The sequence below is a fragment of the Streptomyces beihaiensis genome (assembly GCF_026274175.1).
Taxonomy (GTDB): Bacteria; Actinomycetota; Actinomycetes; order Streptomycetales; family Streptomycetaceae; genus Streptomyces; species Streptomyces beihaiensis.
This window is the reverse complement of the sequence record NZ_JAPHNL010000112.1, coordinates 1-57,671: the sequence shown is the minus strand read 5'-3', so window position 1 is coordinate 57,671 and position 57,671 is coordinate 1. Positions and strand designations below refer to the sequence as shown.

Below are 57,671 nucleotides of genomic sequence, written 5' to 3'. Positions count from 1 at the left end.
CGCCTTGCGCACGCCGTTGATGACCTTGGTGCGACTGAAGGGCTCGGTGACTCCGCTCCGCTTGATCACCATCAGTGAGCACGTCTCCACCGTCGTGAATCGACGGGAGCAGTCCGGGCACTGACGGCGGCGGCGGATGGACGTGCCGTCGTCGGTGGTCCGACTGTCGACGACACGGCTGTCGGGATGCCTGCAGAAGGGGCAGTGCATGAACTCCCAACCCTCCTTCACGGCACGACTCGATAGCCACGAGAGGCTGGTTCACGCCCCTCGAAGCAGCCCCAAGCATAGGCGATGCCACCGACGCTCGAGGACGGGGGACCACAACTTCTGGGCCACTGATGCAATCCAACCACTACATCTGGGGTTCGACTGCCTTTTTGGCGCTAGAGCGTGTCGCACGGCCCGAGTTCGGCCCGCGCGCCGCATCAGGCCACGGGGCGCGGCCGCCCCGCGGGGCGGCGCTCGACGGAGGGGCGGTGCCCGGTCGAGGAGGGGGCGAGTGGCAGACTGGGGAAGCCTGCGCAGGAGGTGTCCGCCCCGGCGGTGAAGCGTACCGGATTGAGCGGAAATGACCCTCGCGCACGCACTCCGCATACACCTGGGCACATGATCACGACAAGTAATCTGGAATTTTTCACTCGAACGTGTGTTTGGCGCAACCTTTCGAAAGGAACTACCGTTGGCTAGCTAGGGAGACATTCTCGAGAGGGGCCGACCGACGTGACCACCACCGCAGACAGTGCCACCATCACTGCCCAGGGCCGCGCCCAGGGCCGACTCGAGCCGGTGCATGCCGTGAACGACGCAGCCATGAATCCGGAGGGCCCCAAGACCGGGCGTTCACTGCCCGGCCGACCTCCAGGGATCCGCGCGGACAGCTCCGGCCTCACCGACCGCCAGCGGCGCGTGATCGAGGTCATCCGGGATTCCGTACAGCGTCGGGGATACCCGCCGTCCATGCGGGAGATCGGTCAGGCGGTGGGCCTGTCCAGCACGTCGTCGGTGGCGCACCAGCTGATGGCGCTCGAGCGCAAGGGCTTCCTGCGCCGTGACCCGCACCGCCCGCGCGCGTACGAGGTCCGGGGCTCGGACCAGCCCAGCGCGCAGCCCACGGACACGGCGGGCAAGCCCTCGGCGTCGTATGTGCCGCTGGTCGGCCGCATCGCCGCCGGTGGCCCGATCCTCGCCGAGGAGTCCGTCGAGGACGTCTTTCCCCTCCCCCGCCAGCTGGTCGGTGACGGCGAGCTGTTCGTCCTGAAGGTCGTCGGCGACTCGATGATCGAGGCGGCGATCTGCGACGGGGACTGGGTCACGGTCCGTCGCCAGCCGGTCGCGGAGAACGGAGACATCGTGGCCGCCATGCTCGACGGCGAGGCCACCGTCAAGCGTTTCAAGCGCGAGGAGGGCCATGTCTGGCTGCTCCCGCACAACTCCGCGTACCAGCCGATCCCCGGCGACGAGGCGACGATCCTCGGCAAGGTGGTGGCCGTTCTGCGACGTGTGTGACCCTGCCTCCCTGACCGGGCCCCGGGACCAACTGCGCCGGTTCCGGGGCCCAGCGCTGTCAGGCGCCCCGGCTCGGAACGGATGTTCCCACTCTCGGCCCCGTCCGGGTCGTCCCTGTCCGGGTCGCCCCCCGTCCGGGTCGTCCCTGTCCGGTCGGCCGATTCTGCCTGATGTGGCCGGACCGGCCCTACGTCACTTCTCCTCCGCCTTCGCCGCCGCGTCGATCGCCGCGAGCGACCGGCGCACCTGATTACGGTCTGTCGTGTACCAGAAGTCCGGCATGGAGGCACGCAGATAGCTTCCGTACCGTGCCGTAGCCAGCCGCGGATCGAGTACGGCCACCACCCCGCGGTCGCCGGTCGCCCGCACGAGTCGGCCCGCGCCCTGCGCCATGAGCAGCGCGGCATGTGTCGCCGCGACGGCCATGAAGCCATTGCCGCCCGCCTCCTCGACCGCCTTCTGGCGGGCGCTCATCAGAGGGTCGTCGGGGCGCGGAAACGGGATCTTGTCCATGACGACCAGCTGGCAGCCGGTGCCGGGCACGTCCACGCCCTGCCACAGCGACAACGTGCCGAACAAGCACGTCTTCGGGTCCGCGGCGAAACCCTTGATCAGCTCACCGAGGGTGTCCTCGCCCTGCAGCAGGATCGGGAACTCGGGGAGGCGGGGACGCAGTTCCTCGGCCGCCGCCTGAGCGGCGCGCATCGAGGAGAAGAGCCCGAGCGTCCTGCCGCCGGCGGCCTGCATCAGCTCGGACAGCTCGTCCATCATGTCGGTCCGCGCGCCGTCGCGGGCGGGGCGGGCCAGGTGCTTGGCCACGTAGAGAATGCCCTGCTTCGGATAGTCGAACGGCGAGCCGACATCCACTCCCTTCCACACGGGCAGGTCGTCCCCGCTCGTGCCCTCCGGGGCCAGGCCGAGGGATGCACCGACGCCGTTGAAGTCCCCGCCGAGTTTCAGGGTCGCCGACGTGAGGATGACGGACCGGTCGGAGAAGAGCTTCTCCCTCAGCAGCCCGGACACGGACATCGGCGCCACGCGCAGGGAGGCCCCGAACCGGTCGTGCCGCTCGTACCAGACGACGTCGTACTCCGAACCGTTCGTCACACGCTCCGCCACGTCGTGGACCGTCTCCACCGAGGCGAGGGCCTGCTTACGCACCGCGTCCTCGTCCTGGACGGACTTGTCCCGGGTGGACCCCAGCGCGGTGATCACCGTACGGGCAGCGTCCCGCAGCGCCATGAGCGCGTAACCCAGGTCTTCCGGGATCTCCTCCAGGCGCCCCGGCAGCGCCAGCTCCATCAGCCGCTCGAACCCCTCGGCGGCGGTCTGGAGCTGGTCGGCGGCCTTCTCGTCGACCAGCTTGGCCGCTCGACGCACCGCGCGGTTGACCTGCCCGGGGGTCAGTTCGCCGGTCGCCACACCGGTCACGCGGGAGACCAGCTCATGGGCCTCGTCGACGATCAGGACCTCGTGCTGCGGCAGGACGGGGGCGCCTTCGATGGCATCGATGGCGAGGAGGGCGTGGTTGGTCACGATGACGTCGGCGAGCTTGGCGCGCTCGCGCGACAGCTCGGCGAAGCACTCCTGTCCGTACGCGCATTTCGATGCGCCCAGGCACTCCCGGGAGGAGACCGAGACCTGCGCCCATGCCCGGTCCGAGACGCCCGGCGTGAGGTCGTCGCGGTCGCCCGTCTCCGTCTCGTCCGCCCAGTCCCGCATCCGCAGCAGGTCCTGGCCCAGCTTGCTGGTCGGGGCGGCCGCCTCGAACTGGTCGAACAGGCCCTCTTCCTCATCCTGCGGCACGCCCTCGTGGAGCCGGTGCAGGCACAGATAGTTGGACCGTCCCTTGAGCATGGCGAAGTCGGGGCGGCGGCGCAGCAGCGGGTGCAGTGCGTCGACGGTGCGGGGCAGGTCCCGCTCGACGAGCTGGCGCTGCAGGGCGAGCGTGGCGGTGGCCACCACGACGCGCTCCCCGTGGGCCAGGGCGGGCACGAGGTAGCCGAGCGACTTTCCGGTGCCGGTGCCCGCCTGGACGAGCAGGTGGGAACCGTCGTCGATGGTCTCGGCGACCGTCTCGGCCATGGTGACCTGGCCAGGGCGCTCGGTGCCGCCGACCGCGGTGACGGCGGCGTGCAGGAGCTCGGGGAGTGAGGGCTTCGTCATAGCTCGACCACCCTACGGTGCTCCACTGACAACCCGGCGGTCACGGCTGGTGAAGGGGGTTGGCGACGGTGCCGTGCACGGCGGCGTGCGGGCGGTGCGACCGGTCGCGGTAGCCGTCGAGGTGGAGCCGGTTGCGGTTCAGGCACAGGCGCTCGATGCGCGGCGTGAGGAGGTCGAACATCTCGAACCGCTCCTTCAGCTCCGGGAAGCGGGCGTGGTGGCCGAGGATCTCGGCGCGCAAGAGGGACCAGAACTCGGTCTCGGGCAGGCCGAGCTGCTCCTCGTAGAGCGGCGCCAGGTACCGGAAGACGCCGACGAAGAGTCCGGAGTGGATGAACTGGGTGAGGAAGTCGGGACGCTCCGTGAGCAGCACGTCCCGCACGTCCCGCGGCATCGCGGCGTGCTCGGGCAGCGGCTCCGCGCTGATGTTGACGTCGTCGACGAAGTCTTTGACGGCCAGGCGGGTGGGCACATCGTGGTCGTCGAAGACGACGATGGCGTTCTCTCCGTGTGGCGAGAAGACGGTCCCGTAGCGGTACAGGAAGTGCAGCAGGGGCGGCAGCAGCGCGGCGAACAGCCTGCGCAGCCAGGTCTTCGGGGCCACGCCCGAGCGGTCGACGAGTTCAGCGGTGAACGCGCGGCCGCGCGGATCCACGTGGAGCAGGGACGCGAGCGTACGCGCGCGTTCCCCCGGTGCGAGGTGGCGGGAGAGCGGCTCGCGCCAGATGGCGCCCAGTAGTTCCTTGTACTGGTAGGGGACTTCGTCGAGCCCGTCGTACAGCGGGTGCTCGACGGTCACGGACGCGACCTCGCCGAGCAGGACGACCGCGCACTCGCTCCTGAGGAAGGGATCGGCGTCGCGCAGGCCCTGCATCCAGGCGGTGACGGCGGGAGCGGCCAGTGTGCGCTCCGTCGGCAGCCCGCGCCACACCAGTGTGTTGAGGACCGATAGCGGGAGTTTCACCGTGTGCCGGTCGGGGCGGGAGGTGTTGAGGAAGGTACGGATGGACTGCTGCGGCAGCCGCAGATCACCGTCGGTGGGCAGCGGCACGATCTGGTCCGCGGCCACGGAGGGCGCGAAGAGCGGCAGCACGATGTCGTCCCACTGCCACGGGTGCACGGGCAGGTAGAGGTACATGGCCGGGTCCAGGCCGCGGGCGCGCAGCGTGTCGGCGAACATCTGCCGGGTCGCGGTGTCGAGTTCGCGTGTGTAGAGGGAGTCGGCGTTCTCCAGGCCCGCGGCGCCGCGGTAGGTGGCGAGGTGCGTGTGCACGGCGATCCAGGGCAGGCTGGTGCGGCGGCGGGCCTCGGGTGCCCAGCGGGCGGCGTCGGCGGCCGAGAAGCCGAGCCGGCCCTTGTTCAGGACGAGCCAGGGGTGTCCGGTCTGGTGCCCTTCCAGCTCCGCGTAACCGAGGTCGGCGAGGTCGGCGGCGCACAGCGCGGTGTGGTCGAGCCGTGCGTCGGCGGCCAGGGTGACGGTGAGTTCACGGATGAGGTGTCCGAGCGTGGGTCCGTCGAGACCGAGGAGGCCCTTGGCCTGCCGGACGAAGGCAAGCGGGTCGTCCAGCGGCCGCGCGGTCGGGGCGCCGCCGTCCGTCGCGGCCCATCCGATACTCGCCGGATCCACCTGCCAGCTGCCGTACGCGCCCCGGCGGGCACGGAACCGGAGTGTGCGGCTTCCTCCCGACTCGGGGCGCCGTCCCGGTTGCGGGGCTGCCGAGGCCGTGGCCGGAGCCGGGGGCACGGTCAGGGCGTAGTCGTGGCTGCCGTACGACGTCTCGTGCGGCAGCGCGTCGACGGGGACCGGCTCGACGATGCCCTCGTACGCGAACTCACCGATCAGCTTGGCCAGCAGGCGGCCGCCCGCCCGAGACCAGCTGGCGCGGGTCAGCTCGGGCGGGTCGTACAGCAGGGGCGGCTCTCCGGGACTGGGGACGTCAGACGGATTCGGCACGGGGACTCCTCATCGGGAACCGGATCGGATCGAGGGTCGTTACTAAGAGTGACGAGCTCATAGCAGGGCGCGCAGGGCTCGGTCTCGGACCATGAGCGCGGCCCGCTTGTCGGGAAGGTCGACCTCGGCGGCAAAGCGGAAGCCGGCGCTCAAGAATGCGGATACGGAGGGGGTGTTGCGAAGGTCGGGTTCAGCCACGACCCGTGCACAGCGAGGGCGACGGTCGAGCACCAGGTCGGCGACGGCACGGAGCAAGGTGGCTCCGATACCCCGCCCACGGTTGTCGGCGCCACCGATGAGGAGGTGAATGCCGGTGTCGTGCGGACGGGCGGGGTAGTGACGGGCCAGCGGGTCGAGGTCGGCGCGGTAGATCTCCCAATAGCTCATCGGCGTGCCGTCGAGGACGCCGAGGCAGGGCACGCTGCGTCCGTCGCCGTCGACCTGTGGGCGCAGATGTTCGGCGGTGACGGTGTCGGGGCCCGCCAGCTCCCAGAAGGCGTCGACGGCGGGGTCGTTCATCCAGCGGCTGATGAGCTCAAGGTCGCGTTCGACGCGGGCGGGGACGAGGTGGAAGACGCCTGCCGGGGTGGTGACCGGTCCCCACCCCCCGACGTGGTCCAACAGATCCCGCAGGGCCTGCTCGGCCGGTGCCGCAAGAGCGTGGGTGACCTCGGCCCGGGTGCGCGGGGCGGTGGCGATCCCGCCGCCGGCCCGCTCCCGCCCCTGCTCCTGCTCGCGCTCCTGCTCGGCGATGAGGTCGAGCAGCTCGTCGGGAAGGCGCAGGTCGAGGGTGTCCTGGCCGTCGGCGTCGTTGACGCCCTCGACGGATCTGTTCGCATCGGCGGCGGGGGCGGTGCCGGCACTCGCGTCGGTGGGAGGCACGGCGGTGCTCCTCTCGGGAAGGCACGCGCGGAAGGCGTGGGGACGGACGGAAGGAGAGCGGAACGGGCGCGGGAGCGGAACGGAGGACGTTGATCGCGCGCCTCGGGCCCGCGCGGTTCGGTATGGGCCGGGTGGAGGTCGGATCGGGCCGGATCAAGTCGGGCCAGGTCGAATCAGTCGGGTCAGGTACGGAGGGGGTTGGCGATGGTGACGTAGACGGACTGGGTGTCGACGGGCCCGACGAGTTCGTCGAGTCCGTGGAGCCGGGTGAGCAGGTTCGCCTTGCAGCGCAGGGTCGACGTGTCGAGGAGGAGTTGCGGCAGCGTGCTGCGCAGCCGGTCGGGACCGGATGCGGCGTTCGTGAGGAACCGGCGGAACGCCGCGAGCAACAGCTCTTCGTCGGCGAGCCGTTGGGAGCCGAACGCGCCGATGAGGCCGAGCACGTTGTTGATGGCGAGGTAATAGGCGAACCGCTCGTCGGTGACCTCGTCGGAGACGAACGTGTCGCTGTGCGTGCCGATGCCGGGCAGGGTTCGGTCGAGTTCGACGCGGCGGGACTCGCGGAAGTAGTAGCCCTGGTTGTCGCGGTAGCGCCCGCCCGCGGGCCAGCCATCAGGGTCGAGCAGCAGAAGTGTGTTCTGCTGATGGGCCTCCAGAGCGATGCCGATCTCGCCGTCGAGCCACAGCACCGGGCGCACCACGTGTTCGAGGTAGCGCAGGAACCACTCGGCGGCCACGGCGGTGCGGGGGCGTCCGGTACGGCGCGCCAGACGGGTGACGGTGTCGGCGAGACGCGAGGTCACGCCCCGCCGCTCCCCTTCACCGGTGCCACCAGTGCCGCCGGGGGCGGGCCGGGGCGAGACGAACCCGGCGACGCAGGAGGCGTCGTGTTCGGGGCCGAAGGGGTTGTGGCGCAGGATCGCGTCCAGGCCCGGGACGGGAGCCCCGCTCGGATCGTTCACGGCCAGCCAGGCGGGGTCGCGGACGATGTCGAACTCCGGGTGGACGGCGTGCCACCGCACGGCGACACCGGCGCGCAGAAGCCGGTGGACCTCGACGCCGCGGTGGAGTTCTTTGCGGAGGTTCTCACGGCGGGAGTTGGTGATGCGCAGGCCCAAGGAGAGCTTCAGCATGGAAGGCGAGCCGGGGCGATAGAGCGTGCGGACGGAGGAGGTGGGGAACCAGGGGTCGCCGTGCGGGCCGAGGTCACGCAGCAATCCGGCGTCCAGGAGGGCGGCGGTCGTGGGGCGGTGCCGCAGTTCGCGGAGCTGCCAGGGGTGCACCGGTAGTGCGGCGTGCCCGTCGGGCAGGGCGAGACCGGGACCGGCCAGCCGGGAGGTGATGTCGGCGGCCGGCACGGCTCGGCCGCGCACGGTCCAGGCCGAGTCCTGGGCGAGGACGTCCGGCGCGACGGCGAGCCAGTGCGGCGCGAACGCGCCGCGCAGTTCGGGCGAGTACCGGTGGGCTTCGGCTTCGGAGAGGCCTTCGCGGCTCTTGGGCGTCGGGTGCAGGGGGTGACCGAGGATCAGGGCCTGTTCGGCGGCGAGGAACCGGTCCGAGGCGTCGGCGGGCCGCCGGCGCCGGTCAGCGATGAACACGGCGGTCCGGCGCAGTGAATCGGCGACACGCGCGACGAGGTCCTGCCCGTCGCCCGTCGCGGCGGCCGGGCTCGGTCCGGCGACGGCCCCGGGACCGTCGCTGCCGGAGCCCGTTGCGTCGGCGGCGCTCCTGTCCGTGGCCGTGTCGCCCGGGGCAGCGGCGTCCGGGGCGGCGGGGGCGGCGGCGTGGTCACGGGTGCCGGAACCGGTGGCGTTCGGCGCGGCAGAGCCGGTCGCTGTGCCAGGAGCGGTGTGAACCGTGGCCGTTACAGCGGTCGAGCGGTCGGCGGCCGGGGCGTCGGGGCAGCCGGGGCCGGCCGGTCCGGTGCCTCGCGCGCCGGTGCCCGCCGCCTCGGCGTCGAGGACTCGGGGCGTAGTGACTCCCGCCTCGCCGGGCGCCGGGTCGGGCGGCGTGGGCGCCGCCGACTCGCGGGTCAGCAGGGCGGCGAGGGTAACGGCGTCGACGGGGGGCGCACCGTTCGGACCGCCTTCCAGGGCAGGGAGGCCGAAGCGGTGCCAGCCGGTCGGCGACCAGTAGTGCACGGGGACGAGGAGCGCGGTGCCGCTGGCGGGCAGCGGGACGCGCAGGACGTTCCGGGAAACAGGAAGGGTGATGTCGTTCTCACGCACCCAGCAGCGCAGCAGGTTCTCGACCGCCGCTGCCTGCGCGGCGGTCGTCGGGTCGGGATGTTCCAGGAGGTCGGCGACGGCCGGGCCCGGGTGATCGGCGCCGCGGCCGTCGACGCTCATCTGCCGGGGCACGGTCGGGCGCTCGGACGCTCGGGGTGACTGGGTGTCGCAGGAACCGCCGACAGCGGGACGAAGGCGGCCGTCGGGTGCGGGAGTGGCGTTCAAGAGGGCTTCCTTGCGTGCGGTGATGGGCTCCGTGGGGCGGTGGTCCGCTCGGTGGCGGGGCCCACTGCGATCGGTGGTGGGGACGTGCGCGCGGGCTCTGCCGCGGCTGGGGGCTGTCCGGGGCCGGGTGCCTCCACGCCCTGCGGACGGCGGGAGGGACGGCCCCGGCGGCCCGCCGAGCAACCCGCCACGTCCCCGGGCGGAGGGAGAGGGCCCTGTCGGAGTCGTGAGGGCTGGTGCGCACTCCTGCCTCGCCGCCTCCACGACACGAGGGCGATCCCGGCGGCGATACCGCAGGGCGTGTCCACACGCTCTTCGGGCCGTGGAAGGCAGGGCCCTCGGCTGCCCCGGCTGCCCCGGCTGCCCGCCGAGGGATCCCCGCGTCCCCCCGGCGGTGGATGGCGGTCCTGCCGAAGTCGCAGGTGCCGGGTGCGCACTCCCCCGGCGCCTCCATGGCGTGCGGATGCCCCCTGCGGCGTTGCCGTCGGTCGCCGGCTCGCACGGCCTCGCCTGCGCCGACCGTGGCGGTGGACCGAGTCCAGCCTGGCTCATCGGACCGGCCCTAGTCGCGGTGGTGGGACCGGGCCACGGCCGCGACGGCGTCCGCGAGCCGGTCGACCACGGCCGCGGCCTGTTCGTCGGTGATGGTCAGAGGTGGCAGGAGGCGGACGACGGCACTGTGTCTGCCGCCGAGTTCGACGATGAGGCCACGGTCCAGACAGGCGTCCCGTACGGCCGCGGCGAGGTGCGGGGCGGCCCGGGGCGGCACGGGAACGGGGGTGCCGGGCCGCTGGCCGGGAACGAGGCGGACGCCTTCCGGACGGCCTCCTGCACCTCTGCTGTCCCGGGCACCGCCCTGGTCGCCGCCCTGGTCGCCGCCCGGATCTCCGGGCGCCTCCGGGTCGACGAGTTCCACGCCGATCATGAGGCCCCGGCCCCGTACATCACCGACGCACGGGAACCGCTCGGCCAGGGTGCGCAGTTCACCGAGCATCCGGTCGCCGAGAACGGCGGCCCGCTCCGCGAGGCGGTTCTCCCTGACGTACGCGAGCGTGGCCGTGCCCGCCGCCATGGCGAGCTGGTTGCCGCGGAACGTACCGGCGTGGGCGCCCGGCTGCCAGACGTCGAGGTCGTCGCGGTAGACGATCACGGCGAGCGGGAGGCTGCCGCCGATCGCCTTGGACAGGACCATCACGTCCGGCACGACACCACTGTGGTCCACGGCCCAGAAGGCGCCGGTCCTGCCCACACCGGTCTGCACCTCGTCGGCGATGAGCGGGATCGACCGGTCCGCGGTGAGGGAGCGCATCCGGCGCAGCCAGGCGTCGGGGGCGGGGTTCACCCCGCCTTCGCCCTGCACCGGTTCGAGGATCATGCCCGCGGGGTGCCCGATGCCGGACTTGGTGTCGTCCAGCAGCGACTCCGTCCAGCGCGCGGCGAGTTCGGCCCCGCGCCGACCGCCGACGCCGAAGGGGCAGCGGTAGTCCTGAGGGTAGGGCAGGCGCGTGACCCGGACGTCCCGCGCGCCGCCCGACGCGGCGAGCGCCCCCTCCGTCATCCCGTGGTACGCGCCGGTGAACGCCAGCAGCCCCGAGCGCCCGGTGGCGGTGCGTACCAGCTTCAGGGCCGCCTCGACGGCGTCCGTGCCCGCGGGTCCGCAGAACTGGATGCGCGCCCGGTCGGCGAGTGCGGGCGGCAGCGTACGGAACACCTCGCTGGTGAAGGCGTCCTTCACGGGCGTGGCCAGGTCGAGAATGTGCAGCGGCGCACCCGAGTCGAGCACCGCGCGGATCGCTTCGAGCACCACGGGATGGTTGTGGCCGAGCGCGAGCGTGCCCGCGCCGGAGAGGCAGTCCAGGTAGCGGCGGCCGTCGGCGCCCTCGATGGTGAGGCCGCGGGCGCGCACGGGCACGATGGGCAGTGCGCGCGCGTACGTGCGTGCCGCGGACTCCCGTGCGGCCTGGCGGCGCAGAATTCCCTCGGCCACCGGGTGCCCCGCCTGTTCGTCGGTGGCGGCCTCGCGCACGTGGGGGGCGTCGCACGGCGGGGGCGCCGCCAGGGGCGCAGGATCGGTCACGGCCACGACTGTTGGTCCTCCCGCTGGTTGTGCGGCCGACAGGGGGTGTCGACTCACCGGTGGGCGGGGCGAGTTGGCGGGCTGGCCACCTGGTCCGCCGTCCCGACGGGACGGCTGGTCGGTTCGAGGGCAGCGCGCCGACAGCGAATCCCCCGTACGTACCAACGACGGGAGGGCCTCGGGATCACGGGTCGTACGCGATGTATGACGAGAGTTTTACGCCTCCGTGCGTGTCTCCACGCGCGCGTGGCGCACAGTGTGCCCCGCGTGCTCTGCACGCGCGCGTGCGCCCGTGCCACGGGTCCGGGTCCGGCTCATGGCACGGGCGGTGGGGCGAGGTTCGGCGGGTCAGGCGCCGACGTACTCCGCGAGGTGCTCACCGGTGAGCGTGGTGCGGGCGGCGACGAGGTCGGCGGGGGTGCCCTCGAAGACGATGCGGCCACCGTCGTGGCCGGCTCCCGGCCCCAGGTCGACGATCCAGTCGGCATGGGCCATGACGGCCTGGTGGTGTTCGATGACGATGACCGTCTTGCCGGAGTCGACGAGCCGGTCGAGCAGGCCGAGCAGCTGTTCCACGTCGGCGAGGTGGAGTCCGGTGGTCGGCTCGTCCAGGACGTAGATGCCACCCTTGTCGCCCATGTTGGTGGCCAGTTTGAGGCGCTGGCGCTCGCCGCCGGAGAGCGTGGTGAGCGGCTGGCCGAGGGTGAGGTAGCCGAGGCCGACGTCGGCGAGACGGGTGAGGATGCGATGCGCGGCAGGGATGCGCGCGTCGCCCGAGCCGAAGAACTCCTCCGCCTCGGCGACGGGCATGGCGAGCACGTCGCTGATGTCGCGCCCGCCGAACGTGTAGTCCAGGACCGACGCGTCGTACCGCTTGCCACCGCAGTCCTCGCAGACCGTGGAGACGTCGGCCATCATCGCGAGGTCGGTGTAGATGACCCCGGCGCCGTTGCAGGTGGGGCAGGCGCCCTCGGAGTTGGCGCTGAACAGTGCGGGCTTGACGCCGTTGGCCTTGGCGAATGCCTTGCGGATCGGGTCCAGCAGGCCGGTGTACGTCGCCGGGTTGCTGCGCCGGGAGCCGCGGATGGCGGTCTGGTCCACGGCGACCACGCCTTCGTGGGCCGGGATCGACCCGTGGACGAGCGAGCTCTTGCCGGACCCCGCGACGCCGGTGACGACGGTGAGCACACCGAGCGGGATGTCGACGTCCACGTCCCGCAGGTTGTGCGCGTTCGCTCCGCGGACGGCGAGCTTCCCGGTCGGCTTGCGCACCGACTCCTTGATCTGTGCGCGGTCGTCGAGGTGACGGCCGGTCACGGTGCCGCTCCCGCGCAGCCCTTCCAGCGGGCCCTCGTAACAGACCGTGCCGCCCTCGGTGCCCGCGCCGGGACCGAGGTCGACGACGTGGTCGGCGATGGCGATGGCCTCCGGTTTGTGCTCGACGACCAGGACGGTGTTGCCCTTGTCCCGCAGCCGCAGCAGCAGGTTGTTCATCCGCTGGATGTCGTGCGGGTGCAGCCCGATGGTGGGCTCGTCGAAGACGTACGTGACGTCGGTGAGCGAGGAGCCGAGGTGGCGGATCATCTTGACGCGCTGTGCCTCGCCTCCGGAGAGCGTGCCGGAGGCCCGGTCGAGCGAGAGATAGCCGAGGCCGATCTCCACGAACGAGTCGAGACTTTGGCCCAGTGCCGTCAGCAGCGGTGCCACGGACGGTTCGTCGAGCGCGCGGACCCACTCGGCCAGGTCCCTGATCTCCATGGCGCACGCGTCGGCGATGCTCACCTTCTTGATCTTCGACGACCGCGCCTGCTCGCTCAGCCGGGTGCCGTGGCACTCCGGGCACGCCCCGAAGGTGACCGCGCGGTCGACGAAGGCGCGGATGTGCGGCTGCATCGCCTCCCGGTCCTTGGAGAGCATCGACTTCTGCAGCTTGGGGATCAGGCCCTCGTACGTGAGGTTCACCCCGTTGATCTTCACCTTGGTCGGTTCGCGGTACAGGAAGTCGTGCCGCTCCTTCTTGGTGAACTTGCGGATCGGTTTGTCCGGGTCGAAGAAGCCGGACTCCCTGATGACGCGCACGATCCAGCCGTCACCCGTGTAGGTGGGGATGGTGAACGGGTCCTCGTTGAGCGACTTGGAGTCGTCGTAGAGCTGTGCCGGGTCGATGTCGGAGACCGTGCCACGGCCCTCGCAGTGTGTGCACATGCCGCCGGTGCGGCTGAAGGTCACCTTCTCCGTCTTCGTCCGGTCGCCGCCCCGGTCGACGGTCATGCCCCCGCTGGCGCTGACGGAGGCGACGTTGAAGGAGAAGGCGCCGGGCGGACCGATGTGCGGCTTGCCGAGGCGGCTGAAGAGGATCCGCAGCATCGCGTGGACGTCGGTGACGGTGCCGACGGTCGAGCGGGGGTCGGAGCCCAGGCGCTGCTGGTCGACGGTGATCGCGGTGGTCAGTCCGTCGAGCACGTCGACCTCGGGGCGGGCGAGGGTCGGCATGAAGCCCTGGACGAACGCGCTGTACGTCTCGTTGATCATCCGCTGCGACTCGGCGGCGATCGTGTCGAACACCAGGGAGCTCTTGCCCGAGCCCGAGACACCGGTGAAGACGGTGAGGCGCCGCTTCGGGAGCTCGATGCTGACGTCCTTGAGGTTGTTCTCGCGCGCGCCGTGCACACGGATCAGATCGTGGCTGTCGGCGACGTGGGGCGCGGTCGACTGCTTGTCCGTCCTCCTGGCCATGGTCTTCCTGTCTCCAAGTCGATGGTGTGGGGCGGGACCGGGAGGTCCTTTCCTGCCACGCTAATCCGACCCGGACAGGGGCGCTTCTCGATTTCTGACCGGCCTGGTGACCTGCTTCGCCACACAGGAGGGCAGCCCCTCGGTGGCCCGCTGGGCCTCTTTGCGGTAGGCGCTCGGCGGCATGCCGACGAGTTCGGTGAAGCGGGTGCTGAACGTGCCCAGCGACGAGCAGCCGACCTCGAAGCAGACCTCGGTGACGCTGAGGTCGCCGCGGCGCAGCAGCGCCATCGCGCGTTCGATGCGGCGCGTCATGAGGTAGGAGTACGGCGACTCCCCGTACGCCCGGCGAAACTGCCGGCTGAGGTGTCCCCCGGACATGTGCACGTCCCGCGCCAGCGCCTCGACGTCCAGCGGACGCGCGTACTCCCGGTCGATACGGTCGCGCACGCGGCGCAGCAGCGCGAGGTCGCGCAGGTACTGGTCCGTGGCGCGTCGTGGGGTCACGTCGTCATCGTGCCACGTCCCGCTCCTCGCCGCCCCAGATACCTGAGAACCCGTCAAACCGCCCCATGCCGGGAGTATCAGCAGGTCGTACGGGCTGCGGCACGGTCTGTAGCCGAACCGTTGCGCAGTCGTGGGCCGACACCCGCAGCCGCCACATAGTGTGGGGGACCGTTCGGCGGTCGGGGCCCGTGGCGCTCGCCCGCCGCATCCGTACGTCAGCACATCGTTGCGAAAGACCCAGGGGGATTCACGACATGCGATCCACACGCCCACTGTTCGCCGTACGCCGCTGCGCGAGCGCGCGCGGCAGGACGGCCCCTGTGGCCGCGGCGGTCGCGCTCAGCGCGGCGCTGGCCCTGACCGCCACCGCGTGTGGCCCCGGCGACAACAACGCCGACGCCAAGCCGACGTCGTCGGCGACGGCCGCTTCGGGCGGCGACAAGGTCAAGATCCCGGACGACATCAAGCAGCGGCTGAAGGCTCACGGGATCGACCTGGACAAGTGGAAGAACGGCGAGTGGAAGAACTGGGACCGGGACAAGTGGCTGCGTGAGGCGCAGGACTTCGTCAACCCCGTCATCAAGGGGCTGTGGGACGCGGCACGGATGCGTGACGCCGACAAGGACCCGGGCAAGGGTGTCGACGACAACGACATCTCCGGCGACCAGGGCGTGACGGACCCGACGCCGAACCCGGTGCAGGCGGCGGCCGTGGCCGGCCCGTACCACTCCAGCGCGCCGTACGCGGGCAAGCTGTTCTTCGACAGCCCCGAAGGGCACATGGTGTGCTCGGCGACCGTGGTCACCGACCCGGCGCACCCCGGCAAGTCGAACATGATCTGGACGGCCGGCCACTGTGTGCACGCGGGCAAGAAGGGCGGCTGGTACCGCAACATCGCGTTCGTGCCCTCGTACAACAACAGCGCCAAGTCCGCCGACCAGCTGCGGGGCGCGACGCGGGACGAGATCGCCCCGTACGGCGTGTGGTGGGCCGACTGGGCCCAGACGTCGAACCAGTGGATCGAGCAGGGCGGTCCGACCGGTGGTCAGGGCGCGCCGTACGACTACGCGGTCATCCACGTGACGCCGGAGAAGGGCGCCACCGGCAAGTCCCTGGAGGAGACGGTCGGTGCGGCGATGCCGGTGGACTTCAACGCGCCGGCGGTGCCGAAGATCTCCGGACTGACCGCGAAGGGTTACCCGGCGGCTCCTCCGTACGACGGTCAGAAGCTGTACCAGTGCGCGGACAAGCCGGGCCGGCTCTCGCTCGCCTCGGCGGACCCGACGATGTACCGGATCGGCTGCACGATGACCGGCGGCTCGTCCGGCGGCGGCTGGATCGGCAAGGGGCCTGACGGCAAGCCCGCGCTGGTCTCCAACACCTCGATCGGCCCGGCGACTTCGGGCTGGCTGGCCGGTCCGCGGCTCGGCAAGGGTGCCAAGAGCATCTACACGGCCGTGAGCCGTAAGTTCGCCGGACAGTGACCCGGTCGGCGGCGGGGCGCGGGAAACCTTCACCACCTCGCCGCCGTTCCCCCTCGACCCCACAGGCATAGTGGGGTGCTGTGTCACGGCGGGGCCCGGCGGCCGCCCGCCTCGCATGCTGACACGCCCATGACATGGCTCACGCTCAAGACATCACCGCGCGCCGGACCGCCGGCGAGACCGAGAGGCCCGGCGGCCCGGCGGCCCGGCGCGCACGCGTTTCCCACGGGGGTACTCGCATCATGCGTTCCACACGCCGACCACTCATGCCCGGACGCGGACGGCTCGTACGGGCCAGGGGCTCCGCCGTGGCCGCGGCCTCGCTCACCGCCGTCCTGGCGCTCACCGCCACGGCCTGCAAGGGCGGCGACGGCGGCAAGGACGACGCGGCGGGCGGCAAGCCGACGGCCACCGCGTCACGGGGCGGCGGCAGCGGCGCGAAGCTGCCCGGCGACATCGCCGACCGGCTCAAGCAGCACGGTATCGACCCCGGCAAGTGGAAGGACGGGGCCTGGAAGAACTGGGACAGGTCCACCTGGCTGCGCGAGGCGAAGGACTTCGTCAACCCGGTCATCGACGGGCTGTGGAAGCCGAAGCGGATGGAGTCCGCCAAGGATCCCGGCAAGACGATCGCCGCCAAGGACGCCACGGACGACCAGGGCGTCACCGATCCGGCGCCCGAACCCGTTCGGGCCACGCCGGAGAAGACGCCGTACCACCGGCACGCCGCGCCGGTCGGCAAGGTCTTCTTCGACTCCCCCGAGGGCTCGATGGTCTGCTCCGGCACCGTCGTGAAGGACCCGCGCCACCCCGGCAAGTCCAACCTCGTCTGGACCGCGGGCCATTGCGTGCACGCGGGCAGGAAGGGCGGCTGGTACCGCAACATCGCGTTCGTGCCGTCCTACAACGACCTGGGCAAGTCGGCGGACGCGCTGCGCGATGCCACGCGGCAGGAGATCGCGCCGTACGGCACCTACTGGGCGGACTGGGCGTCGACCTCGAACGAATGGATCGACGGGGGCTCCGAGACGGGCGGGGCGGGCGCGCCCTACGACTTCGCCGTACTGCATGTGAGGCCCGAGCACGGCGCCAAGTCCCTGGAGGAGACGGTCGGCAACGCGCTGGACGTCGACTTCTCCACACCGTCCGTGCGGTCGGTCGGTGCGATGGGTGCCTGGGGCTACCCGGCGGCGCCGCCCTACAACGGTCTGCTGATGCACAAGTGCGTCGACCGGCCCGGACGGCTCTCGCTCGACCCCACGCAGCCGACGATGTACCGGATCGGCTGCACGATGACCGGCGGTTCGTCGGGGGGCGGCTGGTTCCGGGTCCGTGACGGCAAGACGGTCCTCGTCTCGAACACGTCGATCGGTCCGGCCGACAACACCTGGCTCGCGGGCCCCCAGCTCGGCGCGGAGGCCCGTCAGGTCTTCGACACGATGAGCGAGAAGTACGGCGGCCAGTAGGCGACGGCCCCTCGCCCCGGCAGGCGACGGCCGCCCCGCATACGCGCGCGTGGGCCCCTTTCCCGTCCGTCCGGGAAAGGGGCCCACGCGCGCGTGATGACGGGTCTTCGTCCCGTCGCACGGCTCCGTCAGGCGACGACCGCCGCGGCGGGAGCGGGAACGGCGACGTACGGAGTGAGTTCCGCCGCCAACTCGCCGTGGACGCGCGCCTTGAGCAGCGTGCCCTCCGCGGTGTGCTCCTCGGAGATCACCTCACCCTCGGTGTGCGCCCGCGCGACCAGCTTGCCGCGCGTGTAGGGCACGAGGGCCTCGATCTCGACCTCGGGCCGGGGCAGCTCGGTGTCGATGAGCTCCAGCAGTTCCTCGATGCCCTCGCCGGTGCGGGCGGAGACGGCGATGGCGTGCTTCTCCATGCGCAGCAGGCGCTGCAGCACCAGCGGGTCCGCCGCGTCCGCCTTGTTGATCACCACGATCTCCGGGACCTGGGTGGCCCCGACGTCGCGGATGACCTCGCGTACGGCGGCGAGCTGCTCCTCCGGTGCCGGGTGCGAGCCGTCGACCACGTGCAGGATCAGGTCGCTGTCGGCGACCTCCTCCATGGTCGAGCGGAACGCCTCGACCAGGTGGTGCGGCAGGTGCCGTACGAAGCCGACCGTGTCCGCCAGCGTGTACAGCCGGCCGCTCGGAGTCTCGGCCCGGCGCACGGTCGGGTCGAGGGTGGCGAACAGCGCGTTCTCCACCAGGACGCCCGCGCCGGTCAGGCGGTTGAGCAGCGAGGACTTGCCCGCGTTGGTGTAACCGGCGATGGCGACCGGGGGCACCTTGTTGCGACGCCGCTCCTGGCGCTTGACCTCGCGGCCGGTCTTCATCTCCGCGATCTCACGGCGCATCTTCGCCATCTTCTCGCGGATCCGCCGCCGGTCCGTCTCGATCTTGGTCTCACCGGGACCACGGGTGGCCATGCCGCCGCCCGCCGAGCCGGAGCCGCCGCCACCCATCTGCCGGGACAGCGACTGACCCCAGCCGCGCAGGCGCGGCAGCATGTACTGCATCTGCGCGAGCGCCACCTGCGCCTTGCCCTCTCGGGACTTGGCGTGCTGGGCGAAGATGTCGAGGATCAGGGCGGTGCGGTCCACCACCTTGACCTTGACGACGTCCTCAAGGTGGATGAGCTGGCCGGGGCTGAGTTCACCGTCGCACACGACGGTGTCGGCGCCGGTCTCGATCACGATGTCGCGGAGCTCCTGTGCCTTGCCGGAGCCGATGTACGTCGCGGCGTCCGGCTTGTCGCGGCGCTGGATGACGCCGTCGAGCACCAGCGCGCCCGCCGTCTCGGCGAGTGCGGCCAGCTCCGCGAGGGAGTTCTCCGCGTCCTGCGCCGTGCCCGACGTCCACACGCCGACGAGGACCACACGCTCCAGTCGCAGCTGCCGGTACTCGACTTCGGTGACGTCTTCGAGCTCGGTGGACAGCCCCGCGACACGACGCAGTGCCGCTCGCTCGGAGCGGTCGTACTGTTCGCCGTCCCGCTCCGTGTCGATCTCGTGGCTCCAGGCGACGTCCTCTTCCATCAGGGCATCGGCCCGAAGACCGTCGGGGTGAGTGTGCGCGAGGCTCTGCGCGTCCTGGGAAAAGGAAGAAGAGGAGGTCATTGGATCCTTACGTCGCTGGGCTGTCGGAAAGAGGGACGGACGCCGTGTCCGTCACCTGTCTCAACGCGGGAGACGGTTCCAGGATTCCCGTGGGTGCCCCAGGGCAATCCTCGGGGGTTCGGCGGCCGGTCGGACGGCCCGCGCCGTCGACCTGAAGATGGTCGCACGGTACGGGCCGTCTCGTCATCCGAGTTCTTCGCGGGCGGCCGCGACCGGCTGCTTCCGCGCCGCCCGCGCCTTCTGGACCGGCTGGACCTTCCAGTCCGGGTGGCCCGGCATCGGCGGCGTCTTTGGGTCGTAGAGCCAGGCGTGCAGGAAGCCGCTCAGGTCGCGCCCGGAGACCTCGGAGGCGAGGGCCACGAAGTCGGCCGTGGTCGCGGTGGAGTCCTGGTACCTGTGCAGCCAGGTGCGCTCCAGCTCCTCGAACTTCGGCTCGCCGATCTCCTGGCGCAGCGCGTAGAGGGCCAGGGCGGCCCCGTCGTACACCACGGGGCGGAAGATGCTGATCTTCTCGCCGGGTGCGGGCGCCTTGGGAGCGGCGGGCGGGCCGCCGGCCGCGCGCCACGCGTCCGAGCGCTGGTAGGCGGCCTTCATCCGCTTCTCCATGGGCTGGTGGCCCTTCTCCTGCGCGTACAGCTCCTCGTACCAGGTGGCATGACCTTCGTTGAGCCAGACGTCGGACCAGGTGCGCGGGCTGACGCTGTCACCGAACCACTGGTGGGTCAGCTCGTGGACCATGATCGACTCGACGTACCACTTCGGGTAGCCGCTGCGCAGGAACAGCTCTCTTTCGAAGAGGGAGAGCGTCTGCGTCTCGAGTTCGAAGCCGGTGGTCGCGCCCGCGACGAGCAGGCCGTAGTTCTCGAAGGGGTAGCGGCCGACCTTCCGTTCCATCCAGGCGATCTGGCCGGGTGTCTTGTCGAGCCACGGTTGCAGCGCCTCACGGTCCTTGGCCGGGACGACGTCGCGTACCGGAAGTCCGTGCGGGCCCCGCTGGTGGACGACGGCGGAGCGGCCGATCGAGACCTGGGCGAGTTCGGTGGCCATGGGGTGGACGGTGCGGTAGGACCACCGGGTCGTGGCGCCGGCCCGGGTGCGGGTGAGCGGCAGCCCGTTGGCGACGACGGTGAGGCCCTTGGGGGCCGTGATGTGGAAGGTGAACAGCGCCTTGTCGGAGGGGTGGTCGTTGCACGGGAAGACGCGGTGCGCGGCGTCGGCCTGGTTGGCCATCGCCAGGCCGTCCTTGGTGCGCACCCAGCCGACCTCCTCCTTCTTGCTCGGCATGGGATCGCTGGTGTGCCGCACGGTGATGTGCAGCGGCTGGTCGGGGCCGACCGGCCGGTCAGGGGTGATCACCAGGTCCTCGGCGCTGGTGGCGAAGGAGGCGCGGGCGCCGTTGACCTCCACCGAGCGCACGGTGCCGTGCGAGAAGTCGAGGTTGATCCGGTCGAGCCGCTCGTTGGTGCGTGCGTCGATCTTGGTGACGGCGTCGAGCGGCTTGCGGTTGTCGCCGCTGTAGGTGAGAGCGATGTCGTACGACTGCACGTCGTATCCGGGGTTGCCCAGGTAAGGGTAGAGCCGGTCGCCGATACCGAGCGGGCCCGCGGGACGGGGCGCGGCCGCGGCGATCAGGGTGAGGCAGGCACCGGCGGCGAGCAGCGCGGCGGCACGTGGGGGGCGGGAACTCAGCAGCACGGACCACGGCTATCAGCGTGCGCGGCCGCACCCCGGGCGGCACGCGCACGGACCACCCGAACGAGGGCCCGCGGAGTTCACGGGGGAGCCCGGGCGCCCTGACGAGTCCCCGCTTTCGCCTACAGGGCTCCTGCCGCGGCGTGCTGGGCGCGCCCGACGTCGTACACGCCGGGCACGTCGCGCATGGCGCGCATCAGGGCCTGGAGGTGGTCGGGCTCGGTGAGCTGGAGCGTGTACGTGTGGCGTACGCGGCCCTGGGAGGGCGGCTCGACGGTCGCGGAGATGATGGCCACGCCCTCCAGCGCTATGGCCTCGGTGAGGTCGGCGAGCAGATGCGGGCGGCTGAAGGACTCGGCGAGCAGCGTCACCCGGTACTCGGCGTTCTCCTCGTCCGCCCAGCGCACGCCGACCTCGTCGCGTCCCGCGCTCTTCATGCGCGCCGCGCCGGGGCAGGCGACCCGGTGCACGGCGACGACGCCACCGCGCACGGCGAACGCGGTGACCTCGTCGGGCGGCACGGGCGTGCAGCAGCCCGCCAGGCGGACGGTGGCGCCCTGCCGGTCGACCACGGCGTTCGTGGCCGTGGGACGGGCGGAGGGGCCGCTGTAGGGCGCGCGCGGCGCCGGATCGGTGGCCCTGGGGCCTTCGGGGTGGGCGGCCAGCCAGCGGCGGATGGCGATGCGCGCGGCGGGCGTACGGGCGTGGTCGAGCCAGGCGCGGGACGGTTCGGGGGCCGACTCGCCGTCCATCTGGTTCATCAGGAGCTGCACGGTGTCGCCGTCGCTCAGGACGGTGCCGAGCGCCGCCAGGCGGCCGTTGACGCGGGCGCCGATGCAGGCGTGGGCGTCGTCTCCGTACTGCGCGTACGCGGCGTCGACACAGCTGGCGCCCGCGGGCAGGCCCAGGGCCGTGCCGTCGGTCCTGAACACGGTGATCTCGCGGTCCTGCGCCAGGTCCTCGCGGAGCGTCGACCAGAACGTGTCCGTGTCGGGCGCGGCGCGCTGCCACTCAAGGAGCCGGGAGAGCCAGCCGGGGCGTGTGGGGTCGGAGCGCTCCCCGGTCTCGCCGGCCGCGCCGTCGGCGTTCTGCTGCTCCTCGCCGGAGGGGGTGTACGGGTTGCCGAGCGCGACGACGCCCGCCTCGGCGACCTTGTGCATCTGGTGCGTACGGACGAGGACTTCCACGACCTCGCCGTCCGGGCGGGCGACGGCGGTGTGCAGAGACTGGTAGAGGTTGAACTTCGGTACGGCGATGAAGTCCTTGAACTCGGAGACGACCGGGGTGAAACAGGTGTGCAGTTCGCCCAGCACGCCGTAGCAGTCCGCGTCCTCCTCGACCAGGACGAGCAGACGGCCGAAGTCGGCGCCGCGCAGCCGGCCGCGTTTTCGGTGGACCCGGTGGACGGAGACCAGGTGGCGCGGGCGGATGAGGACCTCGGCGGTGAGGCCCGCGTCGCGCAGGACGCCGCGCATCTCCTCGGCGATCTCGGCGAGGCAGTCGTCGCCGCGCGCCGCGTCGGCGGCGATGAGGGCCTGCGTGCGGGCGTACTCCTCGGGGTGCAGGATCGCGAAGACGAGGTCTTCGAGTTCGGTCTTGAGCGCCTGGACGCCGAGCCGCTCGGCGAGCGGGATGAGGACGTCGCGGGTGACCTTGGCGATCCGTTCCTGCTTCTCCGGGCGCATCACTCCCAGGGTGCGCATGTTGTGCAGGCGGTCGGCCAGTTTGATGGACATGACCCGCACGTCGTTGCCGGTGGCGACGAGCATCTTGCGGAACGTCTCGGGCTCGGCCGCGGCGCCGTAGTCGACCTTTTCGAGCTTGGTGACGCCGTCGACGAGATAGGCGACCTCGGTCCCGAACTCGCGGCGCACCTGGTCGAGCGTCACGTCCGTGTCCTCGACGGTGTCGTGCAGCAGGGAGGCGGTCAGCGTCGTCGTCTCGGCGCCCAGCTCGGCCAGGATCAGTGTCACCGCGAGCGGGTGCGTGATGTACGGCTCGCCGCTCTTGCGCATCTGGCCGCGGTGCGAGGACTCGGCGAGCACGTAGGCGCGGTGCAGCGGTTCCAGGCGGGCCTGCGGGTGGTGCGCGCGGTGTGCCTCGACGACGTGGCCGATGGCGTCCGGGAGGCGGTCGCGGGCGGCGGGGCCGAGGAGCGCGGCGCGGCCCAGGCGGCGCAGATCGATCCGGGGGCGGCCGCGTCTGCGCGGGGCTCCGGGCATCAGTGGCCCGGGGGTTGCGGGATTGGTCGCCTCCGCACTCATGAGCACCTCCGGCTGGGTCGACCGGCGGCGGGCTGGCGGGGGCACCCGTCCGGACCGGTGCTTGATGCTACCGAGCCCATCACGTGGCGCAGCCCCGCTCTCGCCGAGCGTGAAACGGATCACCCATTCGAGCGAAGGTTCACGGGTTTACGGTTTCGACGGACGCGAACCAGTCCGCGTCGATCACGCCTTCGGCCACGATCACGGCGGGCCCGGTCATCTCGATCTGACCGTCGGGCCGCTCGGTGATGCTCAGCCGGCCGCCGGGCAGATCGATCTCGTACGTCACCGGGCTCCCGGTGACGGCCGGGTCGACGCCGTCCCTGCGGGCCGCCGCGACGGCGACGGCGCAGGCGCCGGTGCCGCAGGAGCGGGTCTCGCCCACGCCCCGCTCGTGCACGCGCATGGCGACGTGGCGGGGGGCGCGGTCGACGACGAACTCGACGTTGACCCCCTGCGGGTAGGCGCTCGCCGGGGCGAACGGCGGCGGGTCGTACAGCGGGCCCGCCTGGGCGAGGTCGTCGACGAAGGCCACCGCGTGCGGGTTGCCCATGTCCACGTGGCGCGCGGGCCAGGTGTGGTCGCCGACCGTGACGGTGACCTCCCCGGCGGGAAGAGCCGCGCGCCCCATGGAGACCGTGACCAGGCCCTCCTTGTCGAGGTGGACGTGCTTGACACCGCCGCGCGTCGCCACGGCGAGGTCGCCCGTGGTGACGTACCCGGCGTGCTGGAGATAGCGGGCGAAGACGCGCACGCCGTTCCCGCACATCTCGGCGATCGAACCGTCCCCGTTGCGATAGTCCATGAACCACTCGGCCTCGGCGGCCATGTGCGCGGCGTCCGGGTGGGCGGCACTGCGCACGACGTGCAGCAGGCCGTCGCCGCCGATGCCCGCCCGGCGGTCGCACAGCGCGGCCACGGCGCTCGGCGGCAGCGCCACGGCGTTCGCCGGGTCCGGGATGATCACGAAGTCGTTCTCGGTCCCGTGACCCTTGAGGAAACTGGTCATTCGTCGATCGTACGGGGTGGGTCCGGCGGTCGGGTCAGCGGAGTCGCGCCACACGCCACACGGCGAGCACCGCGGCGACCCCGACGACGACCACGTACCCGCCGACGACGCGCCAGTCGGGCCAGCGGCCCGAGCCGCGCGGGGGCAGTCCCGGCAGCGTGTAGCCGACCCGCCGGGCCGCCATCAGGCCCCAGCCCGCGGCGCAGCAGCTGATCAGCACGCCGAGCATCGCGACGACCGCGCCGCCGTCGCCGAACTCGAAGAACAGCGGGAACGCGAACATCAGTGAACCGACGGTGGCCAGGATCACGATCGGCGCGAGTTGCCAGATCCGCAGCCGCCGCTGCGGGCGCAGCTCGACCTCGACCTCGGCGCCCTCCTGCTGGGCGGCGAGCTCCTCGGCGCTCGGCCCGTCGGCGATCACGCTGTCAGGGGTCGCCGCGGGGCCGTCGGAGCTGAGCTGCTCCTCGCCCGGTGCGGTGTCACGAGGGCCGGCCTCCATCGCCACGCGCCCTCCCATGGTGGACTCCACTTGTCGATCGATGGTCGATGATGGCACGGCCCGACAGGCCGCGATGGCGGCCAGAGCGTCCCGATGCCATCACGTGATCAGGCTGTAACCGGTCGTTCGACCAACGACAGCGCACGGCCCGGGAGTTCCCCGCGCGCGTGAGCCGCCCCACTGAGCCAGTGCACGCGGGGGTCGCGCCGGAACCATGAGTCCTGACGGCGCGCGAAGCGCTTGGTGGCGCGTACGGTCTCGGCGCGCGCCTCGTCCTCGGTGCACTCCCCCGCGAGCGCCGCGAGCACCTGCTGGTAGCCGAGAGCGCGCGACGCGGTGCGCCCCTCGCGCAGACCTCTGGCCTCGAGGGCGCGCACCTCGTCGACCAGTCCGGTCTCCCACATGCGGTCCACGCGCGCGGCGATGCGTTCGTCGAGTTCGGGGCGGTCGACGTCGACGCCGATCTGGACGGTGTCGTAGACCGAGTCGTGCCCCGGCAGGTTGGCCGTGAACGGTTTGCCGGTGATCTCGATGACCTCAAGGGCGCGCACGATGCGCCGTCCGTTGCTCGGCAGGATCGCGGCGGCGGCCTCCGGGTCGGCCACGGCGAGCCTGGCGTGCAGCGCGCCGGAGCCGCGCACCGCCAGCTCGTCCTCGAGGCGGGCGCGCACCTCGGGGTCGGTGCCGGGGAACTCCAGGTTGTCGACGGCACCCCTGACGTAGAGGCCGGAGCCGCCGACCAGGACGGGCCAGCGGCCGGCGGCGAGCAGGCGGTCGATCTCCGCCCGGGCGAGCCTCTGGTACTCGGCGACGCTGGCGGTGACGGTCACGTCCCAGATGTCGAGGAGGTGGTGGGGCACGCCGCCGCGCTCCTCGGCCGTCAGTTTCGCGGTGCCGATGTCCATCCCTCGGTACAACTGCATGGAGTCGGCGTTGACGACTTCGCCGCCGAGTTCCTTCGCGAGGAAGACACCGAGATCCGACTTTCCTGCCGCGGTCGGACCGACGACGGCGATGACCCGCGGGGCGGGAGCTGCGCTACTCACCGTCCCAGTCTCGCAAACCCCGTGCATGGTTCACGAACGAGCTACGTGACGCGGCGCATCCGGGGTCGTTGCCTGTTGCGAGGTTCCGGCCGCCGGTTTCTGAGAACCGGGAACCCGGGGTGCCGCAACGGGACGCACCGGGCGGGGCGGGATTTCGCCCGCACGAGTACCGTATGGAGTTGAAATGGGCGTTTTTGCCATGTTCCGCCGGAAGGCCAAGGAGAGCGACGCGGTGACGTCGGCCGAGGTGGAGGCCGTCGCCGCGTCGGCGGACGAGCCGGAAGCCGAGGGTGGACAGGGTTCGGACGGTGCGAGCGGGCCGGCCGCCGAGGCCACTGAGGCGGCAGGAGCCACCGAGGCCGCGCCGGAGGCCGAGGAGCGCCCGGCGGGCGAGGAGGCACAGGCCGCCGAGGCGGTCGAGTCCGCCGCCGCGGAGGGGGTCGAGATCCCGAAGCAGCAGTCCGCGGAGCGGGCCGCTGACAGCGAGGCCGGCGAGGGCGCCCGGAAGTAGCCACGCCGCCTCTGCGGCGTCCTGACCTCGGCGCAGCCCGGTGCGGACGGCCGTGAAGCCACGCGGCTTCACGGCCGTCGCCGTGTCCGATGCCTTCGCCGGGCGCCGCGGCGCTACGTCCAGGAGGCGACGAAGTAGCCCACGCCGTACGGCGCGTCCTCGTACAGGAGCCGGGCGGCGCCGTGGTCCTTTCGCCGGCCACCGGTCAGCATCTGCCAGGCGCCGCGGCCGGAGATCTTCAGCTCGCGCGCCAGCCGGTCGTCCAGGGACCTCAGATAGCCGTCCGCGTCCAGGGTCCGCAACGCCTGAGCGATCCGCGCGTCCACATCCTCGGCTCGCTCGTCCAGGTAACCAGGGGCCTTCAGGGTGCGGCACGCGGTGCCGTCACCCATGACGAGGAAGCCGACGCGTTCCTTGCCGGTGCGGCCGTCCGCGAGGCGTTCGCCCACGTCCACGTTGCCGGAGGCCGGACTGCCCGGCGCCACCTCGTAGCCCCGCGCCTCGCCCGCCCACCCCGCACGCGTGAGCAGCCACGCCCCGACTGCCAGCGACGACGGGAGCGTGGCCTCGACGGCGTGCTCGGCCGGAGCGCCGAGGTGAACGTCCAGGTCCACCCCGAAGGGGTGGAAGGAGCCGCGGGAACCCGGCCGGTGCGGGCCCGTGGCAGGACCCTCGCCGATCACCCACACCAGGTCGGGCCCGGCCGCGAGCACCGCCCCGACCGCTTCGTCGCACGCCGCACGCGCGGCGTCGAGCTCGGGAGCGGCGCCCGCCGCCACCTCGGGCACGAGCAGCGGCGGACAGGGGCACACGGCGGCGGCGACAAGCATGATCGGCAGCCTACTGCCCGTCGGTCACTCGGCGACGGCGCAGCCCCCGGTCGCGGCGGGCAGCGGCGCGGGCACGCCCACCTGGGGCAGGCCGAGCATGACGCCCTGCTTCTTGTCCCGCTCCTCCTGGTTGCGCTTCTCCCACGCGTCACCCGCTCGCGTGTGCCGGACGTTCAGGACGTCCCCCTCGGCGAGCAGGTGGTGGGGCGCCGCGTAGGTGATCTCGACCGTGACGACGTCGCCGGGGCGCACGTCCTGGCCGGGCTTGGTGAAGTGCACCAGGCGGTTGTCGGGGGCCCGGCCGGACAGGCGGTGGGTGGCGCCGTCCTTGCGCCCTTCGCCCTCGGCGACCATGAGGTCCAGGGTGCGGCCGACCTGCTTCTTGTTCTCCTCCCAGGAGATCTCCTCCTGGAGGGCGACGAGGCGCTCGTAGCGCTCCTGCACGACCTCCTTGGGGATCTGGTCCGCCATCTCGGCGGCCGGGGTGCCGGGACGCTTGGAGTACTGGAAGGTGAAGGCCGCGGCGAAGCGGGCCTCGCGCACGACGTGCATGGTCTGCTCGAAGTCCTCCTCGGTCTCGCCGGGGAAGCCCACGATGATGTCGGTCGTGATGGCCGCGTGCGGGATGGCCTCGCGGACCTTCCTGATGATGTTCAGGTACCGGTCCTGGCGGTAGGAGCGACGCATCGCCTTGAGGACGGTGTCCGATCCGGACTGCAGCGGCATGTGCAGCTGCGGCATCACGTTCGGGGTCTCGGCCATGGCGGCGATCACGTCGTCGGTGAAGTCGCGCGGGTGCGGGGAGGTGAAGCGGACCCGCTCCAGGCCCTCGATCCCTCCACAGGCGCGCAGCAGCTTGCTGAATGCCTCGCGGTCGCCGATGTCGGAGCCGTACGCGTTGACGTTCTGGCCGAGCAGCGTGACCTCGCACACGCCCTCCGAGACGAGAGCCTCGACCTCGGCGAGGATGTCACCGGCCTTGCGGTCCCTCTCCTTGCCGCGCAGCGCCGGGACGATGCAGAAGGTGCAGGTGTTGTTGCAGCCGACGGAGATCGACACCCAGGCCGCGTACGCGCTCTCGCGGCGCGTGGGCAGCGTGGACGGGAACGCCTCCAGGGACTCCGCGATCTCGACCTGTGCCTCTTCCTGAACGCGGGCGCGCTCCAGCAGGACGGGCAGCTTGCCGATGTTGTGCGTGCCGAAGACGACGTCCACCCAGGGAGCCTTCTTCACGATGGTGTCGCGGTCCTTCTGGGCGAGGCAGCCGCCGACGGCGATCTGCATGCCCGGGCGCGACGCCTTCCTGGGGGCGAGCCGGCCGAGGTTGCCGTAGAGCCGGTTGTCCGCGTTCTCGCGCACCGCGCACGTGTTGAAGACGACCACGTCGGCGTCCCCGTCGGAGCCCTCGGGCGCGCGGACGTACCCCGCGCCCTCCAGGAGGCCGGACAAGCGCTCGGAGTCGTGGACGTTCATCTGGCACCCGTAAGTGCGCACTTCGTAGGTCTTGGGTGCGGGAACGTCCACTGCCGGGCTCCGGTCGCTGCTGATGGTCATGCGTCAAGGGTAGGCGCTCGCGCGGACCCGTTTTCCCGGTGGCACCCTCTCCCCCCGCCCGTAGGTCATGGAGCCCCATGCGGCTATATTTTGAACGCGTTCAATTCACTGGACGCGTTCAGGACGCGAGGGGGAAACCATGAAGGTCGTTCTGCCGGGCGGCACCGGCCAGATCGGCGGCGTGCTGTGCCGCGCGCTCACGGCGGCGGGACACGAGGTCGTCGTGCTCAGCCGGAACCCGCACCGCGCGAGCCCGCGCCCCGCCGATGCCCGCCACGCGCGCGTGGCGGCGTGGGACGGACGCGCGTACGGCCCCTGGGCGCGGGAGATCGACGGCAGTGACGTCGTCGTCAACCTCGCCGGGCGCAGCGTCAGTTGCCGCTACACACCCGAGAACCTCAAGGCCATGATGGATTCGCGCGTCGAGTCGGCGCGGGCCGTCGGCGAGGCCGTCGCCGCCGCGGCACGGCCGCCCGCGCTCTGGTTGCAGATGAGTACGGCGACGATCTACGCGCACCGCACGGACGCCGCGAACGACGAGGAGAACGGCGTCATGGGCGGCACGGAACCCGGCGTGCCGGACTACTGGGCGTACAGCGTGGACATCGCAAGACAGTGGGAGCGCGCGCAGGAGGAGGCCGACACCCCGCGGACCAGGAAGGTCGCCCTGCGCGCGGCCATGGTCATGAGCCCGGACCCAGGCGGCGTCTTCGACGTGCTGTCCTGGCTGAGCAGGCTCGGCCTCGGCGGCCCCGTGGCGGGCGGCGGCCAGTACGTCTCGTGGATCCACGACCAGGACTTCGTCCGCGCGGTGGAGTTCCTGGTGGAGCGCGACGACCTCCGCGGCCCGGTCAATCTCGCCGCGCCGCGTCCGCTGCCGCAACGGGACTTCATGCGCACGTTGCGCCGCGCCTGGCGCGTGCCGGTCGGCCTTCCCGCCACGCGGTGGATGGCCGAGCTGGGAGCGTTCGCGCTGCGCTCCGACACGGAGCTGCTGCTCAAGAGCCGCCGGGTGGTGCCCGGACGCCTCCTGGAGGCCGGGTTCGATTTCGAGCACGCGTGGTGGGACACGGCAGCACGGGATCTCGTGCGGCGCCGCCGACGACGCTGACGGGCAGAGCCCGGCGAGGCAGGGGCGGTGCGCAAGGGCCGGTCAAGGACCGACCGGCGTCGTGCCCGCTCTGTGACCCCATCGGGATTCGACGGACCTAGTCAGCCGCGGGTACTGCTGGCAGGATCGCCGCCATGCCGCAGCCCTTCCGCCTCCCGTCGCGTCTCGCCCGCCGCGGTGCCCTCCTGGGTGCCGGGGCCGTGCTGGTCGTGCTCGGGCTTCTGGTGTGGTGGCTGGTGCCGGGAGGCGGACGGACGCCGAGCGGGCGCGTGACGTTCAGTACGGGCACGCACACGGGCGTCTACGAGCGCTACGGGGCACTTCTGAAGAAGGAGCTGGCCCACGACCTCCCCGACGTCGATGTGACGCTGCGGGCCAGCCAGGGCTCGGGGGAGAACGTGCGGCGAGTGGCCACCGGCAAGGCCGACTTCACCATCGCCGCGGCCGACGCGGTCGCCGAGTACCGGCGCGAGCACCTGCCCGGCGCGGACCGGCTGCGCGGCTGCGCACGCCTCTACGACGACTACATGCAGCTCGTCGTGCCCCGCTCCTCGTCCGTGAAGTCCGTCGCCGACCTGCGGGGCAAGCGGGTCGCGGTGGGCGGGCGCAGCTCCGGGGTACGGCTCATCGCCGATCGGCTGCTGTCCGCGGCGGGGCTGGACATCAACCGCGACATCACGGCCGTGGGCATCGGCATAGACGCCATGCCCGGTGCCCTGGAGTCCGGAGACATCGACGCGTTCTTCTGGTCGGGCGGACTGCCCACCACGCATGTGCGCACCCTGTCCGAGCATTTCCCCGTCCGCCTGGTCGAGCTCGGCAGCCTGGTCGACAGGCTCCACCAGCAGGGCGGGACGGCCCGCTACTACCGCGCCGCCGTGATGCCCGCCGACGCCTACCCGGCAGCGCAGCGCGGGCAGCCGGTCACCACGCTGGCCGTGGCGAACCTCCTGGTGACGACCGACCGCATGAGCCCCGAACTGACCGAAGAGGTCACCCGTACGGTCATAAGCAGCCGTGACCGCATCGGCGCCGTGGTGCACGCGGCGCAACTCGTCGACCTGCGCACAGCCATATACACCGACCCGCTGCCCCTGCACGAGGGCGCACGCCGCTACTACCGCTCCGTCAAACCCTGAGCCGAGCCCCTGGCCCTCGGCAGCGGCGCGGTCCTCGGCACCCGCAGCGTCACCTTCAGGCCGTGCGGTTCATGGGGCGCGAAGGTGAGAGAGCCGCCCGACGCCGCGAGCAGCGCGCGGCAGATGGACAGGCCCAGGCCCGAGCCCTTGACGTTCTGGTGGTGGGGGCTGCGCCAGAAGCGGCGGCCGATCCGCGCGAGTTCGTCCTCGCGCAGTCCGGGGCCGCGGTCGGCGACCTCGATCACGGTGGTCGCGCCGTTGGCGCTCACCTTGACGAGCACCTCCTCTCCTTCGGGCGTGAACTTCAGCGCGTTGTCGATCACCGCGTCCAGGGCGCTGGACAGCGAGACCGGGTCGGCCCAGCCCGTCGCCGCCGGGCACCGCGCGACCAGGCGCACGCCCTTGCCCTCGGCGGTCGGGCGCCACGCGTCGGCCCGCTCGGCGGCCAGTTCGCCGATGTCGGTGAGCTGGAGGTCCGCCGCGGCGTGCTCTGCGAGCGCCAGGTCGAGCAGGCCGTCGAGGACCGAGGCCAGGCGTTTTCCCTCGGTCCTCACGGAGGCGATCTCCTCGTTGCCCTCCGGTAGTTCGAGGGCCAGGACGTCGATGCGCAACAGCAGGGCGGACAGCGGATTGCGCAGCTGGTGGGAGGCGTCGGCGACGAAGGCGCGCTGCTGTTCGAGCACCTCTTCGACGTGGTCGACCATCTCGTTGAACGACCGGGCCAGGCGCCTGAGTTCCGGCGGGCCGCCGGCCGCGGCGACCCGCGACTTGAGGCGGCCGGTGGCGATGTCGTGCGTAGTGGCGTCCAAGACGCCCACCGGCCGCAGGATCCACCTGGTCAGCCGGAGCGCCGCGCCGACCGCGAGCAGCATCGCCGCCGCCTCGCCCGCCGCGATGACCAGCCAGCCGCGCAGCGTCTTGGCACGCATCGCACCGGTCGGCGAGTCCGTGACGACGACGGCGACCACGTCGCCGTCCCTCACGACGGAGGAGGCGACCACGAGACGGCCGCGCTGCCACGGCCACACCTGTGCCGGGTCGTGGCTGCCGCGCGAGTACAGCGCCTCGTCGAACGCGTCGCGCACCGGGCCGCTTCGCGGCACCGAGAAGTTCCCGGGAGCGTGCGCCATGGGTGTCCGGTCGCGGTAGAAGACGCCCGCCCGGATGCCGTACACGTCCTGGTAGCGCGTCAGTTCGCTCTGCAGCGTCTCCTCCCGCTCACCCGCCTTGCGCGCGCCGCTCGCGTCCGCGCGCACGGTGACGTACTGGGCGAGCGAGGCGAACCGCGCGGTGTCGTCGATACGGTCGACGACGACCTTCTGCTGTTGAGCGGCGGCAAGGCTGGCCGCGAGCGGGAAGCCGAGCGCGAGAAGCACCCCGGCCATCAGGACGATCAGCAGGGGGAGAAGACGTGCGCGCACCTGGTCGCCTGCCGACGCGTGTTACGCGGCCGGAGCGACGAGCCGGTACCCGACGCCGCGTACGGTCTCGATGAGGGCCGGCCTGCGCAGCTTGGCACGCAGTGAGGCGATGTGCACCTCCAGGGTGCGCCCGGTCCCCTCCCAGCTGGTGCGCCACACCTCGCTGATGATCTGCTCCCTGCGGAAGACGACGCCGGGGCGCTGGGCGAGCAGCGCCAGCAGGTCGAACTCCTTGCGGGTGAGCTGCACCGTCTCGCCGTCCACCGTGACCTGGCGGGTGGGCAGTTCGATGTGGACCGTGCCGAGCCGCAGGCCGCTGCCGCTCGCCGCTGCCGTGTCGCCGTGGGCACCGCGCCGGCTGACCGCGTGGATGCGGGCGAGCAGTTCGCCGGTGTCGTAGGGCTTGACGACGTAGTCGTCCGCGCCCATGTTCAGCCCGTGGATGCGAGAGCGTACGTCGCCCCGCGCGGTCACCATGATGACCGGGGTCGACGTGCGCTTGCGGATCTTGCCGCAGACCTCGTAGCCGTCCTGGTCCGGCAGCCCCAGGTCGAGCAGGACGACGCCGAACGCGGCCGCCTCCGGGACGAGCGCCCGCAGCGCCTCCTCCCCGCTGCGCGCGTGATGCACCTCGAAGCCGTGCCGGGACAGAACCGCCGTGAGGGCCGCCGCAACATGGTCGTCGTCCTCGACGAGCAGCAGTCTCATTCCGGCCCCCTCAGGTTCATCGTTCGTACAGTCCCGGCCCGCCCGGTGCGGATGTGCCCGCACGCACGTGTGCGGCGCACAAGGCATCCACGCCGATGGACAAGGACGACGTCAAGAGGGTTCCGGCCGTGCTCGCGTTCCGTTACGCAGCCGGTACTCGGACCGGGCCCGTCTGTCACGTAACGTGTCCGGTCGAAACCCCATCGTTATGCTCAATTTCCGCTCAGATGTAATGACGCTGGTCGCACCGCCTCATTACTGTCCTCCGCAACCGAGGAGGATGGAGCAACACCCGATGACCGAACTTTCGGTGACCAAGGACGTCGCGCCCCCCGCGGGCGACGCGCTGGTCGCGTTGAGTCACGTCAACAAGCACTTCGGCGCGCTGCACGTGCTCCAGGACATCGATCTGACCATCGCGCGAGGCGAAGTCGTCGTCGTCATCGGCCCGTCGGGTTCCGGAAAGTCCACCCTGTGCCGCACGATCAACCGTCTGGAGACCATCGACTCCGGCTCGATCACCATCGACGGCAAACCGCTGCCCCAGGAGGGCAAGGAGCTCGCCCGGCTGCGCGCGGACGTGGGGATGGTGTTCCAGTCCTTCAACCTCTTCGCGCACAAGACCGTGCTCGAGAACGTGACACTGGGGCAGATCAAGGTCCGCAAGGCGGACAAGAAGGAAGCCGAGGAGAAGGCTCGCGCGCTTCTCGACCGGGTCGGTGTCGGCGCCCAGGCGGACAAGTATCCGGCGCAGCTCTCGGGCGGGCAGCAGCAGCGGGTCGCCATCGCGCGGGCGCTGGCGATGGGCCCGAAGGTGATGCTCTTCGACGAGCCGACGTCGGCGCTCGACCCGGAGATGATCAACGAGGTCCTCGAGGTGATGCAGCAGCTCGCCCGGGACGGCATGACGATGGTGGTGGTCACGCACGAGATGGGCTTCGCCCGGTCGGCGGCCAACCGCGTGGTCTTCATGGCGGACGGCCGGATCGTCGAAGAGGCGTCCCCCGACCAGTTCTTCAGCAATCCCAGCAGCGACCGGGCCAAGGACTTCCTGTCGAAGATCCTGCACCACTGACACCCCACTGACACCCCACGCGCGCGTGCTCGACACGGTCGCACCACGCGCGCGTGCCACGCGTGCCGCGTGTGCCAGGTGCCCGCCCCGCTCGTCCCACCCCGCTCCGCTCGTCCCGCTCCGCTCGTCGACGCTTCGCTGATTCCGCGTTTTCCCGATACCAAGTACCAAGGATGTTCACCATGAAGCGCCGCAAGGTCACCGCGGCGGCCTCCGTCGCCCTCGCACTCGCCGTCACCGCTACCGCCTGCGGCGGCAGCAAGAACGACAACGGTTCGTCCGGCGGCAAGAAGATCACCATCGGCATCAAGTTCGACCAGCCCGGCCTCGGCCAGAAGACCCCGGACGGCACGTACACGGGCTTCGACGTCGACGTCGCCACCTATGTCGCCAAGCAGCTCGGTTACAAGGCGAGCGACATCCAGTGGAAGGAGGCCAAGAGCGCCGACCGCGAGACGATGCTGCAGCGCGGTGACGTGGACTTCATCGCCGCCACGTACTCGATCACTCCCGAGCGTGAGAAGAAGGTCGACTTCGCCGGTCCGTACCTCCTGGCCCACCAGGACGTCCTGGTGCGCGCCGACGACAACTCCATCAAGAGCGCCAAGGACCTCAACAGCAAGAAACTGTGCTCGGTGACCGGCTCGACCTCGGCGCAGAACATCCGTGACACCCTCGCCCCCAAGGCCCAGCTGCAGAACTACGGCGGCTACTCCGAGTGCCTCACCGGCCTGGAGAACAAGGCCATCGACGCGCTGACCACCGACGACTCGATCCTCGCCGGTTACGCCGCGCAGAGCGCCTTCAAGGGCAAGTTCAAGCTGGCCGGCCTCAAGATGACGAACGAGAACTACGGCATCGGCGTCAAGAAGGGCAGCCCGCTCAAGGCCAAGATCAACAAGGCCCTGGAGAAGATGGTCGCGGACAAGTCGTGGCAGAAGGCCGTGGAGGCCAACTTCGGTCCGGCGAACTACCAGTACGAGCCCGCCCCGAAGATCGGCAACGTCGTCAAGTGACGTCGCCCCGGGGCGCGGCGGCCCGCCACGGACCGGCCGCCGCGCCCCGGGACCACCTGACAGCCCTCCACACACGCGGAAGCGCGGGAGATCGTGTTCGACTTTCTTGAAGGTTACGACCTGCTGGGAGCCTTCTGGGTGACGGTGCAACTCACCGCCCTCTCAGCCGTCGGCTCCCTCATATGGGGGACCCTGCTGGCCGGTATGCGCGTCGGCCCGGTCCCGCTGCTGCGCGGCTTCGGCACCGCGTACGTCAACGTGGTGCGCAACATCCCGTTGGTCGTCATCATCGTCTTCACCTCGCTCGGCCTCTACCAGACGCTGGGCGTCAGCCTCGGCTCGGACATCGTCAACACGACCAACTTCCGCCTGGCGGTGCTCGGCCTGGTCGCCTACACGTCGGCGTTCGTCTGCGAGGCACTGCGGTCCGGCATCAACACGGTGCCGGTCGGGCAGGCCGAGGCCGCCCGCGCCCTCGGGCTGAGCTTCGGCCAGGTGCTGACCCTGGTGGTGCTGCCACAGGCGTTCCGCTCGGTCGTGGGCCCGCTGACCAGCGTATTGATCGCACTCACCAAGAACACCACGGTCGCCTCCGCGATCGGTGTGGCCGAGGCCGCGGCCCTCATGAAGGACATGATCGAGAACGAGGCTCAGCTCATCCTGATCTCCGCCGTGTTCGCGTTCGGCTTCGTCTGCCTGACGCTCCCGACCGGTCTGATCCTCGGCTGGGTCGGCAAGAAGGCGGCGGTGAAGCGATGAGTTCCGTTCTCTACGACACTCCGGGTCCGCGGGCCAAGCGGCGCAACATCCTGTATTCGGTGGTCTTCCTGGTCGCCGCGGCCGCCGTGGCCTGGTGGGTCCTCTCCCAGCTCAGCGACAAGAACCAGCTGGACTGGGAGAAGTGGAAGCCCTTCTTCACCGACAGCCGCAGCTGGACGACTTACCTGTGGCCTGGCCTTGAGAACACGCTGAAGGCCGCCGCCATCTCGATGGTCATCGCGTTGCCGCTCGGCGCGTTCTTCGGCATCGCACGCCTGTCCGACCATCTGTCGGTGCGCATTCCGTCGACCGCGGTCGTCGAGTTCTTCCGCGCGATCCCGGTCCTGATCCTGATGATCTTCGCGAACGCGGCGTACTCCCAGTTCTCGAACCTGTCCTCCGACGAGCGGCCGCTGTACGCCGTCGTCACGGGCCTGGTGCTCTACAACTCCTCGGTCCTCGCGGAGGTCGTCCGTTCGGGCATCCAGGCCCTGCCCAAGGGCCAGTCGGAGGCCGCGTACGCCATCGGTCTGCGCAAGGGCCAGACGATGCGCTCGATCCTGCTGCCGCAGTCCGTGACGGCGATGCTGCCCGCCATCGTCAGCCAGCTCGTGGTCATCCTCAAGGACACCGCGCTGGGCTCGATCATCACGTACCCGGAGCTGCTGGCGGCCATCCGCCCGATGAGCGCCGCGTACGGGGCGAACACCATCGCGTGCTTCACGATCGTCGCCGTCATCTACGTGATCGTCAATTTCACTCTCACCACGTTCGCTTCGTGGCTGGAGAAGCGGCTTCGGCGCGGCAAGAAGTCCACCGGGGCAGTCCTCTCGGCGGCGCCGACGCCCGACGGCGCGGCTGTCTGAGCCGGACCTCCCGACACACCCAGCGGCCCGCCGGCCCGAGCGGCGGGCCGCTGTACTGTTCACCCGAGACACCCGGCGGGGCCACTCGACCGTTCCGGTACCACAGGGGCACAGGCGCCCCCGCCACTGCCACCGTCACTTGACGCAAGCACCGGCAATGGGTTGCATACGCTCTGTGAACGCGCACCCCGCTCCAACTGCCCGTCCTTGTACGTCCAGTACGCCGCCCGCGTCGCACCGCGGGATCCGCACCGGCGAGCTTTCCGGGGCAGGAGGCGCCGCGCCGTGGATCCGGTGATCGTCGTCGGTGCGGGGCCCGTGGGACTCGCGCTGTCGCTCGCCCTCGCGCGGCAGGGTGTGCCGTCCGTGGTGCTCGACGAGGGCCCCGGCAAGGATGAACAGCGGCCCGCCCGCACCGTCGTTCTGCGCGAGGACACCGCCGCGTTCGCCGAGCGGATCGCCGGCACGCCCTTCGACGCGCTCGGCGCCCGGTGGTCGGGCTGGCGCTCCATGCGCCGCAGGCAGGAGATGCGCGCGGTCACCTTCGGTCCTGAGCTGCCCGCCCCGCTGCATGTCGCCCAGCACGAACTGACCGGCGCGCTGCGCGAGGCCGTCCGGCGCGAACGGCTGATCAAGGTCGCCGTCGACAGCCGCCTCGACTCGATCGAGGAGGAGCGCACCGGTCTCACGGCACACACCCGCGGGCCCAAGGGCACGTGGTGGCGCGGCAGTTACCTGGTCGGCTGCGACGGGCCCCGTTCGACCGTGCGCAAGCTGCTCGACATCCGGTTCCCGGGCCGAACCGCGGTCGAGCGACACGCCGTGGCCGCGCTGCGGACGGAACTTCCGTGGCCCGGTGAGGCGTTGCTCCATCGGAACCCGCCGTGGCGTACCTCGGGGCCGACGGGCGCGGAGGCCGTGGCCCGCCCCCTCCCCGGCGGCGTCTGGCGCCTGGACTGGCTGCTGCCGCCCCGCAGCGACCTGGTCACCCCGGAGGTGCTCGTGGCACGGGTCCGGGAGACGCTCGCGGGGTGGTGCGGCGGCTCCACCCCGCCGTACGAACTCCTGGACACCGGCGTCCACACGGTCCACCACCGGCTGGCCCGACGCTGGCGCGTGGGCCGCGTCTTCCTCGCCGGGGACGCGGCACATCTGCTGGGCGCGCTCGGCACCCAGGGCCTGGACGAGGGGCTGCGCGACGCCGACAACCTGGCCTGGAAACTCGCTCTGGCCTGGCACGACGGCTCCCGCCGGGTGTCCGACTCGCTGCTCGACAGCTACCAGGCCGAGCGCCGTGCGGTCGTCGCCGGCCGGCTGCGCGCCGCCGACCAGGCGCTGCCGATACTGCGCGGCGGAAAGGGGCTGCGCTCCTACGTCCCCGGGTCCGCGCGCGGTCACGACGCGCTGCTCACGGACGGACATCTGGGGCTCGGCGTCCTCGGCGCGGCGGGAACGTACGCCGATTCCCCGCTCACTCCCCCGCGTACGGAGTCGCTGGCCGAGGTCGGCACGCCGGTCGCCGCGCCGGTGGCCGACGTGGAGGTGACCGATCCCGAGGGCTCGTTCGTACGTCTGCGCGACCGGCTCGGCCTCGGACGGCTGCTCGTCCTTCTCGTCGCTCCCGGCACCGGGGTGTGGGAGCGCAAGCACTGGATGTCGGCCGGTCTGATGCCCGGCCTCGCGGCCGCGGTCACGGCGCTGCCGCACGAGGCGGAGCTCCTGGTCGCGGAGAGCTACCCCGGCGCCGCCGCGCACACCGTGCTCCTGATCCGCCCCGACGGCCACCTGGTCACGGCGTTGAGCGGGGTGCAGCCCACAGAGCTCCGCGAAGCGGCCCGCATCGCCCTGGCCACCCCACCGCAACACGACGACGAGCCGTCCACCGGCCCGGCCGCCACGAAGCCGGGAGACCGCGCCCGGGAGTGAGAGCCGCGCGGGGCGGGACTTCGGAGCCGGTCCGACGGCGACAGGCGGGTGCGCCGGGCCTCCGGCGGGCCCGACCGGCATCCGGGAGTGGGGGGATGCCTTGGGCCGGGGGCATGGGCGCGGGACGGCAGCTCATCCACTCCACGCCGACAGCCCGCCCGCTCCACCAGGAGCAGCGAGCGAGGCCGCGCCCGACCCCGGTCCGCGAGAGGCGGGACGGCAGCACACGGCGGGTGGCGGCACAGGCGGCGACCGACAGGCGCGGCAAACGCACGCTGCGGCCGACCGGCTCTCAGCCGTCCCCGAAGCCCAGGTCCTCCGTCTCCTCGCCCTCGCCCTCCAGCGCCTGTCGCACCACTCTGAGCGCCATCCCCTCCGGATACCCCTTGCGGGCGAGCATGCCCGCAAGGCGCCGCAGGCGCTTGTCGCGGTCGAGGCCGCGCGTGGAGCGGAGCTTGCGGGCGACGAGTTCGCGCGCCGTCTCCTCCTCCTGCTCGGCGTCGAGCTGCCCGACCGCCTCGTCGATCACCGTGGAGTCCACACCTTTGGTGCGGAGCTCTCTGGCGAGCGCCCGCCGGGCCAGCCCCCTGCCGTGGTGCCGGGACTCCACCCACGCGTCGGCGAAGGCACTGTCGTTGATGAGGCCGACCTCCTCGAACCGTGACAGCACTTCCTCGGCGACCTCGTCGGGGATGTCGCGCTTGCGCAGAGCTTCGGCGAGCTGGCTGCGCGTGCGCGGGGTCCCGGTGAGCAGACGCAGACAGATGTTCCGCGCCCGCTCCGCCGGGTCCCCGGACGGCTCCCCTCGCTCGGCCCTCGACGAGGGAGGGGAACCGTCGTCCTGTGACGCCCGGGATCCGTCGCCGAACCCGCCCCGGCGCCGCCCCCCGCGCGCTCCGGAGCCGCGCGCACGTCCACCGCGGCGCGGCCGGTCCGCCACGCCGTCCCCCGGTTCGACGTCGTGCCCGGCCTGCCCGTAAGGGGCGTCGTCGTACGCCCGGCCGCCTCCGCGCCCTTGCCTCTCGGGGGCTTCGGGACGGGCGTCGTACTCGGCCCACTCGGTTCGTCGCGTCACGGACTAGCTCTTGGCCGCCGCGGCCTTGGACTTGCCGCCCTTGGGAGCGGGCACCGCCTTGGCCGCGTCCTCAGCGGGGGTCGTGGCCGCCGCGTCCGCGCCCAGCTCGTCGCCCGGCTCCTCCGGGCGGACACCGACGCCCAGCTTCTCCTTGATCTTCTTCTCGATCTCGTTGGCCAGGTCGGGGTTGTCCTTCAGGAAATTGCGCGCGTTCTCCTTGCCCTGGCCGAGCTGGTCGCCCTCGTACGTGTACCAGGCGCCGGCCTTGCGGACGAAGCCGTGCTCCACGCCCATGTCGATCAGGCCGCCCTCACGGGAGATGCCCTGCCCGTAGAGGATGTCGAACTCGGCCTGCTTGAAGGGCGGCGCGACCTTGTTCTTGACGACCTTGCAGCGGGTGCGGTTGCCGACCGCCTCCGTGCCGTCCTTCAGGGTCTCGATACGACGGATGTCGATACGCACCGAGGCGTAGAACTTCAGCGCGCGGCCACCGGTCGTGGTCTCAGGGCTGTTGTGCACCATCACGCCGTCGACGAAGTAGTTGTGCGTACCGTCGACCTCGATGTCGAACTTCTTCATCGAGCGAGTCTGCGGCTTGACGTGGACGTCCAGGATCCGCGAGGCAACCAGTCGCTCAGTGGCGTCGGTGAACTGGGGCTTGATCGAGAACCGCCCGCGGAAGCGGGGCAGCAGCTTGTACTCCATCGACGGATGCACGTACGGCGCGATCACCTCCTGGAATCGCGCACTGGCCTCGGTACTGAACTGGAGGACCGAGACACCGCGGCTGCCGCTGACGCGCACCTCTACATCGAGCCCGTGCGTGTCGCGGAGGTAGTCGACAATGCGCTCGCGAGATCCCGGGCTCATTGCCTCGACACAGATTTCAATGCGCCCGGACCCGCCCTCGGTATGCCCCTGCAGTCCCTTGGAGCGGAGGGTGAGGCTGCCGTCGTCCATGTACCAGACAGCCAGGGCGAGCGGAGTGAGCGCCTTCAGGTGCTCCCAGGTGATGTGCTTCTTGCCGTCGCCGAAGTAGACGACCTCCCGGAGTTCGTCCAGTTCGGGAAGCGGGGTGAAGTCAGCGAAGACATGCCCCTTGTCATTCGTCGTTCGCGAGACGGGGATGTTTCCGAGCAGGGAGACCTTCCAGTCCAAGTACTCGGCCTGCCTCTCCCCGTGCCCCATTCGGAAGCGGACCCCGCTGCGGTCCCTACGATTGGGCGAGAGGTCCCCGTCACCCATGAGGGAGCCGAACACGACCTGTTCCTGCTGTTCGCTGAGGAGTTTGGGCTCGGTGATCAGCACTCGGTCTCCGGCGATGAGCTCACCGGCCTCACGCCATCCGCCCGGGGTGCGGATCAAGTGGTTCTCCGTCGCGGCGAACTGGGCGCGTCCGTTCTTGCCGGACTTGGCGACGGTGAACTGGAGGAACCGCTCGGCGTTGCCGTTGTCGAACCAGTTGGTGATACGGCGCGGCACGACACGGTCGGTTTCCGGGTCGTAGGAGAGGACCTCGACGTCCATCTTCTCGTTGACGATCTTGCCGATCTTCTCCTGCGAGCCGTCGGCAAGAGTGACCCTGGTCGAGTAGCTGAAGCACCCGAACATCACGCCGATCTTCTCGCGGAGCTGGTTGATGAAGATCGCGGTGGTCTTGGACTGGTTGAGCGCGCTGGTGATCTTCCGCAGCGCCTGGCTCATCAGACGGGCCTGAAGGCCGACGTGGCTGTCGCCCATCTCGCCCTCGATCTCCGCGCGCGGCACGAGCGCGGCGACGGAGTCGATGACGATGAGGTCGAGGGCGCCGGAGCGGACCAGCATGTCCACGATCTCCAGGGCCTGCTCGCCGTTGTCCGGCTGGGAGAGGATCAGGTTGTCTACGTCGACACCGAGCTTCTTCGCGTACTCGGGGTCGAGCGCGTGCTCGGCGTCGACGAAGGCGACCGATCCGCCGGCCCTCTGGGCGTTGGCCACGGCGTGCAGGGTCAGGGTCGTCTTACCGGAGGACTCCGGACCGTAGATCTCCACCACACGGCCGCGCGGCAGGCCGCCGACGCCCAGCGCCACGTCGAGCGCGGTCGAGCCGGTCGAGATGACCTCGATGGGCTCCTGGGTCCGGTCGCCCATGCGCATGACCGCGCCCTTGCCGAATTGCCGTTCAATCTGCGCGAGCGCGGCGTCGAGCGCCTTCTCGCGGTCGGTTCCTGCCATGGGTTCCACCCGGTTTGCTTGATTCGATCGCTTCACGTCAAAGACGCTAACGCCTGCCACTGACAATCGGCCCCGACGCCCGTCCGCCTGTGGATAACTCGAGGCCCCTCGCCCGGCCACCCTCTCCGAATCCCTTGTAATCCCTGGGAAGAGAGCCCCTGGACACCCCATGAGAATGGATGTTCGATTTTTGTGTCAAGCGCGCCACGCGACCGCGCCGCGCCCCCGTCGGGCCCTGCTCCCCGCGTCGTACGGCCGGTGTCTTCGCCCGGACGACGACCCCGTGGGCCGCCGCGGCGAACCTTGGCTTCATGGACACTCCCGCACACCGAGCCCCGCTCACCGGCACCGAGCGCGTGTGCCACACGGTCGCAGTGGTGCTGGTCACCTCCGGGCTCTTCCACCTCATCGTCTTCGCCGTCGACGGCGGACCGTGGGACGGCCCCGTCTCCTGGCGCAAGCCGTTCACCTTCGGTGTCTCCTTCGGGCTGACCCTCATGGCCCTCACCTGGGTGACGTCCTACCTGCGGACCGGGGCGCGGCCACGCAGCGTCCTGCTCATGGTGTTCGCGGCGGACTGCGTCCTGGAGGTCGGCGGCATCACACTCCAAGCGTGGCGCAAGGTGCCGTCGCACCTCGACATGGAGACGCCCTTCGACTCCGCCGTCTCGATGTCGCTCTCGGTGGGCGGCGGCGTCCTGGTCGTCCTGCTCACGTCCTTCGCCGTCAGCGCCTTCCGGAACCGGCCGGGCGGCCCCGTGGGAATGCCGTCGGCCATCCGCGCGGGATTCGCCCTGCTGCTGGTCGCCCTCGCGTCCGGCGCCGCGATGATCGCGCGCGGTGTGGTCCTCGCGCGGACCGGGCACCAGGAGGCGGCCTACCGCTCGACGGCCCCGCTCAAGCCGCTGCACGGAGTCAGCCTGCACGCCGTTCTCGTGCTGCCGCTCCTGGCGTGGTCGCTGTCGCACACCTCGTGGAGCGACCGCACCAAGGGGCGCGTGGTGTTGGCGGCTGTCGGGTGCTGCACGGCCGCCGTCGTCGCGACCGGGCTCCGCGCCGCCCTGACCTACTGACTGCCGGGCTCACCGGTGCGCCGCCGACGGCCGTGCACCCGGGGATCGTCGGTGACGTCGTACCGCTTCACGTACGCGCCCAGGAACGCCTGCAGCGTCGCCACCGCCGGGATCGCGATGAGCGCTCCCACCGCGCCGAGCAGCGCGGTGCCCGCGATGACCGCCCCGAAGGCGACCGCCGGATGGATGTCCACCGACTTCGCGGTCAGCTTCGGCTGCAGCATGTAGTTCTCGAACTGCTGGTAGACGACGACGAAGCCGAGCACCCACACCGCGTACCAGGGGTCCACGGTGAAGGCGACCAGCATCGGCAGGGCGCCGGCCAGATAGGTGCCGATGGTCGGGATGAACTGGGAGACCAGGCCCACCCACATGCCGAGCACGGGCGCGTAGGGCACGCCGAGCGCCTGGAGCAGGATGTAGTGCGCGATCCCGGAGATCAGCGCCATCAGGCCACGCGAGTACAGATAGCCGCCCGTCTTGTCGACGGCGATCTCCCAGGCGCGCAGGACCTCGGCCTGTTTGGCGGGTGGCAGCACCGAGCACAGGGCGCGCCGCAGCCGCGGCCCGTCGGCGGCGAAGTAGAACGAGAACAGCAGGACCGTGAGCAGCTGGAAGAGCCCGCCGAGCACCTGGGCCGAGACGTCCAGGACACCGGTCGCGCTGTTCTGGACGTACCTCTGGAGCCAGTCCGAGTGCAGCACGCTGTCCTGGACCGCGAGTCGGTTGAGGTCGGTGTGGAAGGTCTGGTTGATCCAGTTGATGACCTGGTCGAGATATTTCGGGAAGCTGTCGAACATGTCGACGATCTGACCCGCGAGCATCGAACCGAGCAGCACCATGAAGCCCAGGCCCGCGATGGTGACGGCGAGAAAGACCAGAGCGGTGGCCAGGCCACGCCGCATGCCGCGCGCCGCCATCCAGCTCACGGCCGGTTCCACGGCGAGCGCCAGGAAGAACGCGATCAATATGTTGATCAGCAGTCCGGTCAGCTGATGGAAGGCCCAGCTGCCCAGTTGGAAGCAGGCCACCAGGGCCAGGGCAAGGACCATGGCGCGTGGCAGCCAGCGCGGCATCCCCGCACGCGGACGGACCGGCTGACCCGGTGATCGCTCGGACGGTGTGCCGCCGGACGGTGCGGCGTCGCCCACCGTCTGGTCGCCCGCCGCCTGAAGGTTCTCGTCTGCCGTTGCCACGGAGCCAGTCTCGCCCACACCGCCCGCAAACGGCGCCTGCCCCTGTTCCGCCACCTTGTTCAGCGCTTCGCGGCCGGGACGTCCATCGTGGCGCACACCACACGCCAGACGTCCTTCGCCTCCCAGCCCGCGTCGAGCGCCTCATGAACCGTGCGCCCGCCGAGGCCCGCCATCACGTGATCGCGCGCGAACGTGTCGGCGTACCCGGACCCGAAGTGATCCGCCATTCGCTGCCAGAAGACCGTCAACCGCATGACACCAGTATCCCGCTCCTGAGGGTGCGACCCGTCCGAGCGGCTTGCCCGTGACGCATTCCGCTCTAGGTTCGGTGCATGGCCGAAAACGGAGCTTCCCCACTCCCCTCGTCAACGTCGGCGCACTCCCCGCTCTCGCGCGCCGAGGCGTTCATCTGGTCGACCGCGCGCGTGCTGGAACAGCGCCGCTTCGAGTACCACTTCCTGGGTGGTACGCGCGCGGCGGCCGATGCCGTCGAGACCGCCCTGGACGCGTACCGCAACGCCGACGGCGGCTACGGACACGCCCTGGAACCCGATCTGCGCGGTCCGGTCAGCCAGCCGCTGCACACCGCTCACGCGCTGCGTGTCCTGGACTCGATCGGACGGTGCTCGGGCCAGCGCGTGGAGCGCGTGTGCCGCTACCTCACCTCCGTGTCGACCTCGGAGGGTGCCCTTCCGGCGGTGCATCCCAGCCAGCGCGGCTATCCGTGCGCGCCCTTCGTGCCGGTCGTGGACGATCCGCCGGGCGAGCTGCTCGCCACGGGCCCGGTCGTAGGTGTGCTGCACCGCAACGAGGTGTGGCACGCCTGGCTGTTCCGGGCCACGGATTTCTGCTGGTCCGCCATCGAGTCGCTGACGACGTCCCACCCGTACGAGGTCGAGGCGGCCGTCGCCTTCCTGGACGGAGTGCCCGACCGCTCACGCGCGCGTGCGGCCGCGGACCGGCTCGGCCGCCTGGTGCGCGAGCAGCGCCTGGCGGTGCTCGACCCGGAGCACGAGGACGACTTCCCGCTCGCACCCGGGTACGCCCCCGGCGAGTACCACTTCCCGTACGACTACGCGCGGGCGCCCGAGTCGCTCGCGCGCTCCTGGTTCACCGACGAGGAGATGGCGCGCGCCCTCGACCACCTGCGGAGCGAGCAACAGGAGGACGGGGGCTGGCCGGTGCGCTGGCGCCGGTGGGCGCCCGGCGCGGCTCTCGAGGCACGCCCCATGGTGACCGTCGAGGCGCTGCGCACCCTGCGCGCGTACGGGCGCGAGCTGTAGCGCCTCCTCGGCGGCGTGCGGGGCGGGAGAGCCGTGCCGCCTCACCCGGTCAGAGCACGCGCCCCCGCGGTCACCAGCACGGCGGCCCCGACGACCACCAGGAAGGGTGCCCGCAGCACCAGGGCGACGGCCGCCGCTGCGAGCCCGACGGCCCTGGCGTCCAGGACGGGCGTGCGCCCGTCGGCGAACGCCTGCTGGGCGGTGAGCGCGGCGAGCAGCGCGACGGGCAACAGTGCCGCCAGGCGCTGCACCGCGGGTCGTTCGAGGGTCTCGGCGGGCACGAGCAGGCCGATGAGCTTGACCGCGTAACACCCCACCGCGGTCAGCGCGACGGCGGTCCAGATGTTCATCGGTTCCCCTCCTTCTTGAGGGTGTCGGCGGCGCCGCGACGCCGCCCGTCCGCGTACAGGACGAGGGGCGCGGACAGGGCGGCCGCGAGGACGGGGACCCCTGCGGGCAGCACCGGCAGGAGTCCGAGTCCCAGGACGACGGCGAGCCCCGCGACGACACGCTCCACCGTCGTCTTGAGCATCGGCGCGAGAAGCGCCAGGAACACGGCGGGCGAGGCGGCGTCGATCCCCCAGGCGTCCGTGTCGCCGAGCTTTTCGGCCCCCAGGGCACCGAGGAGTGTGGTCAGGTTCCACAGGACGTACAGGGTGAGGCCGGTGACGGTGAATCCGATGCGTGCGCCGCGCCGCGTCGGCTGGGCCAGGGCGACGGCCGACGTCTCGTCGATGACCCAGTGCGCGGCGAGGGGCCGCACCGCGCGCGGGAGCGCGAGCAACTGCGAAAGGCGCAGCCCGTAGAACGCGTTGCGCACACCGAGGAAGAAGGCCCCCGCCGCCGCTGTGAACGGATTGCCGCCCGCGGCGAGCGCGCCGACGAGCGCGAACTGGGACGCCCCGGTGAAGACCAGGAGGCTGAGCGCGCAGGTCTGCGGGGTGCTGAGGCCGCTGCCCGCCGAGGTCACTCCGAACGCGAGCCCGGACAGGCCGACGGCCACTCCGACGCCGAGTGCGTCACGGACGACGGCGGCGTCCGGCCGTCGCCCCGCTCCGGTGCGTCTGTCACCGTCTCTCGCCGCCGCGGGTGTGTCCCCGGGCGGGGGTGTGTCGCTGGGTATGGTCTGTTCTGCCACGTCGAGGACGCTACAGAGCTCCCCGCGCCGGGTTCTTGTACGTTCTTGCGGCCTCGCCGGTAGACGCCCGGGGGCACACCGACGATCTTGGTGAAGTGCCGGTTGAGGTGGGGTTGGTCGCTGAATCCGACGGCCAGAGCCACTTCGGCGGGCGCGCCGCCCGCCTCCAGGAGGCGTCGGGCGGCGCGGACCCTCGCGTCGGTGAGCCATGTGTGCGGCGGCATGCCGTAGGCGTCGCGGAAGGCGCGCAGGAGCGCGAACGGGCTGGTGTCGAGCTCGGTGGCGAGGGCGTCGAGGGACGGTGGGTCCGCCATGCGGTCCTGGAGGACGTCACGCGCGCGTGCCGCGGTGACGGCGCCTGCCGAGCGGCGCGGCCGGTGCCCGAGCGCCGTGCCGTGGGCGAGCAGCAGCCGGGCGAGGACGACCCGCAGCAGACTGCCGGCGGCCAGTGCGTTCCCCTGTTCGGCCGCCCGGTGCACGCCCCTGATCAGGTCCGAGGCGTGCGGGTCGGTGACGAGCGGTTCGGCGAAGCCCGCGGTGCCGCGGATCGTGGTGGTCTCGGCGGCGATCTCCGCGACGACCTCCGCGGACGGGTAGAGCGTGGCGTAGGACCAGCCGTCGGGGACGCCCGCGCGCGCCGTGTGCGCCACCTCCGGGTTGATCATCACGACGCTTCCGGGACCCGCGCGCAGAGTGCCGCACGGCAGGCCGACCTCCTCGACGCCCCCGGTGACGGCGCCGAGGACGTACCCGTCGTGGCTGTGCCGCGGGAAGGTGTGCCGCAGGTAGCGGGCGCGCAGCAGGTCGAGCCCCGGCAGCCGCTCGTGCTGCCAGTGCCGTGCCCATTCCCCGCCGTCCGCCACGCCTGTGATTCTGCGCCATGGCAGCGCGATCAACCAGTGGTTTTCGCAGGTCAAAGCCGTTGTCAGTGGGCGGGTGCAGGATGGAGGCATGGTCAGGTCCAGGCAGGAGGGCCCCGGCGCAGGGGACACCCGCGCAGCCCTCGACAGCTTCGCCCCCGCGACCCGCGGCTGGTTCACGGGGGCCTTCGACGCGCCCACATCCGCGCAGGCCGGAGCCTGGCGGGCGATCGACGAGGGCTCCGACGTACTGGTCGTCGCGCCGACCGGCTCGGGCAAGACACTCGCCGCGTTCCTGGCCGCACTCGACCGGCTCACGTCGACGCCGCCCCCCGCCGACCCGAAGAAGCGCTGCCGCGTCCTGTACGTGTCGCCGCTGAAGGCGCTGGCGGTCGATGTGGAGCGCAACCTGCGCAGTCCGCTGACGGGCATCCGCCAGGAGGCCGTCCGCCTCGGGCAGCCCGAGCCCGAGGTGAGGGTCGGCATCCGTTCCGGCGACACCCCGGCCGCCGAGCGCCGCGCGCTGGCCACCCGCCCGCCGGACATTCTGATCACGACGCCGGAGTCGCTGTTCCTGATGTTGACGTCGGCGGTGCGGGACGCGCTGACCGGTATCGAGACGGTGATCCTCGACGAGGTGCACGCGGTCGCCGGCACCAAACGCGGTGCGCACCTGGCGCTGTCCCTGGAGCGCCTGGACGAGCTGCTGCCCCGCCCCGCCCGTCGCATCGGCCTGTCGGCGACGGTCCGCCCCGTCGGCGAAGTGGCTCGCTATCTGTCGCCGCGGCGCAGGGTCGAGATCGTCCAGCCGCCGTCCGGCAAGGAGTTCGACCTGTCCGTCGTCGTCCCGGTCGAGGACCTCGGGGAGCTGGGCGGCTCGCCGGTCGCCGATTCCGGGCAGGAGGCCGAGCGACCGTCGATCTGGCCGCATGTGGAGGAGCGCATCGCGAACCTCATCGAGGCGCACCGTTCGACGATCGTGTTCGCCAACTCCCGCCGCCTCGCGGAGCGGTTGTGCAACAGGCTGAACGAGATCGCGTACGAGCGGGCCACCGGCGAGCCTCTGCCGGAGGACCATGCGCCCGCGGAGCTGATGGGCGGCTCCGGTGCCGCCAGGGGCGCACCGACCGTCATCGCACGCGCCCACCACGGCTCGGTCTCCAAGGAGCAGCGCGCCTTGGTCGAGGAGGATCTCAAGGCGGGCCGCCTGCCCGCGGTCGTCGCCACGTCGAGCCTCGAACTCGGCATCGACATGGGCGCCGTCGACCTGGTCGTCCAGGTGGAGTCGCCGCCGTCGGTGGCTTCCGGGCTCCAGCGGGTGGGGCGCGCGGGGCACCAGGTGGGCGCGGTCTCCACGGGGGTGGTGTTCCCGAAGTACCGGGGCGACCTGGTGCAGTGCGCGGTCGTGACGGAGCGCATGCGATCCGGCGCCATCGAGTCCCTGCACGTCCCCGCGAACCCTCTGGACGTGCTCGCCCAGCAGCTCGTCGCGATGACGGCCATGGACACCTGGCAGGTGGACGACCTGCTCGCCCTGGTGCGCCGCGCCGCCCCGTTCGCCTCGCTGCCCGAGTCGGCGTTCACCGGTGTCCTCGACATGCTGGCCGGGCGCTACCCCTCCGACGCCTTCGCCGAGTTGCGCCCACGGGTGGTGTGGGACCGCGTGGCGGGCACGGTCACGGGCCGCCCCGGGGCACAGCGTCTGGCCGTCACCTCGGGCGGCACGATTCCCGACCGCGGCCTGTTCGGCGTGTTCCTCGCGGGAGCCGACCCGAAGAAGGGCGGCGGCCGGGTGGGGGAGCTCGACGAGGAGATGGTGTACGAGTCACGCGTCGGGGACGTGTTCACGCTCGGCACCAGTTCGTGGCGGATCGAGGACATCACACGCGACCGCGTGCTCGTCTCCCCCGCCCCCGGCGTTCCCGGACGGCTCCCGTTCTGGAAGGGCGACCAGCTGGGACGACCGCTCGAACTGGGCCGGGCGCTGGGCGCGTTCCTCCGTGAGATCGGCTCCCTGACGCCAAAGGACGCCCGTCTGCGCCTGACATCGGCGGGCCTGGACGCCTGGGCGGCCGACAATGTGCTGGCGTATCTGGCCGAGCAGCGCGAGGCATGCGGCCATGTCCCGGACGACCGCACCATCGTCGTCGAGCGCTTCCGGGACGAACTCGGCGACTGGCGGGTCGTCGTCCACTCCCCCTTCGGCGCCCAGGTCCACGCGCCCTGGGCGCTCGCGCTGGGCGCACGGCTGAGCGAGAAGTACGGCATGGACGCCCAGGCGATGCACGCCGACGACGGCATCGTGCTGCGGCTGCCCGACGCCGACCTGATGGGCCTGGACCTGCTCGACCAGGAGCCGGCCGGCCAGAACCCGTTCGGCGACTCCGGGCAGCCTCCCGTCGCCGCCGACGACGTCGTCTTCGACAAGGCTGACGTCGACCGCCTCGTCACCGACCAGGTCGGCGGCTCCGCCCTGTTCGCCTCCCGGTTCCGCGAGTGCGCGGCGCGCGCGCTGCTGTTGCCGCGGCGCAGCCCCGGCAAGCGCACTCCGCTGTGGCAGCAGCGCCAGCGGGCTTCCCAACTGCTAGAGGTCGCGAGCGAGTTCGGCTCGTTCCCGATCGTCCTGGAGGCGATCCGGGAGTGTCTCCAGGACGTCTTCGACGTGCCAGGGCTCGCCGAGCTGATGGGCGACATCGAGTCGCGCAAGGTCCGCCTCGTCGAGGTCACCACCCCGGAGGCGTCTCCCTTCGCCCGCTCGCTCCTGTTCGGCTATGTGGCCCAGTTCCTCTACGAGGGCGACTCGCCGCTGGCCGAGCGCCGTGCGGCCGCGCTCTCCCTGGACTCCCGCCTTCTGTCCGAACTGCTCGGCCAGGCGGAGTTGCGCGAGCTGCTCGACGCGGACGTCCTGGTCGAACTCGAGCGGGAGTTGCAGTGGCTCACCGAGGACCGGCGTGTCAAGGACGCCGAGGGTGTCGCGGACCTGCTGCGGCTCCTGGGGCCGCTCACCGACGGCGAGTTGGCCGAGCGCGGCGCACGGCCAGGCTGGGCCGACGAGCTCGCCGGTGCCCGGCGCGCGATCCGCGTCCGTCTCGCCGGTGCCGACCGCTGGGCCGCCGTCGAGGACGCGGGCCGCCTGCGCGACGCGCTCGGCACCGCCCTCCCCGTGGGCGTGCCCGAGGCCTTCACGGAGCCCGTCAAGGACCCGCTCGGCGACCTCCTGGCCCGTTTCGCCCGCACGCACGGGCCCTTCACCTCGGCGCAGGCGGCCGACCGCTTCGGCCTCGGCATCGCGGTCGTCGAGGGCGCCCTGCGCCGCCTGGCCGCCGACGGGCGGGTGGTACCGGGCGAGTTCCGCCCGTCGGGCGCGGCGCCGGATCCCGCGAGCGACGCGTCCGGCACGGCGCCTGAGCACGCCGGCCCGAGCCATGAATGGTGCGACGCCACGGTGCTGCGCCGCCTGCGCCGCCGCTCCCTGGCCGCGCTGCGCCATGAGCTGGAACCGGTGCCACCCGCCACGCTCGCCCAGTTCCTGCCCGCGTGGCAGCACGTGGGCGGCCATGGGCTGCGCGGGGTCGACGGCCTGGTCCGCGCCGTCGAGCAACTGCAGGGCGCGTCGGTTCCCGCCTCGGCCCTGGAGAAGCTCGTCCTGCCCTCCCGCGTCCACGGCTACGCACCGGCCATGCTGGACGAACTCACCGCGTCCGGCGAAGTGCTGTGGGCAGGGGCCGGCTCGCTGCCCGGCAAGGACGGCTGGGTGAGTCTCTATCTGGCCGACGCGGCCCCACTGCTCCTTCCGCCCCCGTACGCGCTGGAGACGACCCCGCTCCACCAGTCCGTCCTGGCGACGCTCTCCGGGGGGTACGGCCTGTTCTTCCGCCAGATCGCCGATCAGGTCCGGGCCACCACGCACCCCGAGGCCACCGACCCGCAGCTGGCCGACGCGGTGTGGGAGCTGGCCTGGTCGGGGCGGCTCACGAACGACACGCTGGCCCCCATGCGCTCCCTCCTGGGCTCCGGCCGCACCGCGGGTTCCACCGCCCACCGCGCCCGCAGAGCCGTGCCGCGCGGCCGCTACGGCAGCCTCAGCGCGGCGGCACGCGGAGCGTCGCGCACCGGCCCGCCCACCGTCGCGGGGCGCTGGTCCCTGCTGCCCGCCGCGGAGCCCGACCCGACGGTGCGCGCCCACGCCCTCGCCCGCACTCTGCTCGACCGGCACGGCGTGGTGACCCGGGGCGCCGTCGCGGCCGAGGGCGTCGAAGGTGGCTTCGCGGCGACGTACCGCGTCCTGTCCGCCTTCGAGGAGAGCGGGCAGGCGCGGCGCGGCTATGTCGTCGAGGGGCTCGGCGCCGCCCAGTTCGCGATGGACGGTGCCGTGGACCGGCTGCGCGCCGCGGCGAACGCACGGGACCGTGGCGCGCCCCCGCCCGACCCGTACGCCCCGGCCGACACGCCCGCCGCGAGGTCCGGCGGAGCGCGGGCCGTGCTCCTGGCGGCCGCCGACCCCGCGAACGCGTACGGTGCGGCGCTGCCGTGGCCCGAGTCGGCGACCGGAGCGGGGCACAAGCCGGGCCGCAAGGCCGGTTCCCTGGTGGTGCTGGTCGACGGAGAGCTCACGCTCTACATGGAGCGCGGCGGCAAGACGCTCCTGGCCTGGCCCGCCACCGGGAGACCCGCGGGGCGCGTGTCGGCCACCGACCTGCCCGACGCCCCGGCGCACCGCTCCGGCGACCCGACCACGGCCGACGTCGCGGACGATCCCCGCCTGCCGGCCGCCGCCGAGTGCCTCGCCGAGGCGGCGCGCTCGGGCGCCCTGGGGACCATCACCGTCGAGCGGATCAACGGGGTGGCGGCGCTCACCTCCCCGTACGCCCCTCTCCTGGAAGGAGCCGGTTTCCACGCGACACCGCGCGGCCTGCGTCTGCGCGCCTGAGGCCGGCCGCCCGCCACCCCGGGGGCACAGCCCCGCACGCCGCGCCTCACGCGTGCCTACCCTGGAGCCATGCCCGAAGGTGACACCGTCCTGCAGGTGGCGAGGCGCCTGCACAGTGCTCTCGCGGGAGCGGTGCTGACACGGTCCGATCTGCGCGTTCCGCGGTTCGCCACGGCGGATCTGACCGGTCGCGCCGTGCTGGACGTCACCCCGCGCGGCAAACACCTGCTCACCCGTGTCGAAGGCGGGCTCACGCTCCACTCGCATCTGCGCATGGACGGCGCCTGGAAGATCTACGCGCCCGGCGAGCGCTGGCGCGGTGGCCCCGCCCACCAGATCCGCGTGGTTCTGGGGAACGCGCGCCATACGGCCGTCGGGTACCGGCTGCCCGTTGTCGAGCTGGTGCGGACGGCGGACGAGCCCGAGATCGTCGGCCACCTCGGCCCCGACCTGCTCGGCCCCGACTGGGACCCCGAGACCGCCCGGAACAACCTCCTGGCGGACCCGGCCCGGCCGCTCGGAGACGCCCTGCTCGACCAGCGCAACCTCGCCGGTATCGGCAACGTGTACAAGTCCGAACTCTGCTTCCTCGCCCGGGTCACGCCCTGGCTCCCGGTCGGCGAGCTGCCGCCGGACGCAGCCGAGCGGCTTCCGGTCCTCGCGCACAGACTCCTCGATGCCAACCGGAACCGGCCGATCCGCGTCACCACGGGCCGCGCCCGGCCGGGTGAGGGCCTGTACGTGTACGGGCGGGCGCGCCGTCCCTGCCTGCGCTGTCACACGCCGATCCGCGCGGCCGAGCAGGGCGACGGCACTCGCGGGCGCCCCACGTACTGGTGCCCGACGTGCCAGTCGGGACCGTCCCCGGCGCTCTGATCCACCCCCCAGACCAATTGACGGGGCGTCAGAAACACTCGTACGGTCCTCGCATGCCCGTCAAGGCGTACGACCTCACCGGACGCACCGCATTCATCACCGGCGCCGCGAGCGGCATCGGGCGCGCTTCGGCCGTGCTGCTCGCCGAGGCCGGTGCCACCGTGCACTGCGCCGACCGCGATGCGCAGGGCCTCGACGAGACCGCGGGGCTGGTCGAGCGGCAGGGTGGCACGGCCCACCTGCACACCCTGGACGTCTCCGACCGCACCCAGGTCGCCGACGCCGTGGCGGCCGCCGCGGCCACCAGTCCCGGCGGCACGCTCGACGTCATGGCCGCCGTCGCCGGGATCATGCACAGCAGCCCGGTCCTGGAGACTCGGGACGAGGACCTCGACCGCGTCCTGGCGGTCAACTTCAAGGGGATTGTGTACGCATGCCAGGAGGGGGCACGCACGATGATCGCAGCGGGCACCCGGGGCAGCATCGTCACCATGGCCTCAGGCGCCGTCGACACAGGTGGGCCCGGTCTGCTCTGCTACGGCGCGGCCAAGGCGGCCGTCGTACAGCTCACCAAGACGCTCGCCACAGAGATGGGCCCGCACGGCATCCGGGTGAACGCGGTCGCCCCCGGCTGGATCCGGACGCCGATGACGTCCCGCCACGACGCGGACGCCCAGGCGCACACGGAGGCGCTGATGGTACGGATGGCGCCGCTCGGCAGGGTCGGCGAGCCCGAGGACGTCGCCCAGGCGGTGCTCCACCTCGCCTCGGACGCCGCCGCGTTCACGACGGGCCAGATCCTCCGCCCGAACGGCGGCGTCGCCATGCCGTGGTGAATGCCGTGGTGATCTTTCCCCACAGCCCACCCGTCAGCTCACGCGCCGCCCGCACGGCCCGGGTCCGCACCCGTCGCGCGCCGTGATGCCCCGGGGCGCCCGCGACGCCCACGGCGCGCGCCTTCGGCAGGGCGTGCACCGGCAGCAGGCTCAGCCCCCATCCCCCGGCCGCCACCGCCCCCTCGAACGCCCCGGCGTCCGGCACGAACGCCAGCCGCACGACCGCCCACCACCAGAGTCCCCCGGCCACCAGGGCCACCACGCAGCGCACCACGCGTCGCACATGCCCCGTCACCGGTCATCCACCTCCTCCACCTCCCCGCCCGACCGCCCCGGCCGGCTCCCACGCCAGGAGGAACCGATCAGGCCCGGCAGGGCGCATCCAGGCGCCCTGCCCTCCCCCGCGGCACACCCGGCGCCCCCGCGGAACGCCCTACGCCCCCACGGCACGGCCCGCGCCCGCTGCCACCCCCTGCCCTCAGCTCAGCGTTCCGCGTTCTCCGCCTGGAACATCCAGTGGTGCTTTTCGAGGTCGGCCGTGATCCCGATGAAGATGTCCTGGCTCACCGGGTCCGCGTCCCCGGTCGCCGCGACCCTCTCCCGCATCCGCGTGATCACCGCTCCGAGTGCGTCCACGAGCGTCCCGACCGCGTCCCCGTCCTTCACCCAGCCCTCGGCCACCGCCCCGACACCGCTCGTGGCGGCGACCGTCTTCGCACGTCCGTCCGGGGGAACGCCGAGCGCGGAGGCCCGTTCCGCCACGGTGTCGGAGTGCTGGCGGGCCGTGTCCACGACCTCGTCGAGCTGGAGGTGCACCGATCGGAACCGCGGCCCCACGACGTTCCAGTGCACCTGTTTGGCCACCAGGGACAGATCCACGAGGTCCACCAGGGCGCCCTGCAAGGCCCCGGCCACGGTCTTCAGATCGGTGTCGGACAACGGGCTCTTCACGACGTACATGCAGCACCTCCGAAGGAAAGATCTTCACCCACGATGACACAACGGGATGAATGTCACACTCGGGTGGTGAACGTCGGGTGTGGGCGCGCGAGGTCCGGGTGGAGGGCACGGGTGGTCAGCTGCCCCGGAACGCAGGAGTCCCGGCCAAATCCTCTCGGACCGGGCCGGGACTCACTTTCCCTGGGCAGCCGTTACGCCGCTACGACGCCGACCGCCTCGGCAGGTGCCTTGATCGTCACACGCTCCGGCGGGACACCGGCCACGGAGACGGAATTGAGCATCGGGCGGACCGGTGCCGGCACCGGTTCGGACGGGACGGCCGCTGCCGACTCGGCCAGCTCGGCGAGGGAGAGCTCGTCGCTCACCTCTCGCATCAGCTCGGACATCCGTACGTCAAGCGCGTCGCAGATCGCGGAGAGCAGCTCGGAGGAAGCCTCCTTCTGCCCCCGCTCCACCTCGGAGAGATAGCCGAGCGAGACTCGGGCGGACGAGGAGACTTCGCGCAGAGTACGGCCCTGGCGCTGGCGCTGCCGACGCAGCACGTCACCCAACAGGCGACGGAGCAGAATCATCGGTGGCTCCCTCCTCGGACCGCGTAGCCGCATCCTTCACGCCCCACCGTACCGCCTTGTGCCGCGGCCGTGCGGGGAGCGATGTCGTGTTCACTCAGGGCTGCAAACATCAAAACCCCCCGTTCTGTTCCGTATCCTGTGCCCGCGCATTCTCTTCCGGTTCGCCGGAACCCTCTCCGACCAGCTCTTCCTTGAGCAGTCCGAGCACGCTCCGTACACTCTCCCTACGAATTTCCGCGCGCTCGCCGTTCAACCGCAGTTCGACCACTTTGCGGCTACCAGCGAAATCCGTTGCGAGATCAGATTCGCTCATACCGAGACTTTCCAGACTTCTCGGGCCTCGCGGGCTCTCCGGCCCCGCCGGCCCCCGCACCGCCACGAAGACCGTTCCCACCGGCTGTCCGTCCTGCGGGTCGGGGCCGGCGACCCCGGTCGTGGCGATCCCCCAGTCGGCGCCGAGCGCCTCGCGCACCCCGTCCGCCATCTCCAGCGCCACCTCCGGGTGGACGGGCCCGTGCGCGGCGAGCAGCTCCGCGTCCACCCCGAGCAGCCGATGCTTGAGCTCCGTCGCGTACGCGGTGACGGAGCCTCGGAATGCCTTCGAGGCTCCGGGCACCTCCACCAGCGTCGCGGCCACGAGCCCGCCGGTCAGCGACTCGGCGACGGCCAGTGTCTGGCCCCGCTCGGTCAGCAGCCGCAGCACCTCAGCCGCCTCGTACGTCACTTCTCGGCCGCCTCCGAACGGGCGACCGTGTCCGCACCCTCGGCCGCCCGCGCGCGGGCCTGAGCGGAGGTCTGCGCCGCCGCCCGAGCCTCCTCCAGGCCCCGGCGTCGCAGCACGATCGCCTGCCGTACGTAGTCGAGCCCGGTGACCACGGTCAGGACGACGGCCACCGCCATCACCCAGAACCGCAGCGTCGCGAGCGGCCCGGTCAGCGCGAGGACGTACATGCCGACGGCCGTGCCCTGCGCGAGCGTCTTCATCTTGCCGCCACGGCTGGCCGGAATGACCCCGTAGCGGATCACCACGAAGCGCAACAGGGTGATACCGAGTTCACGCCCCAGGATCACTCCGGTCACCCACCACGGCAGATCGTGCAGCGACGAGAGACAGACCAGCGCCGCGCCCATGATGGCCTTGTCGGCGATCGGGTCGGCGATCTTCCCGAAATCGGTGACCAGGTTGTACGTGCGAGCGAGATGCCCGTCGAAGACGTCCGTGATCATGGCGACGGCGAACGCCGCCCAGGCCCACGCCCGCCACACCGGGTCGTATCCGCCGCCCTCCAGCATGAGCACGACGAACCCGGGCACGAGCAGCAGCCGCACCATGGTGAGGATGTTGGCGATGTTCCACAGGCCGGCCTGGTCGACGGCGGCCGCACCCAGCTTGCCGCCGGGGGCCGGCTTGCCGGTCCCGCCCGCGGCGGACGCCGGGACTCCGGTCATCTGCCCGCCTCCTCAGCACCGCCCAGCGGTTCGGCCACGAGGTCGACGCCCTCTGACCCGACCACCTTTGCCTCGACCATACGGCCGACGCCCGGCACGGCGCCGCCCGTGAGCCGCACCTGGCCGTCCGTCTCGGGCGCCTGGTGGGCCGCGCGCCCGACCACGCCGTCGCCGCCGTCGGTGGTGTCCACGGTCTCGACGAGTACGCTCACGGTCTCGCCGAGACGGTCCTCGGCGCGCTGCGAGACCAGTTGCTCGGCCAGCCGTGACACGCGCGCGAGCCGCTCGGCGACCACGTCCTCGTCGAGCTTGGTCTCGTACGTGGCCGCCTCCGTGCCCTCCTCGTCGGAGTAGCCGAAGACACCGATGGCGTCCAGGCGCGCGCCGTTCAGGAAGCGCTCGAGCTCGGCCAGGTCGTCCTCGCTCTCGCCGGGGAAGCCGACGATGAAGTTCGAGCGGACGCCGGCCTGCGGGGCCTTGCTCCGAATGGTGTCGAGCAGTTCCAGGAACCGGTCGGTGTCGCCGAAGCGCCGCATGGCACGCAGCACCCCGGGCGCGGAGTGCTGGAAGGAGAGGTCGAAGTACGGGGCGACCTTGTCGGTCCCGGTCAGGACGTCGATCAGGCCGGGCCGCATCTCGGCGGGCTGCAGGTAGCTGACGCGCACCCGCTCGATCCCGTCGACGTCGGCGAGCTCGGGCAGCAGCGATTCCAAAAGACGGATGTCGCCCAGGTCCTTGCCGTACGAGGTGTTGTTCTCGGAGACCAGCATGATCTCCTTGACCCCCTGCTCGGCCAGCCACCGTGTCTCGTTCAGGACGTCGCTGGGGCGGCGCGAGATGAAGGAGCCGCGGAACGACGGGATGGCGCAGAACGAGCAGCGGCGGTCGCAGCCGGAG

At 71.7% G+C, this 57,671-nt stretch carries 46 protein-coding genes and 3 pseudogenes (1 of these 49 running past the window's edge); 16 read left to right on the top strand and 33 right to left on the bottom strand.

Going from position 1 to position 57,671, the window contains the following annotated elements:
- Positions 1 to 210 carry the beginning of a transcriptional regulator NrdR gene (gene nrdR, locus OFY01_RS12345; RefSeq protein ID WP_266599188.1) on the bottom strand. The gene continues 336 nt to the left of window position 1, outside the view, so only the first 210 of its 546 coding nucleotides appear in the window; the start codon lies at positions 208 to 210; its stop codon lies beyond the left edge, outside the window.
- 513 nt (positions 211 to 723) lie between these two features.
- Here nrdR and lexA point away from each other — a divergent pair.
- Positions 724 to 1,509, top strand: a complete 786-nt coding sequence (lexA, locus tag OFY01_RS12340) for a transcriptional repressor LexA (RefSeq protein WP_266599186.1) — start codon at positions 724 to 726, stop codon at positions 1,507 to 1,509.
- Positions 1,510 to 1,701: 192 nt separating this feature from the next.
- Here the strand turns inward: lexA and OFY01_RS12335 are convergent, their stop codons facing one another.
- The 7 genes from OFY01_RS12335 to OFY01_RS12305 form a co-directional block, all read right to left on the bottom strand.
- On the bottom strand, positions 1,702 to 3,675 hold the full coding sequence (locus OFY01_RS12335) for an ATP-dependent DNA helicase (RefSeq protein WP_266599184.1): 1,974 nt from the start codon (positions 3,673 to 3,675) through the stop codon (positions 1,702 to 1,704).
- 40 nt (positions 3,676 to 3,715) lie between these two features.
- Positions 3,716 to 5,629 carry an IucA/IucC family protein gene (locus OFY01_RS12330; RefSeq protein ID WP_266599182.1) on the bottom strand — a complete coding sequence of 638 codons (1,914 nt, stop codon included), beginning with the start codon at positions 5,627 to 5,629 and terminating at the stop codon, positions 3,716 to 3,718.
- Positions 5,630 to 5,686: 57 nt separating this feature from the next.
- Positions 5,687 to 6,511, bottom strand: a complete 825-nt coding sequence (locus tag OFY01_RS12325) for a GNAT family N-acetyltransferase (protein WP_266599180.1) — start codon at positions 6,509 to 6,511, stop codon at positions 5,687 to 5,689.
- Between the two features lie 182 nt (positions 6,512 to 6,693).
- Entirely contained in the window at positions 6,694 to 8,964 is a 2,271-nt protein-coding gene (locus OFY01_RS12320) for an IucA/IucC family protein (protein WP_407700328.1), read from the bottom strand.
- A 562-nt stretch (positions 8,965 to 9,526) separates the two neighbouring features.
- Positions 9,527 to 11,047 carry a diaminobutyrate--2-oxoglutarate transaminase family protein gene (locus tag OFY01_RS12315; protein WP_407700327.1) on the bottom strand — a complete coding sequence of 507 codons (1,521 nt, stop codon included), beginning with the start codon at positions 11,045 to 11,047 and terminating at the stop codon, positions 9,527 to 9,529.
- A 342-nt stretch (positions 11,048 to 11,389) separates the two neighbouring features.
- Entirely contained in the window at positions 11,390 to 13,777 is a 2,388-nt protein-coding gene (locus tag OFY01_RS12310) for an excinuclease ABC subunit UvrA (RefSeq protein WP_266599178.1), read from the bottom strand.
- A gap of 60 nt (positions 13,778 to 13,837) precedes the next feature.
- Complete coding sequence (locus tag OFY01_RS12305) at positions 13,838 to 14,281, bottom strand: helix-turn-helix domain-containing protein (RefSeq protein ID WP_266599176.1); 444 nt, start codon at positions 14,279 to 14,281, stop codon at positions 13,838 to 13,840.
- A gap of 254 nt (positions 14,282 to 14,535) precedes the next feature.
- On the opposite strand from OFY01_RS12305, the gene OFY01_RS12300 reads away from it, so the two are divergent.
- Both OFY01_RS12300 and OFY01_RS12295 read left to right on the top strand, forming a co-directional pair.
- Complete coding sequence (locus OFY01_RS12300) at positions 14,536 to 15,765, top strand: trypsin-like serine peptidase (protein ID WP_266599174.1); 1,230 nt, start codon at positions 14,536 to 14,538, stop codon at positions 15,763 to 15,765.
- A 242-nt stretch (positions 15,766 to 16,007) separates the two neighbouring features.
- Positions 16,008 to 17,231 (top strand): trypsin-like serine peptidase, encoded by a 1,224-nt coding sequence (locus OFY01_RS12295; RefSeq protein WP_407700326.1) that lies wholly within the window; start codon positions 16,008 to 16,010, stop codon positions 17,229 to 17,231.
- 128 nt (positions 17,232 to 17,359) lie between these two features.
- On the opposite strand, the gene hflX is transcribed toward OFY01_RS12295, so the two are convergent.
- The 6 genes from hflX to miaA form a co-directional block, all read right to left on the bottom strand.
- Complete coding sequence (hflX, locus tag OFY01_RS12290) at positions 17,360 to 18,883, bottom strand: GTPase HflX (protein WP_266599170.1); 1,524 nt, start codon at positions 18,881 to 18,883, stop codon at positions 17,360 to 17,362.
- A gap of 183 nt (positions 18,884 to 19,066) precedes the next feature.
- Complete coding sequence (locus tag OFY01_RS12285) at positions 19,067 to 20,578, bottom strand: M1 family metallopeptidase (protein WP_266599168.1); 1,512 nt, start codon at positions 20,576 to 20,578, stop codon at positions 19,067 to 19,069.
- A gap of 119 nt (positions 20,579 to 20,697) precedes the next feature.
- Positions 20,698 to 22,839 (bottom strand): RelA/SpoT family protein, encoded by a 2,142-nt coding sequence (locus tag OFY01_RS12280; protein ID WP_266599166.1) that lies wholly within the window; start codon positions 22,837 to 22,839, stop codon positions 20,698 to 20,700.
- Positions 22,840 to 22,978: 139 nt separating this feature from the next.
- A complete protein-coding gene (gene dapF, locus OFY01_RS12275) occupies positions 22,979 to 23,848 on the bottom strand; it encodes a diaminopimelate epimerase (RefSeq protein ID WP_266599164.1) in 870 nt (289 codons plus the stop codon).
- 34 nt (positions 23,849 to 23,882) lie between these two features.
- Entirely contained in the window at positions 23,883 to 24,368 is a 486-nt protein-coding gene (locus OFY01_RS12270) for a hypothetical protein (protein ID WP_266599163.1), read from the bottom strand.
- Between the two features lie 89 nt (positions 24,369 to 24,457).
- Entirely contained in the window at positions 24,458 to 25,396 is a 939-nt protein-coding gene (gene miaA, locus OFY01_RS12265) for a tRNA (adenosine(37)-N6)-dimethylallyltransferase MiaA (protein ID WP_266599162.1), read from the bottom strand.
- A 184-nt stretch (positions 25,397 to 25,580) separates the two neighbouring features.
- Here miaA and OFY01_RS12260 point away from each other — a divergent pair, with 184 nt between their 5' ends.
- Positions 25,581 to 25,907: a hypothetical protein gene (locus tag OFY01_RS12260; protein WP_266599160.1), complete on the top strand. Its 327-nt coding sequence runs from the start codon at positions 25,581 to 25,583 to the stop codon at positions 25,905 to 25,907.
- A gap of 113 nt (positions 25,908 to 26,020) precedes the next feature.
- Here the strand turns inward: OFY01_RS12260 and OFY01_RS12255 are convergent, their stop codons facing one another.
- A complete protein-coding gene (locus OFY01_RS12255; protein WP_266599158.1) occupies positions 26,021 to 26,737 on the bottom strand; it encodes a class III extradiol dioxygenase subunit B-like domain-containing protein in 717 nt (238 codons plus the stop codon).
- A 24-nt stretch (positions 26,738 to 26,761) separates the two neighbouring features.
- Positions 26,762 to 28,291: a tRNA (N6-isopentenyl adenosine(37)-C2)-methylthiotransferase MiaB gene (miaB, locus tag OFY01_RS12250; RefSeq protein ID WP_266599156.1), complete on the bottom strand. Its 1,530-nt coding sequence runs from the start codon at positions 28,289 to 28,291 to the stop codon at positions 26,762 to 26,764.
- Positions 28,292 to 28,430: 139 nt separating this feature from the next.
- Between miaB and OFY01_RS12245 the strand changes: the two genes are divergently transcribed.
- Together OFY01_RS12245 and OFY01_RS12240 are read left to right on the top strand one after the other, a co-directional pair.
- Complete coding sequence (locus OFY01_RS12245; protein WP_266599154.1) at positions 28,431 to 29,402, top strand: TIGR01777 family oxidoreductase; 972 nt, start codon at positions 28,431 to 28,433, stop codon at positions 29,400 to 29,402.
- Between the two features lie 134 nt (positions 29,403 to 29,536).
- Positions 29,537 to 30,541 carry a TAXI family TRAP transporter solute-binding subunit gene (locus tag OFY01_RS12240; protein ID WP_266599152.1) on the top strand — a complete coding sequence of 335 codons (1,005 nt, stop codon included), beginning with the start codon at positions 29,537 to 29,539 and terminating at the stop codon, positions 30,539 to 30,541.
- Here the strand turns inward: OFY01_RS12240 and OFY01_RS12235 are convergent.
- Entirely contained in the window at positions 30,520 to 31,962 is a 1,443-nt protein-coding gene (locus tag OFY01_RS12235; RefSeq protein WP_266599150.1) for a sensor histidine kinase, read from the bottom strand. The two genes, OFY01_RS12240 and OFY01_RS12235, sit on opposite strands and share 22 nt — an antisense overlap.
- A gap of 21 nt (positions 31,963 to 31,983) precedes the next feature.
- The gene (locus OFY01_RS12230) at positions 31,984 to 32,670 is read right to left on the bottom strand and encodes a response regulator transcription factor (protein ID WP_266599148.1); all 687 of its coding nucleotides are present in this window, start codon (positions 32,668 to 32,670) and stop codon (positions 31,984 to 31,986) included.
- 295 nt (positions 32,671 to 32,965) lie between these two features.
- Here OFY01_RS12230 and OFY01_RS12225 point away from each other — a divergent pair, with 295 nt between their 5' ends.
- The 5 genes from OFY01_RS12225 (at position 32,966) to OFY01_RS12205 (ending at position 38,312) form a co-directional block, all read left to right on the top strand.
- Positions 32,966 to 33,745 (top strand): amino acid ABC transporter ATP-binding protein, encoded by a 780-nt coding sequence (locus OFY01_RS12225; protein WP_266599146.1) that lies wholly within the window; start codon positions 32,966 to 32,968, stop codon positions 33,743 to 33,745.
- Positions 33,746 to 33,927: 182 nt separating this feature from the next.
- Complete coding sequence (locus OFY01_RS12220) at positions 33,928 to 34,761, top strand: glutamate ABC transporter substrate-binding protein (RefSeq protein ID WP_266599144.1); 834 nt, start codon at positions 33,928 to 33,930, stop codon at positions 34,759 to 34,761.
- Between the two features lie 93 nt (positions 34,762 to 34,854).
- On the top strand, positions 34,855 to 35,520 hold the full coding sequence (locus OFY01_RS12215; RefSeq protein ID WP_266599142.1) for an amino acid ABC transporter permease: 666 nt from the start codon (positions 34,855 to 34,857) through the stop codon (positions 35,518 to 35,520).
- Positions 35,517 to 36,386: an amino acid ABC transporter permease gene (locus tag OFY01_RS12210; RefSeq protein WP_266599140.1), complete on the top strand. Its 870-nt coding sequence runs from the start codon at positions 35,517 to 35,519 to the stop codon at positions 36,384 to 36,386. Before OFY01_RS12215 ends, OFY01_RS12210 begins: the two co-directional genes overlap by 4 nt.
- 285 nt (positions 36,387 to 36,671) lie before the next feature.
- A complete protein-coding gene (locus OFY01_RS12205) occupies positions 36,672 to 38,312 on the top strand; it encodes an FAD-dependent monooxygenase (protein WP_266599138.1) in 1,641 nt (546 codons plus the stop codon).
- Positions 38,313 to 38,604: 292 nt separating this feature from the next.
- On the opposite strand, the gene recX is transcribed toward OFY01_RS12205, so the two are convergent.
- The 4 genes and pseudogenes from recX to recA form a co-directional block, all read right to left on the bottom strand.
- Positions 38,605 to 39,387, bottom strand: coding sequence for a recombination regulator RecX (gene recX, locus OFY01_RS12200; protein WP_266599137.1), 783 nt, complete (start codon positions 39,385 to 39,387; stop codon positions 38,605 to 38,607).
- Between the two features lie 3 nt (positions 39,388 to 39,390).
- Positions 39,391 to 39,966 (bottom strand): hypothetical protein, encoded by a 576-nt coding sequence (locus OFY01_RS32395; protein ID WP_407700331.1) that lies wholly within the window; start codon positions 39,964 to 39,966, stop codon positions 39,391 to 39,393.
- Positions 39,967 to 40,137: 171 nt separating this feature from the next.
- A pseudogene (locus OFY01_RS32550) lies at positions 40,138 to 40,998 on the bottom strand (intein-containing recombinase RecA); the annotation flags it as partial.
- A pseudogene (gene recA, locus OFY01_RS32385) lies at positions 40,990 to 41,601 on the bottom strand (recombinase RecA); the annotation flags it as partial. The pseudogenes recA and OFY01_RS32550, both read right to left, overlap by 9 nt.
- Before the next feature lie 311 nt (positions 41,602 to 41,912).
- Between recA and OFY01_RS12190 the strand changes: the two are divergent.
- A complete protein-coding gene (locus OFY01_RS12190) occupies positions 41,913 to 42,674 on the top strand; it encodes a hypothetical protein (RefSeq protein ID WP_266599134.1) in 762 nt (253 codons plus the stop codon).
- Here the strand turns inward: OFY01_RS12190 and OFY01_RS12185 are convergent.
- Positions 42,668 to 43,750 carry an AI-2E family transporter gene (locus tag OFY01_RS12185; protein ID WP_323135503.1) on the bottom strand — a complete coding sequence of 361 codons (1,083 nt, stop codon included), beginning with the start codon at positions 43,748 to 43,750 and terminating at the stop codon, positions 42,668 to 42,670. The two genes, OFY01_RS12190 and OFY01_RS12185, sit on opposite strands and share 7 nt — an antisense overlap.
- Before the next feature lie 179 nt (positions 43,751 to 43,929).
- Positions 43,930 to 44,124 carry a DUF3046 domain-containing protein gene (locus OFY01_RS12180; protein ID WP_266599130.1) on the bottom strand — a complete coding sequence of 65 codons (195 nt, stop codon included), beginning with the start codon at positions 44,122 to 44,124 and terminating at the stop codon, positions 43,930 to 43,932.
- 78 nt (positions 44,125 to 44,202) lie between these two features.
- On the opposite strand from OFY01_RS12180, the gene OFY01_RS12175 reads away from it, so the two are divergent.
- Complete coding sequence (locus tag OFY01_RS12175; protein ID WP_266599128.1) at positions 44,203 to 45,153, top strand: hypothetical protein; 951 nt, start codon at positions 44,203 to 44,205, stop codon at positions 45,151 to 45,153.
- A gap of 41 nt (positions 45,154 to 45,194) precedes the next feature.
- Here the strand turns inward: OFY01_RS12175 and OFY01_RS12170 are convergent, their stop codons facing one another.
- The 3 genes and pseudogenes from OFY01_RS12170 to OFY01_RS12160 form a co-directional block, all read right to left on the bottom strand.
- The gene (locus OFY01_RS12170) at positions 45,195 to 45,503 is read right to left on the bottom strand and encodes an AzlD domain-containing protein (protein WP_266599126.1); all 309 of its coding nucleotides are present in this window, start codon (positions 45,501 to 45,503) and stop codon (positions 45,195 to 45,197) included.
- Positions 45,500 to 46,291 (bottom strand): AzlC family ABC transporter permease, encoded by a 792-nt coding sequence (locus tag OFY01_RS12165; RefSeq protein WP_323135502.1) that lies wholly within the window; start codon positions 46,289 to 46,291, stop codon positions 45,500 to 45,502. The genes OFY01_RS12170 and OFY01_RS12165 overlap by 4 nt, the downstream gene beginning before the upstream one ends.
- Before the next feature lie 113 nt (positions 46,292 to 46,404).
- A pseudogene (locus OFY01_RS12160) lies at positions 46,405 to 47,244 on the bottom strand (AraC family transcriptional regulator); the annotation flags it as partial.
- Here OFY01_RS12160 and OFY01_RS12155 point away from each other — a divergent pair.
- From OFY01_RS12155 to OFY01_RS12145, 3 genes are all read left to right on the top strand, one after another.
- A complete protein-coding gene (locus OFY01_RS12155; protein ID WP_266599121.1) occupies positions 47,243 to 52,081 on the top strand; it encodes an ATP-dependent helicase in 4,839 nt (1,612 codons plus the stop codon). The pseudogene OFY01_RS12160 and the gene OFY01_RS12155 sit on opposite strands and share 2 nt — an antisense overlap.
- A 69-nt stretch (positions 52,082 to 52,150) precedes the next feature.
- Positions 52,151 to 52,957, top strand: a complete 807-nt coding sequence (locus OFY01_RS12150) for an Fpg/Nei family DNA glycosylase (protein ID WP_266599119.1) — start codon at positions 52,151 to 52,153, stop codon at positions 52,955 to 52,957.
- Between the two features lie 53 nt (positions 52,958 to 53,010).
- Positions 53,011 to 53,793 (top strand): SDR family NAD(P)-dependent oxidoreductase, encoded by a 783-nt coding sequence (locus OFY01_RS12145; RefSeq protein WP_266599117.1) that lies wholly within the window; start codon positions 53,011 to 53,013, stop codon positions 53,791 to 53,793.
- Here the strand turns inward: OFY01_RS12145 and OFY01_RS12140 are convergent.
- The 6 genes from OFY01_RS12140 to OFY01_RS12115 all read right to left on the bottom strand — a co-directional run.
- A complete protein-coding gene (locus OFY01_RS12140) occupies positions 53,741 to 54,088 on the bottom strand; it encodes a hypothetical protein (RefSeq protein WP_266599115.1) in 348 nt (115 codons plus the stop codon). The genes OFY01_RS12145 and OFY01_RS12140 overlap by 53 nt on opposite strands.
- A 188-nt stretch (positions 54,089 to 54,276) precedes the next feature.
- Entirely contained in the window at positions 54,277 to 54,753 is a 477-nt protein-coding gene (locus tag OFY01_RS12135; RefSeq protein ID WP_266599113.1) for a Dps family protein, read from the bottom strand.
- 191 nt (positions 54,754 to 54,944) lie between these two features.
- Positions 54,945 to 55,325, bottom strand: a complete 381-nt coding sequence (locus OFY01_RS12130; RefSeq protein WP_266599112.1) for a helix-turn-helix domain-containing protein — start codon at positions 55,323 to 55,325, stop codon at positions 54,945 to 54,947.
- Positions 55,326 to 55,434: 109 nt separating this feature from the next.
- A complete protein-coding gene (locus OFY01_RS12125; RefSeq protein ID WP_266599111.1) occupies positions 55,435 to 56,049 on the bottom strand; it encodes a CinA family protein in 615 nt (204 codons plus the stop codon).
- Positions 56,046 to 56,774, bottom strand: a complete 729-nt coding sequence (gene pgsA, locus OFY01_RS12120) for a CDP-diacylglycerol--glycerol-3-phosphate 3-phosphatidyltransferase (RefSeq protein ID WP_266599110.1) — start codon at positions 56,772 to 56,774, stop codon at positions 56,046 to 56,048. Before pgsA ends, OFY01_RS12125 begins: the two co-directional genes overlap by 4 nt.
- A partial coding sequence (locus OFY01_RS12115) for a MiaB/RimO family radical SAM methylthiotransferase (protein ID WP_266599109.1) occupies positions 56,771 to 57,671 on the bottom strand: 901 nt, incomplete at its 5' end. The genes pgsA and OFY01_RS12115, both read right to left, overlap by 4 nt.

What these genes read in the sequence shown, in the direction of transcription:
- OFY01_RS12335 (WP_266599184.1), bottom strand. Translation starts at nt 3,675, where the DNA reads ATGACGAAGCCCTCACTCCCCGAGCTCCTGCACGCCGCCGTCACCGCG.
- OFY01_RS12310 (WP_266599178.1), bottom strand. Translation starts at nt 13,777, where the DNA reads ATGGCCAGGAGGACGGACAAGCAGTCGACCGCGCCCCACGTCGCCGAC.
- OFY01_RS12300 (WP_266599174.1), top strand. Translation starts at nt 14,536, where the DNA reads ATGCGATCCACACGCCCACTGTTCGCCGTACGCCGCTGCGCGAGCGCG.
- OFY01_RS12295 (WP_407700326.1), top strand. Translation starts at nt 16,008, where the DNA reads ATGCGTTCCACACGCCGACCACTCATGCCCGGACGCGGACGGCTCGTA.
- hflX (WP_266599170.1), bottom strand. Translation starts at nt 18,883, where the DNA reads ATGACCTCCTCTTCTTCCTTTTCCCAGGACGCGCAGAGCCTCGCGCAC.
- OFY01_RS12280 (WP_266599166.1), bottom strand. Translation starts at nt 22,839, where the DNA reads ATGAGTGCGGAGGCGACCAATCCCGCAACCCCCGGGCCACTGATGCCC.
- dapF (WP_266599164.1), bottom strand. Translation starts at nt 23,848, where the DNA reads ATGACCAGTTTCCTCAAGGGTCACGGGACCGAGAACGACTTCGTGATC.
- OFY01_RS12270 (WP_266599163.1), bottom strand. Translation starts at nt 24,368, where the DNA reads ATGGGAGGGCGCGTGGCGATGGAGGCCGGCCCTCGTGACACCGCACCG.
- OFY01_RS12260 (WP_266599160.1), top strand. Translation starts at nt 25,581, where the DNA reads ATGGGCGTTTTTGCCATGTTCCGCCGGAAGGCCAAGGAGAGCGACGCG.
- OFY01_RS12255 (WP_266599158.1), bottom strand. Translation starts at nt 26,737, where the DNA reads ATGCTTGTCGCCGCCGCCGTGTGCCCCTGTCCGCCGCTGCTCGTGCCC.
- miaB (WP_266599156.1), bottom strand. Translation starts at nt 28,291, where the DNA reads ATGACCATCAGCAGCGACCGGAGCCCGGCAGTGGACGTTCCCGCACCC.
- OFY01_RS12245 (WP_266599154.1), top strand. Translation starts at nt 28,431, where the DNA reads ATGAAGGTCGTTCTGCCGGGCGGCACCGGCCAGATCGGCGGCGTGCTG.
- OFY01_RS12240 (WP_266599152.1), top strand. Translation starts at nt 29,537, where the DNA reads ATGCCGCAGCCCTTCCGCCTCCCGTCGCGTCTCGCCCGCCGCGGTGCC.
- OFY01_RS12230 (WP_266599148.1), bottom strand. Translation starts at nt 32,670, where the DNA reads ATGAGACTGCTGCTCGTCGAGGACGACGACCATGTTGCGGCGGCCCTC.
- OFY01_RS12225 (WP_266599146.1), top strand. Translation starts at nt 32,966, where the DNA reads ATGACCGAACTTTCGGTGACCAAGGACGTCGCGCCCCCCGCGGGCGAC.
- OFY01_RS12220 (WP_266599144.1), top strand. Translation starts at nt 33,928, where the DNA reads ATGAAGCGCCGCAAGGTCACCGCGGCGGCCTCCGTCGCCCTCGCACTC.
- OFY01_RS12210 (WP_266599140.1), top strand. Translation starts at nt 35,517, where the DNA reads ATGAGTTCCGTTCTCTACGACACTCCGGGTCCGCGGGCCAAGCGGCGC.
- OFY01_RS32395 (WP_407700331.1), bottom strand. Translation starts at nt 39,966, where the DNA reads ATGAAGAAGTTCGACATCGAGGTCGACGGTACGCACAACTACTTCGTC.
- OFY01_RS12190 (WP_266599134.1), top strand. Translation starts at nt 41,913, where the DNA reads ATGGACACTCCCGCACACCGAGCCCCGCTCACCGGCACCGAGCGCGTG.
- OFY01_RS12185 (WP_323135503.1), bottom strand. Translation starts at nt 43,750, where the DNA reads ATGCCGCGCTGGCTGCCACGCGCCATGGTCCTTGCCCTGGCCCTGGTG.
- OFY01_RS12180 (WP_266599130.1), bottom strand. Translation starts at nt 44,124, where the DNA reads ATGCGGTTGACGGTCTTCTGGCAGCGAATGGCGGATCACTTCGGGTCC.
- OFY01_RS12175 (WP_266599128.1), top strand. Translation starts at nt 44,203, where the DNA reads ATGGCCGAAAACGGAGCTTCCCCACTCCCCTCGTCAACGTCGGCGCAC.
- OFY01_RS12170 (WP_266599126.1), bottom strand. Translation starts at nt 45,503, where the DNA reads ATGAACATCTGGACCGCCGTCGCGCTGACCGCGGTGGGGTGTTACGCG.
- OFY01_RS12155 (WP_266599121.1), top strand. Translation starts at nt 47,243, where the DNA reads ATGGTCAGGTCCAGGCAGGAGGGCCCCGGCGCAGGGGACACCCGCGCA.
- OFY01_RS12150 (WP_266599119.1), top strand. Translation starts at nt 52,151, where the DNA reads ATGCCCGAAGGTGACACCGTCCTGCAGGTGGCGAGGCGCCTGCACAGT.
- OFY01_RS12145 (WP_266599117.1), top strand. Translation starts at nt 53,011, where the DNA reads ATGCCCGTCAAGGCGTACGACCTCACCGGACGCACCGCATTCATCACC.
- OFY01_RS12135 (WP_266599113.1), bottom strand. Translation starts at nt 54,753, where the DNA reads ATGTACGTCGTGAAGAGCCCGTTGTCCGACACCGATCTGAAGACCGTG.
- OFY01_RS12130 (WP_266599112.1), bottom strand. Translation starts at nt 55,325, where the DNA reads ATGATTCTGCTCCGTCGCCTGTTGGGTGACGTGCTGCGTCGGCAGCGC.
- pgsA (WP_266599110.1), bottom strand. Translation starts at nt 56,774, where the DNA reads ATGACCGGAGTCCCGGCGTCCGCCGCGGGCGGGACCGGCAAGCCGGCC.